At 73.4% G+C, this 56,440-nt stretch carries 53 protein-coding genes and 2 tRNA genes (2 of these 55 only partly in view); 34 read left to right on the top strand and 21 right to left on the bottom strand.

Annotated elements, in window-relative coordinates:
* Together BLW47_RS09310 and BLW47_RS09305 are read left to right on the top strand one after the other, a co-directional pair.
* On the top strand, positions 1–308 hold the 3' portion of the coding sequence (locus tag BLW47_RS09310; protein ID WP_091554461.1) for a 3-isopropylmalate dehydrogenase. 724 nt of this gene lie to the left of the window's left edge; 308 of the gene's 1,032 nt are visible here — the last part of the coding sequence; the start codon falls outside the window, past its left edge; the stop codon is at positions 306–308.
* Between the two features lie 235 nt (positions 309–543).
* Entirely contained in the window at positions 544–1,641 is a 1,098-nt protein-coding gene (locus tag BLW47_RS09305) for a branched-chain amino acid aminotransferase (RefSeq protein WP_091554459.1), read from the top strand.
* Here BLW47_RS09305 and BLW47_RS09300 read toward each other — a convergent pair.
* Together BLW47_RS09300 and BLW47_RS09295 are read right to left on the bottom strand one after the other, a co-directional pair.
* A complete protein-coding gene (locus BLW47_RS09300) occupies positions 1,634–2,407 on the bottom strand; it encodes a tyrosine-protein phosphatase (RefSeq protein WP_425435365.1) in 774 nt (257 codons plus the stop codon). The two genes, BLW47_RS09305 and BLW47_RS09300, sit on opposite strands and share 8 nt — an antisense overlap.
* A 94-nt stretch (positions 2,408–2,501) precedes the next feature.
* On the bottom strand, positions 2,502–2,969 hold the full coding sequence (locus tag BLW47_RS09295; protein WP_091554455.1) for a PRC-barrel domain-containing protein: 468 nt from the start codon (positions 2,967–2,969) through the stop codon (positions 2,502–2,504).
* 344 nt (positions 2,970–3,313) lie between these two features.
* Here BLW47_RS09295 and cimA point away from each other — a divergent pair, with 344 nt between their 5' ends.
* The gene (gene cimA, locus BLW47_RS09290; RefSeq protein ID WP_091554681.1) at positions 3,314–4,912 is read left to right on the top strand and encodes a citramalate synthase; all 1,599 of its coding nucleotides are present in this window, start codon (positions 3,314–3,316) and stop codon (positions 4,910–4,912) included.
* 19 nt (positions 4,913–4,931) lie between these two features.
* On the opposite strand, the gene BLW47_RS09285 is transcribed toward cimA, so the two are convergent.
* The gene (locus BLW47_RS09285; protein WP_091554679.1) at positions 4,932–5,921 is read right to left on the bottom strand and encodes an endonuclease/exonuclease/phosphatase family protein; all 990 of its coding nucleotides are present in this window, start codon (positions 5,919–5,921) and stop codon (positions 4,932–4,934) included.
* A gap of 201 nt (positions 5,922–6,122) precedes the next feature.
* On the opposite strand from BLW47_RS09285, the gene BLW47_RS09280 reads away from it, so the two are divergent.
* The 5 genes from BLW47_RS09280 to arfB all read left to right on the top strand — a co-directional run bounded on the left by BLW47_RS09280 (position 6,123) and on the right by arfB (position 10,537).
* On the top strand, positions 6,123–7,145 hold the full coding sequence (locus BLW47_RS09280; protein WP_091554451.1) for an AAA family ATPase: 1,023 nt from the start codon (positions 6,123–6,125) through the stop codon (positions 7,143–7,145).
* A complete protein-coding gene (locus BLW47_RS09275; protein WP_091554447.1) occupies positions 7,142–8,131 on the top strand; it encodes a DUF58 domain-containing protein in 990 nt (329 codons plus the stop codon). The genes BLW47_RS09280 and BLW47_RS09275 overlap by 4 nt, the downstream gene beginning before the upstream one ends.
* Before the next feature lie 2 nt (positions 8,132–8,133).
* On the top strand, positions 8,134–9,096 hold the full coding sequence (locus BLW47_RS09270; RefSeq protein WP_091554441.1) for a VWA domain-containing protein: 963 nt from the start codon (positions 8,134–8,136) through the stop codon (positions 9,094–9,096).
* A gap of 20 nt (positions 9,097–9,116) precedes the next feature.
* Positions 9,117–10,040, top strand: coding sequence for a S1C family serine protease (locus tag BLW47_RS09265; protein WP_091554437.1), 924 nt, complete (start codon positions 9,117–9,119; stop codon positions 10,038–10,040).
* A gap of 68 nt (positions 10,041–10,108) precedes the next feature.
* A complete protein-coding gene (arfB, locus tag BLW47_RS09260) occupies positions 10,109–10,537 on the top strand; it encodes an alternative ribosome rescue aminoacyl-tRNA hydrolase ArfB (RefSeq protein ID WP_091554433.1) in 429 nt (142 codons plus the stop codon).
* On the opposite strand, the gene BLW47_RS09255 is transcribed toward arfB, so the two are convergent.
* Both BLW47_RS09255 and BLW47_RS09250 read right to left on the bottom strand, forming a co-directional pair.
* A complete protein-coding gene (locus tag BLW47_RS09255; RefSeq protein ID WP_091554428.1) occupies positions 10,476–11,414 on the bottom strand; it encodes a 3-methyladenine DNA glycosylase in 939 nt (312 codons plus the stop codon). The genes arfB and BLW47_RS09255 overlap by 62 nt on opposite strands.
* Positions 11,415–11,454: 40 nt before the next feature.
* Complete coding sequence (locus tag BLW47_RS09250) at positions 11,455–12,600, bottom strand: hypothetical protein (protein ID WP_091554425.1); 1,146 nt, start codon at positions 12,598–12,600, stop codon at positions 11,455–11,457.
* A 168-nt stretch (positions 12,601–12,768) separates the two neighbouring features.
* Between BLW47_RS09250 and BLW47_RS09245 the strand changes: the two genes are divergently transcribed.
* The 3 genes from BLW47_RS09245 to BLW47_RS09235 all read left to right on the top strand — a co-directional run bounded on the left by BLW47_RS09245 (position 12,769) and on the right by BLW47_RS09235 (position 13,896).
* Positions 12,769–13,572 (top strand): fumarylacetoacetate hydrolase family protein, encoded by an 804-nt coding sequence (locus BLW47_RS09245; protein WP_091554422.1) that lies wholly within the window; start codon positions 12,769–12,771, stop codon positions 13,570–13,572.
* Positions 13,573–13,670: 98 nt separating this feature from the next.
* Positions 13,671–13,742, top strand: a tRNA-Gln gene (locus BLW47_RS09240).
* An 81-nt stretch (positions 13,743–13,823) separates the two neighbouring features.
* A tRNA-Glu gene (locus tag BLW47_RS09235) sits at positions 13,824–13,896 on the top strand.
* A 58-nt stretch (positions 13,897–13,954) separates the two neighbouring features.
* On the opposite strand, the gene BLW47_RS09230 is transcribed toward BLW47_RS09235, so the two are convergent.
* Positions 13,955–15,562, bottom strand: a complete 1,608-nt coding sequence (locus BLW47_RS09230; RefSeq protein ID WP_091554419.1) for a methyl-accepting chemotaxis protein — start codon at positions 15,560–15,562, stop codon at positions 13,955–13,957.
* A 150-nt stretch (positions 15,563–15,712) separates the two neighbouring features.
* Positions 15,713–16,399 carry an IclR family transcriptional regulator gene (locus tag BLW47_RS09225; protein ID WP_091554416.1) on the bottom strand — a complete coding sequence of 229 codons (687 nt, stop codon included), beginning with the start codon at positions 16,397–16,399 and terminating at the stop codon, positions 15,713–15,715.
* A gap of 49 nt (positions 16,400–16,448) precedes the next feature.
* On the opposite strand from BLW47_RS09225, the gene leuC reads away from it, so the two are divergent.
* The 3 genes from leuC (at position 16,449) to BLW47_RS09210 (ending at position 19,414) form a co-directional block, all read left to right on the top strand.
* The gene (leuC, locus tag BLW47_RS09220; protein WP_091554413.1) at positions 16,449–17,912 is read left to right on the top strand and encodes a 3-isopropylmalate dehydratase large subunit; all 1,464 of its coding nucleotides are present in this window, start codon (positions 16,449–16,451) and stop codon (positions 17,910–17,912) included.
* A gap of 6 nt (positions 17,913–17,918) precedes the next feature.
* The gene (gene leuD, locus BLW47_RS09215; RefSeq protein WP_091554409.1) at positions 17,919–18,506 is read left to right on the top strand and encodes a 3-isopropylmalate dehydratase small subunit; all 588 of its coding nucleotides are present in this window, start codon (positions 17,919–17,921) and stop codon (positions 18,504–18,506) included.
* A 176-nt stretch (positions 18,507–18,682) separates the two neighbouring features.
* The gene (locus BLW47_RS09210; protein WP_091554405.1) at positions 18,683–19,414 is read left to right on the top strand and encodes an HU family DNA-binding protein; all 732 of its coding nucleotides are present in this window, start codon (positions 18,683–18,685) and stop codon (positions 19,412–19,414) included.
* 107 nt (positions 19,415–19,521) lie between these two features.
* Here the strand turns inward: BLW47_RS09210 and BLW47_RS09205 are convergent, their stop codons facing one another.
* From BLW47_RS09205 to cofC, 4 genes are read right to left on the bottom strand one after another with little or no spacing between them, the layout of a single operon-like run.
* A complete protein-coding gene (locus tag BLW47_RS09205; protein ID WP_091554401.1) occupies positions 19,522–20,430 on the bottom strand; it encodes an NUDIX hydrolase in 909 nt (302 codons plus the stop codon).
* Between the two features lie 46 nt (positions 20,431–20,476).
* Positions 20,477–22,807 carry an RNA degradosome polyphosphate kinase gene (locus tag BLW47_RS09200; protein WP_091554398.1) on the bottom strand — a complete coding sequence of 777 codons (2,331 nt, stop codon included), beginning with the start codon at positions 22,805–22,807 and terminating at the stop codon, positions 20,477–20,479.
* A gap of 54 nt (positions 22,808–22,861) precedes the next feature.
* The gene (locus BLW47_RS09195) at positions 22,862–23,059 is read right to left on the bottom strand and encodes a cold-shock protein (protein ID WP_091554394.1); all 198 of its coding nucleotides are present in this window, start codon (positions 23,057–23,059) and stop codon (positions 22,862–22,864) included.
* A 20-nt stretch (positions 23,060–23,079) separates the two neighbouring features.
* Entirely contained in the window at positions 23,080–23,727 is a 648-nt protein-coding gene (gene cofC / locus BLW47_RS09190) for a 2-phospho-L-lactate guanylyltransferase (protein ID WP_175543554.1), read from the bottom strand.
* A 209-nt stretch (positions 23,728–23,936) separates the two neighbouring features.
* On the opposite strand from cofC, the gene BLW47_RS09185 reads away from it, so the two are divergent.
* The 3 genes from BLW47_RS09185 to BLW47_RS09175 all read left to right on the top strand — a co-directional run bounded on the left by BLW47_RS09185 (position 23,937) and on the right by BLW47_RS09175 (position 26,897).
* Entirely contained in the window at positions 23,937–24,668 is a 732-nt protein-coding gene (locus BLW47_RS09185; protein ID WP_091554391.1) for a lysophospholipid acyltransferase family protein, read from the top strand.
* Positions 24,665–25,669: an NAD(P)H-dependent glycerol-3-phosphate dehydrogenase gene (locus BLW47_RS09180; protein WP_091554388.1), complete on the top strand. Its 1,005-nt coding sequence runs from the start codon at positions 24,665–24,667 to the stop codon at positions 25,667–25,669. Before BLW47_RS09185 ends, BLW47_RS09180 begins: the two co-directional genes overlap by 4 nt.
* Before the next feature lie 61 nt (positions 25,670–25,730).
* Positions 25,731–26,897: a cystathionine gamma-lyase gene (locus tag BLW47_RS09175; RefSeq protein ID WP_091554384.1), complete on the top strand. Its 1,167-nt coding sequence runs from the start codon at positions 25,731–25,733 to the stop codon at positions 26,895–26,897.
* A gap of 66 nt (positions 26,898–26,963) precedes the next feature.
* Here the strand turns inward: BLW47_RS09175 and BLW47_RS09170 are convergent, their stop codons facing one another.
* Both BLW47_RS09170 and BLW47_RS09165 read right to left on the bottom strand, forming a co-directional pair.
* Positions 26,964–29,180 (bottom strand): EAL domain-containing protein, encoded by a 2,217-nt coding sequence (locus tag BLW47_RS09170; protein ID WP_139307202.1) that lies wholly within the window; start codon positions 29,178–29,180, stop codon positions 26,964–26,966.
* 231 nt (positions 29,181–29,411) lie between these two features.
* A complete protein-coding gene (locus tag BLW47_RS09165; RefSeq protein WP_091554375.1) occupies positions 29,412–30,647 on the bottom strand; it encodes an ATP-binding protein in 1,236 nt (411 codons plus the stop codon).
* Positions 30,648–30,832: 185 nt separating this feature from the next.
* Here BLW47_RS09165 and BLW47_RS09160 point away from each other — a divergent pair, with 185 nt between their 5' ends.
* Entirely contained in the window at positions 30,833–31,933 is a 1,101-nt protein-coding gene (locus BLW47_RS09160) for a D-alanine--D-alanine ligase family protein (RefSeq protein ID WP_091554371.1), read from the top strand.
* Positions 31,934–31,963: 30 nt separating this feature from the next.
* Here the strand turns inward: BLW47_RS09160 and BLW47_RS09155 are convergent, their stop codons facing one another.
* Positions 31,964–32,566, bottom strand: a complete 603-nt coding sequence (locus tag BLW47_RS09155; RefSeq protein ID WP_091554367.1) for a DUF3515 family protein — start codon at positions 32,564–32,566, stop codon at positions 31,964–31,966.
* Positions 32,566–32,799 carry an Lrp/AsnC ligand binding domain-containing protein gene (locus BLW47_RS09150; RefSeq protein ID WP_091554361.1) on the bottom strand — a complete coding sequence of 78 codons (234 nt, stop codon included), beginning with the start codon at positions 32,797–32,799 and terminating at the stop codon, positions 32,566–32,568. Before BLW47_RS09150 ends, BLW47_RS09155 begins: the two co-directional genes overlap by 1 nt.
* A 191-nt stretch (positions 32,800–32,990) precedes the next feature.
* On the opposite strand from BLW47_RS09150, the gene BLW47_RS09145 reads away from it, so the two are divergent.
* A complete protein-coding gene (locus BLW47_RS09145) occupies positions 32,991–33,929 on the top strand; it encodes a thiamine-phosphate kinase (RefSeq protein WP_091554358.1) in 939 nt (312 codons plus the stop codon).
* A 42-nt stretch (positions 33,930–33,971) separates the two neighbouring features.
* Complete coding sequence (locus BLW47_RS09140) at positions 33,972–34,439, top strand: GNAT family N-acetyltransferase (protein WP_091554353.1); 468 nt, start codon at positions 33,972–33,974, stop codon at positions 34,437–34,439.
* A gap of 125 nt (positions 34,440–34,564) precedes the next feature.
* On the opposite strand, the gene rpmB is transcribed toward BLW47_RS09140, so the two are convergent.
* Entirely contained in the window at positions 34,565–34,756 is a 192-nt protein-coding gene (gene rpmB / locus BLW47_RS09135; protein WP_091554350.1) for a 50S ribosomal protein L28, read from the bottom strand.
* 260 nt (positions 34,757–35,016) lie between these two features.
* On the opposite strand from rpmB, the gene BLW47_RS09130 reads away from it, so the two are divergent.
* On the top strand, positions 35,017–36,642 hold the full coding sequence (locus BLW47_RS09130; protein ID WP_091554346.1) for a DAK2 domain-containing protein: 1,626 nt from the start codon (positions 35,017–35,019) through the stop codon (positions 36,640–36,642).
* Positions 36,639–38,840, top strand: a complete 2,202-nt coding sequence (gene recG, locus BLW47_RS09125) for an ATP-dependent DNA helicase RecG (protein WP_091554343.1) — start codon at positions 36,639–36,641, stop codon at positions 38,838–38,840. Before BLW47_RS09130 ends, recG begins: the two co-directional genes overlap by 4 nt.
* 245 nt (positions 38,841–39,085) lie before the next feature.
* Here recG and BLW47_RS09120 read toward each other — a convergent pair whose 3' ends face one another.
* Complete coding sequence (locus BLW47_RS09120; protein WP_091554339.1) at positions 39,086–40,252, bottom strand: hypothetical protein; 1,167 nt, start codon at positions 40,250–40,252, stop codon at positions 39,086–39,088.
* Between the two features lie 322 nt (positions 40,253–40,574).
* Here BLW47_RS09120 and rsmD point away from each other — a divergent pair, with 322 nt between their 5' ends.
* The 9 genes from rsmD (at position 40,575) to BLW47_RS09075 (ending at position 48,429) form a co-directional block, all read left to right on the top strand.
* A complete protein-coding gene (gene rsmD / locus BLW47_RS09115) occupies positions 40,575–41,138 on the top strand; it encodes a 16S rRNA (guanine(966)-N(2))-methyltransferase RsmD (protein ID WP_091554336.1) in 564 nt (187 codons plus the stop codon).
* The gene (coaD, locus tag BLW47_RS09110) at positions 41,135–41,623 is read left to right on the top strand and encodes a pantetheine-phosphate adenylyltransferase (protein ID WP_091554332.1); all 489 of its coding nucleotides are present in this window, start codon (positions 41,135–41,137) and stop codon (positions 41,621–41,623) included. The genes rsmD and coaD overlap by 4 nt, the downstream gene beginning before the upstream one ends.
* Before the next feature lie 163 nt (positions 41,624–41,786).
* On the top strand, positions 41,787–42,284 hold the full coding sequence (locus tag BLW47_RS09105; RefSeq protein WP_091554675.1) for an SPFH domain-containing protein: 498 nt from the start codon (positions 41,787–41,789) through the stop codon (positions 42,282–42,284).
* 179 nt (positions 42,285–42,463) lie between these two features.
* Positions 42,464–43,027 (top strand): YceD family protein, encoded by a 564-nt coding sequence (locus tag BLW47_RS09100; RefSeq protein ID WP_091554328.1) that lies wholly within the window; start codon positions 42,464–42,466, stop codon positions 43,025–43,027.
* Between the two features lie 5 nt (positions 43,028–43,032).
* Complete coding sequence (rpmF, locus tag BLW47_RS09095) at positions 43,033–43,206, top strand: 50S ribosomal protein L32 (RefSeq protein WP_091554324.1); 174 nt, start codon at positions 43,033–43,035, stop codon at positions 43,204–43,206.
* A 115-nt stretch (positions 43,207–43,321) separates the two neighbouring features.
* Entirely contained in the window at positions 43,322–44,275 is a 954-nt protein-coding gene (locus tag BLW47_RS09090) for a phosphate acyltransferase PlsX (RefSeq protein ID WP_091554320.1), read from the top strand.
* 16 nt (positions 44,276–44,291) lie between these two features.
* Positions 44,292–45,053 (top strand): ribonuclease III, encoded by a 762-nt coding sequence (rnc, locus tag BLW47_RS09085; RefSeq protein ID WP_091554316.1) that lies wholly within the window; start codon positions 44,292–44,294, stop codon positions 45,051–45,053.
* Between the two features lie 49 nt (positions 45,054–45,102).
* On the top strand, positions 45,103–45,966 hold the full coding sequence (mutM, locus tag BLW47_RS09080) for a bifunctional DNA-formamidopyrimidine glycosylase/DNA-(apurinic or apyrimidinic site) lyase (protein WP_091554312.1): 864 nt from the start codon (positions 45,103–45,105) through the stop codon (positions 45,964–45,966).
* Between the two features lie 240 nt (positions 45,967–46,206).
* Positions 46,207–48,429 (top strand): MMPL family transporter, encoded by a 2,223-nt coding sequence (locus BLW47_RS09075; protein WP_091554309.1) that lies wholly within the window; start codon positions 46,207–46,209, stop codon positions 48,427–48,429.
* A gap of 153 nt (positions 48,430–48,582) precedes the next feature.
* On the opposite strand, the gene BLW47_RS09070 is transcribed toward BLW47_RS09075, so the two are convergent.
* Positions 48,583–49,221 (bottom strand): spherulation-specific family 4 protein, encoded by a 639-nt coding sequence (locus BLW47_RS09070; RefSeq protein WP_175543553.1) that lies wholly within the window; start codon positions 49,219–49,221, stop codon positions 48,583–48,585.
* Between the two features lie 176 nt (positions 49,222–49,397).
* Positions 49,398–50,105 (bottom strand): CAP domain-containing protein, encoded by a 708-nt coding sequence (locus BLW47_RS09065; RefSeq protein WP_091554302.1) that lies wholly within the window; start codon positions 50,103–50,105, stop codon positions 49,398–49,400.
* Positions 50,106–50,669: 564 nt separating this feature from the next.
* Between BLW47_RS09065 and BLW47_RS09060 the strand changes: the two genes are divergently transcribed.
* From BLW47_RS09060 to BLW47_RS09050, 3 genes are all read left to right on the top strand, one after another.
* Positions 50,670–50,864, top strand: a complete 195-nt coding sequence (locus BLW47_RS09060) for a hypothetical protein (RefSeq protein ID WP_089010688.1) — start codon at positions 50,670–50,672, stop codon at positions 50,862–50,864.
* Between the two features lie 341 nt (positions 50,865–51,205).
* Positions 51,206–54,787 (top strand): chromosome segregation protein SMC, encoded by a 3,582-nt coding sequence (gene smc / locus BLW47_RS09055; RefSeq protein WP_091554300.1) that lies wholly within the window; start codon positions 51,206–51,208, stop codon positions 54,785–54,787.
* Complete coding sequence (locus BLW47_RS09050; protein WP_091554296.1) at positions 54,787–55,407, top strand: HAD-IA family hydrolase; 621 nt, start codon at positions 54,787–54,789, stop codon at positions 55,405–55,407. Before smc ends, BLW47_RS09050 begins: the two co-directional genes overlap by 1 nt.
* 124 nt (positions 55,408–55,531) lie before the next feature.
* Here the strand turns inward: BLW47_RS09050 and BLW47_RS09045 are convergent, their stop codons facing one another.
* Both BLW47_RS09045 and BLW47_RS09040 read right to left on the bottom strand, forming a co-directional pair.
* The gene (locus BLW47_RS09045) at positions 55,532–56,056 is read right to left on the bottom strand and encodes a DinB family protein (protein WP_091554292.1); all 525 of its coding nucleotides are present in this window, start codon (positions 56,054–56,056) and stop codon (positions 55,532–55,534) included.
* Between the two features lie 55 nt (positions 56,057–56,111).
* Positions 56,112–56,440, bottom strand: partial view of an alkaline phosphatase D family protein gene (locus BLW47_RS09040; protein ID WP_091554288.1) — the end only. Its footprint extends 1,375 nt past the window's final position; 329 of the gene's 1,704 nt are visible here — the last part of the coding sequence; its start codon lies off the right edge, out of view — the gene reads right to left on this strand; it ends in the stop codon at positions 56,112–56,114.

The raw sequence follows: 56,440 nt of genomic DNA, 5'->3' as shown, positions 1-56,440 counted from the left end.
CCGACATCGCGGCCGCGGTCACCGGCGGCATCGGCATGGCGGCCAGCGGCTGCATCAACCCGGAGCGGGCGTACCCGTCGATGTTCGAGCCGGTGCACGGCTCCGCGCCGGACATCGCCGGCAAGGGCATCGCCGACCCGGCCGCCGCCGTGCTCTCCGCGGCGCTGCTGCTCGACCACCTCGGCCACGCCGAAGCGGCCCAGCGAGTAACCGAGGCGGTCGCGGCCGAACTCGCCGCCCGGACGCCGGGCGCGCCGCTGCGCACCGCCGAGGTCGGCGACCGGCTCGCCGCGCACGCCGCGCGCTGATCGCGCATCGTCCCGGCGGCGCCGGTACGCCGCGTGGCATCGTCGACACGGGGCCGCGCCGCCGTGCGCCGCGCCGGTGTGCGGCCTCCCTCTGAACGAACGTTCGGGGTAAGTTTCAGGCACGACTTCACAGCAGGTCGTCGCAGCAGGGTCGTCGCAGCAGCGACGGCACGTCCACAGCAGGGTCGTCGCGGTGGCGACGGCGCATCCGCTTCTGTTATCGGAGGTCAGCGCGATGAGCGGTGGTGACAAGCTCGACTTCGAGATTCGTCCGAATCTTCAGCCGGTACCCGCCGCCGAGCGCGCCGCTCTGCTGGCCAACCCCGGATTCGGCCGAATCTTCACCGACCACATGGTCACGATCCGGTACGCCGAGGGCAAGGGGTGGTACGACGCCCGGGTCGAGGCGCGCGCGCCGATCCCGATGGACCCGGCGACCGCCGTGCTGCACTACGCGCAGGAGATCTTCGAGGGGCTGAAGGCGTACCACGCCGCCGACGGGGGCGTGACGATGTTCCGGCCGCAGGCCAACGCGGCGCGCTTCGCCGCCTCCGCCGAGCGGATGGCGATGGCGCCGCTGCCCGAGGCGGCGTTCCTCGAGTCGCTGCGGCAGCTCATCACGATCGACCGCGACTGGATCCCGACCGGCGAGGACGGCAGCCTCTACCTGCGCCCGTTCATGTACGCCAGCGAGGTCTTCCTCGGGGTGCGCCCGGCCATGGAATACCTCTACGTCGTCATCGCCTCGCCCGTCGGCTCGTACTTCTCCGGCGGCGTCAAGCCGGTCAACGTCTGGGTCTCGCCGCACTACACCCGTGCCGCCCCCGGCGGCACCGGGGCGGCCAAGTGCGGTGGCAACTACGCCACCTCGCTGGTGGCGCAGGCCGAGGCGATGGAGCACGGCTGCGACCAGGTGGTCTTCCTGGACGCGGTGGAGCGGCGCTACGTCGACGAGCTCGGCGGGATGAACGTGTTCTTCGTCTACGACGACGGCACGCTCGTCACCCCGCCGTTGACCGGCACGATCCTCCCCGGCATCACCCGCGACTCGGTGATCACGCTCGCCCGGCAGCAGGGGCGGACCGTCGTGGAGCGGCCGATCAGCTTCGACGAGTGGCGCGCCGACGCGGAAAGCGGGCGGCTGCGCGAGGCGTTCGCGTGCGGGACCGCGGCGGTCATCACCCCGATCGGCCAGGTGCGCTTCCCGGACGGGTCGTTCACGATCGCGGACGGCGGCCCCGGCGAGACCACGATGGGGCTCCGGCAGATCCTGGTCGACCTGCAGCGCGGCCGCGGCGAGGACCCCAACGGCTGGGTCTACCGCGTCAGCTGACCGCTCGGGGCGTCGGGTCGGTGAGCAGGTGGGCGCGGAGCGCGGCGATCCGTTCGGTGGGCAGGCCGGCGTCGGTCACGTAGTTCTCGATCGAGCCGTGCCGTTCGCGCAGTTCGCCGAGGAAGGTCAGCATCGCGCGCGCTGGGCTGGAGAAGAACGGCTCGGGCGCCGGCGGCCGGTCCGGATACTGCTGGCGCAGCCAGGCGGTGAAGCGGTCCGCCGCCGCCGTGCTCAGCGCGTAGTCCTCGGCGATCACCTCGTCCGCCACGCCGAGCAGCGACAGCGTGAGCGCGCAGATCACCCCGGTCCGGTCCTTGCCGGCGGCGCAGTGCACCACGGCGGGGGCGCTCATCTCGTCCGCGATGACCGTGAGGGCGTCGGCGATCCCCTCGGCCGCCTGCTCCGCGAGGTCGTGGTAGCGGTCGGCCAGATACCGCGCCGGCCCCTGCCGCTCCTCGTACGGAATCTCGAGCCACTCCTGGTGCACCAGGTGGACGTGCCGGTAGTCGAGTCCGTCGTAGGCGGGCACCCGGCCGTACGCCGTCACCTCGTGCGGGCGGCGCAGGTCGATGACCGTGCGTACGCCGAGCGCTCCGAAGGCCTCGCGGTCGGCGTCGTCGATGCGGTGCAGCGAGTCCGACCGGTAGAGCCGGCGCCACCGCACCGTCCGCCCGTCGAGCCCGGCGTACCCGCCGACGTCGCGGAAGTTGAACAGGGTGGCGAAGGCGAGGGTCCGGGTCCCGGCGGAGGCATCCACGATCGACACGGTAGCGGGCCGCGACGAACCGGAAATCGGTGGGACGTGTGCGAACGGCCGGCGGGGCCCAGGCCCCGCCGGCCGTCGTGACACCCCCTCGCCGTTAGGCGGTCGGGGGGAGCGTCGAGCCCGGTGCGCCGTACGTGCCGCCGTAGTAGCCACCGAGCTTGTCCCGGTACGCCGGATCGGTCACGGCGGTGTCGTCGTACTCCGGAGCCGCCTTGATCTGGTCCTTGCTCCGGTCCACGTACACCTTCCGGTCCGCGTGGTCGACGTGGTTGACCACGCCGGCCGGCAACAGCACCTTCTTGCCGAAGATCCACGGCCCGGTGTCGACCACCAGGTAGCTGGCGTTGACGTCGTGACTGGCGCTGTCGATCTTGCCAATCCCGCCGTCGGTCGCCTCGACCTTGTAGCCCGCCACGTCGCCGCCGGTGACGTCGGCGTCGTCGCGGTAGCGCCACGGGTCGAAGCTCTGGGCCGGAGTCGCGCCGGCGAAGGTGCCCTGACCGTCGGGGGTCAGGGGATCCGGCGTCTGGTACGGGGTCGTCTGAGGGTCGAGCCGGTCCATTGGCTTTCACTCCTCTTCTCGACATCGACTGCTCTGTCGTCCGTTTCGCTACCCGACGCGCATGAGCACTACACGCAAAAATTGAAGATCGTTGTAAGTGTGGCGTTTTCGCAGGTCGTCGCGGCGGCCTGCCCGGCATGACCGGGTTCACTTTCCAATATGTGGACACGTCTTCCCGTAGCTCGGTCGGGGATGGCAAAGTACTCTCCGTGACCCGACTCGTACTCATTATTGGCACCTAGCGCGCCGGCCCCCTCACGCCGAGCGCGCCGACCTCCCGCATCCGCCGGGGGGTCTTTTTGTTGGTCCCGCGAGAAGGTCGCAGGTCGAGAGAGGAATTGGCGATGACGTTCCAGGTGTACGACACGACGCTGCGCGACGGGGCACAGCGTGAGGGGATCAGCTACTCGGTCGTCGACAAGCTGGCGGTCGCGCGGCTGCTGGACGACTTCGGGGTGGGCTTCATCGAGGGCGGCTGGCCGGGCGCGATGCCCAAGGACACCGAGTTCTTCCGCCGCGCGCGCACCGAGCTCAACCTGCGGCACGCGATCCTCGTCGCCTTCGGCGCGACCCGCAAGGCCGGCGTCGCCGTCGCCGACGACCCGCAGGTGCGCGCCCTGCTCGACGCGGAGACCGCCGCCGTCTGCCTGGTCGCCAAGTCCGACATCCGGCACGTCGAGCGCGCCCTGCGCACCACGCCGGCCGAGAACCTAGCCATGGTGCGCGACACCGTCGCCCACTTCGTCGCCGAGGGGCGGCGGGTCTTCCTCGACTGCGAGCACTTCTTCGACGGCTACCGCTTCGACCCCGCGTACACCAGCGAGGTCACCGCCGCGGCGCTCGAGGCCGGGGCCGAGGTCGTCGTCATGTGCGACACCAACGGCGGAATGCTGCCGTCCCGGGTGACCGCCGCGATCGGCGAGCTGGTCGACCGGCTCGGCGTGACGCCGGACCGGCTCGGCATCCACTGCCAGAACGACACCGCCTGCGCCGTGGCCAACACCGTGGCCGCCGTCGAGGCCGGCGTCCGGCACTTCCAGGCCACCGCCAACGGCTACGGCGAGCGGCCCGGCAACGCAGACCTCTTCGCCGTCGTCGGCAACCTCCAGCTCAAGCTCGGGCTCCCCGTCCTACCGGACGGGTGCCTGGAACAGATGGTGCGCGTCTCGCACGCCATCGCCGAGATCGCCAACATCGCCCCCGACACCCACCAGGCGTACGTCGGGGCCGCCGCCTTCGCCCACAAGGCCGGGCTGCACGCGAGCGCGATCAAAGTGGATCCGGTGCTCTACAACCACGTCGACCCCGCCGTGGTCGGCAACGACATGCGGATCCTCGTCACCGAGATGGCCGGTCGGGCCAGCATCGAGCTCAAGAGTCGCGAACTCGGTCTGGACCTGGCCGGCCATCCGGACGCGCTGTCCCGGGTCACCAAGCGCGTCAAGGAGCTGGAGGCGGGCGGCTGGTCCTTTGAGGCCGCGGACGCGTCGTTCGAGCTGCTCGTGCGGGCCGAGCTGGCCGCGGAGACCGGCGCGGTGACCACCCGGCCGTTCGCGCTGGAGTCGTACCGGGTGATCGTCGAGCACCGCGAGGACGGTGCGGTGGTCTCCGAGGCCACCGTGAAGGTCCGGGTACGCGGCGAGCGCGTGATCGCCACCGCCGAGGGGAACGGCCCGGTCAACGCCCTGGACGAGGCGCTGCGGGTGGCGCTGTCCCGGCACTACCCCGAGCTGGCCGGCTTCGAGCTGGCCGACTACAAGGTGCGGATCCTGGAGGGGAGCCACGGCACCGGCGCGGTCACCCGGGTCCTGGTGGAGACCGCCGCACAGCAGGGCCGGGACTGGACCACCGTGGGCGTGCACGAGAACGTCGTCGAGGCGAGCTGGCACGCGCTGGTGGACGCGCTCACCTACGGGCTGGCCAAGACGCCCACGACCACGTGAGACCGTCGGTGTCCGCGGCTCATGCGCCGGGGAGGGTGAGCTCGGCGACCACCGCGCGGTGGTCGCTGCCGGGCACCGGGTGCACCGAGACGGTCCGCACCGCGACCCGTCGGTCGACGAGCACGTGGTCGATGGTGACCGGCGGGATGAGATCCCCGTCGTACGGGCCCCACGTGCCGACCAGACCCTGCCCGGCCGCGGCCGCCGCGTCCACGTACCCGCTGTCCAGCAGGGCGCGCAGCGGCGCGTGGTCGAGCGTCGCGTTGAAGTCCCCGGCGAGGATCCGCAGCGGTCCGTCCGGGGTGGCGCGGGGCTGCGCGCGCAGGTCGGCGAACCAGTCCGGCAGCATCGCCAGCGAGAACGGCGCGGACGGGTGCGCGGACTCCACGAGCACCGGCGGGGCGCCCGGCACCGCGACCGTGGCGTACGCCTGGGTGAAGCCGAAGAAACCGGGGTTGCGGCGGATGCCGGTGTCGCTGAGGGGGAAGCGGGCGTAGAGCGCCGACCCGGTCGTGCCCACCTCCGGGTTGAGCTGCCGGTGCGGCAGCAGCTCGCCTAGGCCGTCCCGGTCCAGCGCCGCCCGGGTCTCCGGGGTGAACTCCTGCACCGCCAGCACGTCGACGCGCTCCGCGCGGACCAGGCGTATCAGCGCGGCCGCGTCGCCGTCGCCCGCCAGCACATTGGCGGTCGCGATCCGCAGCGTCGGCCCCGCCCCGCGCGGCGCGTCGGCGGGCAGCGCGCGCGGCGCCACCACGCCGAGCAGCGCCAGCGCGGCGACGCCGGCGACCGAAGCCGGCCACCAGCGGCGCAGCGCGAGCGCGATCAGCGGGGGCATCAGCGACCACCCCGCGACGTACGGCGTGAACGCGACGAGCTGCACCAGCGGGCCGCGTTCCAGACCGAACAGCCGCACCAGCGCCCAGAGCAGCCCGGGCACGGCGAGCAGCCAACAGAGCCCGGTCAGGGCCCGCGACCGCCGCGGCGCGACCGCCGCCGGCGTCTCCGTCATCGTTTCCACGCTCATCCGGGCACGGTAGCCGCACCGTCCCATCCGGAAGGGTCGCTTCCCACACCGACGAGCGATCGCCGGCCCCCTTCCCTGCGGCGCGGCGCGTTAGACCCGCCGATTAGCGGGCAACCCCGACGGGCGCCCGGCCCCGCCGCGCTCGGGCCTGGACCGCCACCACGCGTTCGATCGAGGGGAGCTGACATGGTCACGCCCGCACCGGCCAGGACGGTCGCGACCGCGAGCGAACTGCAGCAGACGCAGGGCGAGGTCAGCAGGGTGATCGTGGGGCAGGAGCGGCTCGTCGAGCGGCTGCTGACCGCGCTGCTGGCCGACGGGCACTGCCTCCTCGAAGGGGTGCCCGGCATCGCGAAGACGCTGGCCGCGCAGACCCTGGCGACCACGGTCGGCGGCGACTTCGCGCGCATCCAGTTCACCCCCGACCTGGTGCCCTCCGACATCGTCGGCACCCGGATCTACCGCGCGTCCTCGGAGAGCTTCGACGTGGAGCTCGGCCCGGTGATGGCGAACCTGGTGCTCGCCGACGAGATCAACCGGGCGCCCGCCAAGGTGCAGTCCGCGCTGCTGGAGGCGATGGCGGAGCGGCAGGTCTCGATCGGGGGGCGGACGTATCCGGTGCCCGACCCGTTCCTGGTGGTCGCGACGCAGAACCCGATCGAGTCGGAGGGGGTCTACCAGCTGCCGGAGGCGCAACGGGACCGATTCCTGATGAAGGTGGTCGTGGACTATCCGAGCGAGGAGGAGGAGCTGGGAATCCTCTACCGGATGGGGACCAAACCGCCGCAGGCCGTGCAGGTCCTCGACCCGGAGCGGTTGCGGGCGCTGCAGGCCCGGGCGCGCAGCGTCTTCGTGCACCACGCGCTCGCCGAGTACGTCGTCCGGCTGGTGCTGGCCACCCGCCGCCCCGAACGGTTCGGGCTCGCGGCGATCGCGCCGCAGCTGGCGTACGGGGCGAGCCCGCGCGCCACCCTCGGACTGGTGGCCGCCGCCCGTGGCCTGGCCCTGCTGCGGGGACGCGACTACGTGCTCCCCGACGACGTGCAGGAGCTGGCCGTGGACGTCCTCGCCCACCGGCTCGTGCTCTCCTTCGACGCGGTCGCCGAGGGGGTCTCCGCGGAGTCGATCGTGCGCCGACTGGTTCAGGCGGTGCCGCCGCCGCGGGTGGCCGACCGGGACGGACGCGCGGTGGGCCTGGCCGCGGCATGACCGTCGGAACGGACGACATCGGGTACGCCGGCCTGCCCGAGTTGGCGCCCGAGCACCGGCTGCGCCGGCTGGAACTGGCCGTCACCCGGCGGCTCGACGGCCTGCTGCACGGGCAGCACATCGGCCTGCTCCCCGGCGCCGGCAGCGAACCGGCCGGCAGCCGGGAGTACCGCCCCGGCGAGGACGAGGTGCGCCGGATGGACTGGGCCGTCACCGCGCGCACGGCGGTGCCGCACGTGCGCGAGGTCGACGCGGACCGGGAGCTGAGCACCTGGGCGCTGGTGGACTCGACGCCGAGCATGGACTTCGGCACCGCCGAGGTGGAAAAGCGGGAACTCGCGGTCGCGGCGCTGGCGGCGATCGGCTTCCTCACCGCCGGGGTCGGCAACCGGATCGGCGTACACCTGCTCGGCGCCCAGACGGTGCGACGGTTCCCGCCGCGCGCCGGCCGCGACCACCTGCTGGGGCTGTTGCGGACGGTGCTGTCGGCGCCGCGCGGCGCCGACGGCGGCCCGCCGCCGTCGCTGGCGGCCGGGATCGACGGGCTGAACCGCGCGGCGTCGCGCCACGGCCTGGCCGTCGTGGTCTCGGACTTCCTCGACGGCGTCGGCGAGACCGAGGACGCGGAACCGGAGTGGGAGAAGCCGCTGCGCCGGCTCGGCGCGCGGCACCAGGTGCTCGCGGTGGAGATCACCGATCCGCGCGAGCTGGAGCTGCCGGACGTCGGATTGATCACACTGGTGGACCCGGAGACCGGGCTGCGGCGGGAGGTCGCGACCGGGGACGCGCGGCTGCGCGAGCGCTTCGCGGCGGCGGCCGCCGGACAGCGCCGCAGTGTGGCGGGGGCGTTGCGCCGGGCCGGCGCGGCGCACCTGGCGCTGCGGACGGACCGGGACTGGGTCGCCGACATCGTCCGGCACGTCCACGTCCAACGGCGGCTGGCCGGCGCCGCCCCGGCCGGGACGGCGTGCGGAGGTGCGACATGAGCATGTCCTGGGAGTCGCCGTACCGGCTCTGGCTACTGATCGGGGTGCTCGGGCTGCTCTGGGCGTACCTGTTCCTGCAGCGCCGCCGCAGCCGGTACGCCGTGCGCTTCACCAACCTGCGGCTGCTGGACCGGGTGGCGCCGCGGGTGCCGGCCTGGCGCCGGCACCTGCCGGCCGGACTGTTCCTGGGCATGCTGTCGCTGCTGGTGGTCGGCTTCGCCCGCCCCACCGCCGACGTACGGGTGGCCCGGGAGCGCGCCACGGTCATGGTCGCGGTCGACGTGTCCACGTCGATGCTCGCCACCGACGTGTCACCGAACCGGCTGTCGGCGGCGAAGTCGGCGGCGCACGGGTTCGTCGACGACCTGCCGAAGCAGTTCAACGTGGGGCTGGTCGCCTTCGCGGGGAACGCCTCGGTGCTGGTGGCGCCGGACACCAACCGGGAGACGCTGGACGCCGGCATCGACCGGCTGACCGAGGGGGTGACCGGCACCCAGGGCACCGCGATCGGCGAGGCGATCAACACCTCGCTGGAGGCGATCCGTTCGCTGGACGCCAAGGCCGCCCAGGATCCGCCGCCGTCCCGGATCGTGCTGCTCTCCGACGGCGCGAACACCTCGGGTCGCGATCCGGAGTCGGCGGCGAGCGACGCGACCGAGGCGAAGGTGCCGGTCGACACCATCTCCTTCGGCACCCCCGCCGGCTACATCAACCAGGGCGGTGGGCGCCCGCTGCGGGTGCCGGTGGACGGCGACAGCCTGCGGGCGGTGGCCGCGCAGACCGGCGGCGGCTACCACGAGGCGGGCAGCAGCGAGGAACTTCGGAAGGTCTACGACAACATCGGCACGTCGGTGGGGTACCGCACCGAACGCCAGGACATCTCCGACCGGTTCATCGGCGTGGGGTTGCTGCTGGGCGTGGCCGCGGCGAGCGGCTCGATGCTGTGGTTCTCCCGTCTGCCCTGACACCTGTTGACGGAGCTGCGATGACCACCACCCCTTCCGGCCTCGGCGAACCGCGCGGGCCGCGGTTCGTCTCGCCCGAGCTCGATCCCGCGCTGCGCCCCGGCGGGTACGGCCCGGAGCCGGCGGCCGCGGCGACGGCCACGGGCGCGCGATGGCGGCGCCGGCTGCTCGCCGCGGTCGCCGTGGTCGCGCTCTCCACCGTGTCCGGCGGACTCGCCGGCGGTTACGTGGCGGACTACGCCGGCCCGGCGGCCGTCCGGGCAGCGGCCAGCCCGTCACCCTCGAGCGCCGCCGCCGGTGTCCCCGCCGACCTGGTCAACGCCGCCGCGCAGGCGCTGCCCGGAGTCGTCTCGGTGCAGGTCGGGACGGGCAACGGCATGGCCGGCGGCTCCGGGTTCGCCATCGACGACCGGCAGCACATCATCACGAACGACCACATCCTCGCCGGGGGGACGGCCGCGGCCGGCGGCGGTGGGTCGGGCGGGGGCGGCGCGGTCACCGTGGTGGGTCCGGACGGCCGGCGGCTGCCCGCCGAGGTCGTCGGGCGGGATCCGGGCAGCGACATCGCCGTGCTCCGGGTGCCGTCGTCGGCCGGCCTGCGGCCGCTGCCGTTGGCGCAGCCCCGCAGCACCCGGGTGGGGGAGCCGGTGCTCGCGGTCGGCTCGCCGCTCGGCCTCTCCGGAACGGTGACCGCCGGCATCGTCAGCGCGCTGGACCGGCAGGTGCGGCTCGGCAACGGCGGCCGGCAGTCGGCGGTGCAGACCGACGCCTCCATCAACCCGGGCAACTCCGGCGGGCCGCTGGTCAACGCCCGCGGCGAGGTGATCGGGGTGAACACCGCGATCGCCACCCTGGAGGGCAGCGGCAACATCGGCATCGGGTTCGCGATCCCGATCGAGCGCGCCGAACAGGTCGCCGATCGGCTGATCCGCCGCGGCGGGTGATCCGCGCGGCGGCCGGGCGACGCGAAATGCCCGCGCGGACCGGGACGATCGGGCACTAACCTCGAGACGTGGCCGAGGACCTACGCGTGACCGAGCGGCTGGTGATCCCCGCCGGCGAGCTGCGCGAACGCTTCTCCCGGTCCTCCGGTCCGGGTGGTCAGGGCGTGAACACCACGGATTCGCGGGTGGAGCTGAGCTTCGACGTCGTCGCTTCCGGCGCCCTGCCGCAGTCGCTGCGCAACCGGATCGTCGAGCGGCTCGCCGGCCGGCTGGTCGACGGCGTGCTCACCGTGACCGCCAGCGAGCACCGTGCGCAGCTCGCCAATCGCGAGGCCGCCCGCGCCCGGCTCGCCGCCCTGCTGCGCGACGCGGCCGCGCCGCCGCCCCCGCCGCGTCGTCCCACCAAGCCGAGCCGCGCGGCGAAGGAGCGGCGGCTCACCGCGAAACGGCGGCAGTCGCAGCTGAAGCAGAGTCGCGGTCGGGTGCGGGACGAGTGACCGGCAGTCGGTCGATCGCCTCGATCAGGCGGGCGCGCAGCGGGGCGGCCCGCTCGGCGAAGTCCCGCTGCGCGGCGGCGTACTCCGCACGCCCCTCCGGGGTCTCGACCCGCACCGCCGGGTAGCCCAGCGCCGACAGGTCGTACGGGGAGGCCCGCATGTCGAGCGTCCGGATCTCCCGCGCCAGCGCGAACGCCTCCGCGACCAGCTCGCTCGGCACCAGCGGCGAGAGCTTGTACGCCCACTTGTAGAGGTCCATGTTGGCGTGTAGACAACCCGGCTGCTCGTTGTCGAGCTGTGCCTCGCGGGTGGGGGAGAGGAGGTTCAGCGGCCGGGCGGGCGCCGTGAAGAAGCGGTACGCGTCGAAGTGGCTGCACCGGATTCGGTTCTGCTCGACGGTCCGCGCCGTCTGCTCCGGGTCCAGCCGCAGCGGCCAGGCGTTGTGCCGTACCTCGTCCGGGGTCTGCCGGTAGACCATCGCCCACTCGTGCATCCCGAAGCATCCGAAGTGGGCGTTGCGGGCCGCGGTGTGCGCCAGCAGGGCCCGGATCCAGCTCACCGCTTCGGCGCGGCGCCCCAGCACCGCTGTCGTGTCCAGCTCGACCCCGCCGGCGACGGCCCGGTAGTCGCGGCCGAACTCGTCCGGCGTCGCGTCCGCGAGCAGCACCCCCGCGCCGGGGTGCCAGCGGCGCAGTTGGGCGGGGCGGTGGGAGTAGTAGGTGAAGAGGAAGTCCTCCACCGGGTGCTTCCGGCCCGTGCGCCGCCGCTGCAGGTGCGGGGTCAGCCACGCGTCCACGGTGCGCTCGTGCGCCTCCCGGCGCGCGCGCCAGATGGCCGCGGCGAGCACGGCGCGGGGGTGGGGGGTCGGCGCGGTCATCCGTCCAGGGTACGGGCGGCCGGGTCGCCGGCCGCCGGGCTCAGACGGGGGTCACGCTGACGCCGGCGTTGAACGCGCCGCTGCGCAGCTCGATCCGGGTGGGGAGCAGTTCGCTGGTGACGGTGAAGGCGAGCGGGAAGAGTAGCCGTTGCCCGGCGGCGAGCGGTTCGGCGAACATGTCCCGGCCCTTGTTGGCCTCCCGGGTCGCCGCCTCATCGGTGCTGACCCAGCTGCCCGTCGGCAGGTAGGCGCGCTGCAGGCCGGCGTGCCAGTGCCCGTCCTTGCCGCTGGCGTTGTGCACGCCGACGGTGGCGATGCAGCGCCGCGTTCCGGGGCCGACCTGCTGGCACCCGATGCGGTAGACGGTGAACTCGAACGAGTCCTCCCGCAGCGCCGCCCCGACCGGGCCGGAGGTCTGGTTGCCGACCCAGCCCGTCTGCTGCCGCGCCAGCTGGATGGTGTCCGCGCCGGCCACCACCGCGCGGGTGCCGAGCGCCCCGGTGAGGGCGAGCAGCAGCAGGGTGAAGGCGAGCACGACGACCGCGGGCGGGCGACGACGTCGACGCGGTGCGGGCGGCGGTGCCAGGCCCCGGATCGGCGCGCGGGTGGTCGGGCCGATGCGGGACCGGCCGGCCGCGCGTCGCCGCCACCGGCGCGCCACCGCCACGAGCCCCCAGAGCAGGGTGAGGCCGACGAGCGCCGAGGCCCCGATGATGGTCAGGGTCCGCGGCTGCTGCCACCAGGGCGGGGCGTGTCGCGGGGTGATGTCCGGCGGCGGGGTCCAGGCCGCCGTGGCGCAGGAGTAGGGCCGGCTGCCGTCGCGCTCGTACGCGCAGGCGGGCGAGAACAGGGTGCTGCCGCCGGAGTGGGTGAGCGAGCTGGTCAGCGTGGTGTTGCTCCGGGGCGGCGCCTTGAGCTGCCAGGTCACCTCGCCCTCCTTCGGGCGGGCCTCGGGGCTCGTCGTCGTCACGGTGGTGCCGCGCGGCAGTTCCTGCCGGACCGTCACGTCGATCGGTTTCGCGGTGGAGTTGCGCACCTCGATGCGGTAGTTCGGCGACAACGTCCCACTGCTGTTGATGCCCAGACTCACCGTCTGGGGCTGCGCGTGCGCCGGCTGCGGCGCGGCGAGGATGGACGAGAACCCGACGACGACGGCGATTACGGCGCGCTGGCACGAGGTGAACATGACTCTTTTTCGCCTCCCACCCGAGGGTAGGGCGCGGTGGTCGGCCCCGTGCCCGAAGCGCGGATTCCGCCGCCGGGCGGCGTGCCGCCGCCGCCACGCCCCGCGCCACCCGACCGGGTTCGGCCGCCGGCCGGGTCGGTCGGCCGGTCCGGCCGATAGATTGAGCGGGTGCGAATCGCTCGTTTTGCTCATGCCAGTGGAATGTCGTTCGGCGTCGTGGAGGGGGAGCCCGGTGCGGGGCCGGAAGGGCTGACCGTCACCGAGATCGAGGGCCACCCCTTCGGCCGCCTCACCCTCACCAACCAGCGCTGGGCGCTCGCCGATGTGCGCCTGCTCTCGCCGATCCTGCCGAGCAAGGTGGTGTGCGTCGGGCGTAACTACGTCGAGCACGCCGCGGAGCACGGCGCCGAGGTCCCCGCCGAGCCGCTGATCTTCTTGAAGCCGTCGACATCGGTGATCGGTCCGCGGGACGCGATCCGGTTGCCGGCGCAGTCGAAGCAGGTCGAGCACGAGGCGGAGCTGGCGGTGGTGATCGGCCCGCCGGGCGCGCGCCGCGCCGACCGCGCCGCCGCGGAGAAGGCGATCTTCGGGTACACCTGCGGGAACGACGTCACGGCGCGCGACCTGCAGCGCGCGGACGGCCAGTGGACCCGCGCGAAGGGCTTCGACTCGTTCTGCCCGCTCGGCCCGTGGATCGTCACCGGGGCCGACGTGGGCGACCGGGAGGTGCGCTGTGAGGTGGGGCGCGACCCCGAGCAGATGGAGGTCCGGCAGCTCGGGCGGACCAAGGACATGGTGTTCGACGTGCCGACCCTGGTGTCGTACGTCTCACACGTCATGACGCTGCTGCCCGGCGACGTGATCCTGACCGGAACGCCGGCCGGGGTGAGCCCGCTGAGCGCGGGGGATGTGGTCACCGTGCGTATCGAGGGCATCGGCGAGCTGTCCAACCCCGTGGTGGCAGTGGAATAAAACGCCTGCTCGCCGCGCTGGAAACGCCGTGGACGTAACCCGATTTGGCGCGCCATCGGCCGTCGGGTAAAGTTCTTTCTCGGTGCGGCGAGCACCGATGGGGTATGGGGTAATTGGCAGCCCGACGGATTCTGGCTCCGTTAGTCTAGGTTCGAGTCCTGGTACCCCAGCGACCGACGCCGAATGGCTTCGGTAGCTGGTCTCTGATAGAGTTCAGCACCGTTGCTCGAAAGAGCAACACAGCAAGTCCTGGCCCCGTCGTCTAGCGGCCTAGGACGCCGCCCTCTCAAGGCGGTAGCGCCGGTTCGAATCCGGTCGGGGCTACAGATTAGCCGAGGCGCCCTCCAGCAGGAGGGCGCCTCGGCTTTTGTTCCCGCTCCGGTCAGTAGCGGAACTCCGCCATCGCGGTCCGCAGTTCGGCCGAGATGGCGGCGAGCTCCCCGGCGGCGTGCCGCGCCGAGTTCGCACCCGTACGGGCCCGGTCGGCGCCGCCGACCACTTCGGCCATGCCGTCGCCGATCCGGGTACTGCCCGACGCGGCGGCGCCGAGATCAGCCGCCATGCTGTCGGTGGTGGCGCTCTGCTCCTCGACGGCCGAGGCGATTGTGGTCTGGTAGTCGTTGATCCGGCCGATGACCCGGCTCACATCGGTGATGGACTCCGCCGCGCCACGGGCGTCCGCCTGGATCGCCTCGATGCGCCGTCGGATCTCCTCGGTCGCCTTCGCGGTCTCCTGCGCCAGGTCCTTGACCTCGCCGGCCACGACCGCGAACCCCTTGCCCATCTCGCCGGCCCGGGCCGCCTCGATCGTCGCGTTGAGGGCGAGCAGGTTGGTCTGTTCGGCGATGGCGGTGATCACCTTGACCACGTCGCCGACCTCGGCCGACGAGGTGCCGAGCCGAATCATGATCTCCTCTGTGGACGCTGAGACCCGTACCGCCTCCGTGGCCACCTGCGCGGCCTCGGACGCGTTCACCGCGATCTCCCGGATGGAGGCGCCCATCTGTTCCGCCCCGCTCGCCACCGCCTGGACGCTGCGGCTCACCTCCTGCACGGCGCCTTCGATCGCCGCGGCCTGGGTGGCGGCGCCCTCCGCCCCCTCGGCCAGCATCCGGCTCGTCTCCTCGAGCTGCGTCGCGCGGCCCGCGAGGCTCGCGCTACTGCCGTCGAGCGTGCCCACCATGGTGCGGATCCGGTCGGTCGCCCGGTTGAGCGCGCGCGCCATCACCCCGAGCTCGTCCCGCCCCGCGTCGGGCGCCCGCTGCGTCAGGTCGCCGTCGGCGACCGCGCCGAGCACCTCGCTGACGCGCCGCAGCGCCCGGATGATCGCCCCGGCGGTGAGCAGCGCGAGCGCGACGGCGACGGCCACCCCGACGGTGAGCACGGCCAGGATCAGGATCAGAGCGCGCGCCGACGCCGCCTGCGCCCCGTCGAGTCTCTGCTCCGCCAGCTTCGTCGACCCGGCGCTGAGCGCGTCGAGCGTCTGCTCGAACTCCTTCACGGTCGGCGTGATCTCCTGCGAGCGCACCCGCTCCCATTCGTCGATCCTGCCCTGAGCCTTCAGCTCGTCGGCCCGCTTGCGCTGGTCGCGGTAGCGGCTCCACAGCTCGCCGAACTTGTCGATGGCGGCGCGCTGCTCGGCCGTGACCGCCCGCTGCCGGTACGACGCGACGAGGCCGTCGATCGCCTTCTCGTGGTTGGCCAGGTCGGCGGCGTACCGCTGCTTCGCCGCGGGGTCGGCGGCCGTGGCCGCGGAGAGCGCCGAGAACCGGCTCTTCATCACGCTCTCGCGCAGCCGTCCGACGTCCTGCGCGGGCAGGAAGCCCTGCGTGTAGATGGCGTCGCCGTGCGCGGAGACCGTGCGCATCTGGGCGACGCTCAACGCCCCCACGACGGCGGCGACCACCGCGACGACGAGTACGGCGAAGAGAATCTTCGTCCGTACGCCCACATTCTGGAAGATCCGAGTGTCGGTCTGCCTCATCGCCATGTGTTTTCCCCCACGCGTCGGTGCGATGGGGGAACCATCGGCAGGCACCGTTGCCACGTGAGACGAACCGTGGTGGCGGCGAGGCGCGCCGTCGGCGCCGGTTCCCGGCCGCTGCCGCTGCCGCTGCCGGTCGCCGTCGGGCGGGTGGCGTTACAGTCCGGACAGGCGCTGCCCGGCGCGGACGACGGCCATGGCGTGCCGGTCGCCGGGGCGGCGGCCGAGCCGCTCTATCGGGCCCGAGATGCTGATGGACGCGATGACCCGGCCGGTGCGGTCGCGGATCGGCGCGGAGACGCTCGCCACACCGGGCTCCCGCTCGGCGACGCTCTGCGCCCACCCGCGCCGGCGCACCTCCGCCAGCGTGCGGCCGGTGAACTTGCAGCGGGGCAGCAGCGGCATCACCGCCTCGGGCGGCTCCCAGGCGAGCAGGATCTGCGCGGCCGATCCGGCCGTCATCGGCAGCACGGAACCGACCGGCACGGTGTCGCGCAGCCCACTGGCCCGTTCCGCGGCGGCGACGCAGATGCGCTCGTCGGCGCGGCGCAGGTAGAGCTGCGCGCTCTCGCCGGTGGCGTCGCGCAGCGCGGCAAGCAACGGCTCGGCCGCGGTCAACAACACGTCGGGCGCGGCGTTCGCGAGCTCGCCCAGGCGCGGCCCCGGACGCCACCGGCCCTGGGTGTCCCGAACCAGCATCCGGTGGATCTCCAGCGCCTGCGCCAACCGGTGCGCGGTCGCCCGGGGCAGCTTGGTGCGATCGACGAGTTCGGCCAGGCTGGCGCCGTCCACGCAGGCGGCAAGGATGACGACCGCCTTGTCGAGAACGCCGACACCGCTCATACTGTGTCCCACAAGCCGAAACATACCTCCCAGAATTTAGGATGTCCAGATGGTGGGAGTCACTCCGAAGCCGACAGCGCCCCGGACCCTGGCCGAGAAGGTCTGGGACGCTCACGTGGTCCGGTCCGCCGAGGGCGAGCCGGATCTCCTCTTCATCGACCTGCATCTCCTGCACGAGGTGACCAGCCCGCAGGCCTTCGACGGCCTGCGGATGGCCGGGCGGTCGGTGCGCCGCACCGACCTCACGCTCGCCACGGAGGACCACAACACCCCGACCGGGTACGCCGATCCGGCGTTCAACACCCGGCGCGGGGATCTGCTGACCATCGCCGATCCGACGTCGCGGACGCAGATCGAGACGCTGCGCCGCAACTGCGCGGAGTTCGGCGTGAAGCTGCACGCGCTCGGCGACGACAACCAGGGCATCGTGCACGTGATCGGGCCGCAGCTGGGGCTGACGCAGCCGGGCATGACGATCGTGTGTGGCGATTCGCACACCGCGACCCACGGCGCGTTCGGGGCGCTCGCCTTCGGCATCGGCACCAGTGAGGTCGAGCACGTGCTGGCGACCCAGACGCTGCCGCAGGCCCGGCCGAAGACGATGGCGGTCACCGTCACCGGCGAGCTCGGCCCGGGCGTCACCGCCAAGGACCTGGTGCTGGCGCTGATCGCTCAGGTCGGTACCGGCGGCGGGCGCGGCCACATCGTGGAGTACCGGGGCGAGGCGATCCGCAAGCTCTCCATGGAGGGGCGGATGACGATCGCCAACATGTCGATCGAGTGGGGCGCCAAGGCCGGCATGATCGCCCCGGACGAGACCACGTTCGCCTACCTCAAGGGCCGCCCGAACGCGCCGCAGGGCGCCGACTGGGACGCCGCGGTGGAGTACTGGCGCACGCTCGCGACCGACGAGGGCGCGACCTTCGACACCGAGGTCATCCTCGACGCGAGCCGGATCAGCCCCTTCGTCACCTGGGGCACCAACCCGGGCCAGGGGGTGCCGCTCGACGCGGCCGTCCCGGCGCCGGAGCAGTTCGACACCGAGCCGGAGCGCGTGGCCGCGGAGCGGGCGCTGGAGTACATGGACCTGACGCCGGGCACCCGGCTGCGGGACGTCCCGGTCGACGTTGTCTTCGTCGGCTCGTGCACCAACGGCCGCATCGAGGACCTGCGCGCCGCCGCCGACGTGCTGCGGGGCCGCAAGGTCGCCCAGAGCGTACGGATGCTCGTGGTTCCCGGCTCCGCCGCCGTCCGCGAGGCGGCCGAGAGCGAGGGCCTGGACAAGGTCTTCGTGGACGCCGGCGCGGAGTGGCGGTTCGCCGGCTGCTCCATGTGTCTGGGCATGAACCCCGACACGCTCAAGCCGGGCGAGCGTTCGGCCTCGACCTCCAACCGCAACTTCGAGGGCCGGCAGGGCCGCGGCGGACGTACCCATCTGGTCTCGCCGCCGGTCGCCGCCGCCACCGCCGTGGTCGGCCGGCTGGCCGCCCCCGCCGACCTCGTGAAGGGCTGACACGACATGGACAAGTTCACCGTGCACACCGGCGCCGCGGTGCCGCTTCGCCGTTCCAATGTAGATACGGATCAGATCATCCCGGCGGTGTACCTCAAGCGTGTGACGCGGACGGGATTCGCCGATGGTCTGTTCAACGCGTGGCGCGAAGATCCCGCATTCGTCCTCAACAACGACGCTTACGCGGGCGCGTCGATTCTCGTGGCCGGCCCCGAGTTCGGTACGGGTTCCTCGCGCGAGCACGCCGTCTGGGCATTGCGGGACTGGGGCTTCCGCGCCGTGATCTCGCCCCGCTTCGGCGACATCTTCCGGGGAAACGCGCTCAAGGAAGGGCTCCTGCCCGTGGAGCTCGAATTGGACGCCGTCGAATCATTGTGGGCGTTGAGCGAACGCGACCCGCAGGCGCAGATCACCGTCGACCTGACCGCCCGCGAGGTGCGGGCCGGCGATTCCACGTGGTCGTTCCCGCTCGACGACTTCAGCCGTTGGCGCCTTCTCGAAGGCTTGGACGACATTGGACTGACGCTGCGGCACGAGTCCGCGATCGCGGAGTACGAGCAGCGACGACTTCCCTTCAAGCCCGTCGTCGCTTAGGCGCCGATCCCACGCCGCACAGCCGTTTTCGCCCCCATCGGTTCAGCCGGTGGGGGCGAAAACGTTACGACACAAGGACTTTTTTCCTGCAGATGTTTGTGTACTACGGGCGTAGGGCATACGGTGCGCGCAGAATGGCTCGCGATGAGTCAAGTTGCACATACGGGAGGGAAGTCGTGAACAAGGCAGAGCTCATCGAGGCGCTGGCCGCTCGCCTGGGGGACCGTAAGGCGGCGACGGCGGCGCTCGACGCGGTTCTCGCCGAGATCCAGGTCGCTGTCACCAAGGGCGACCGGGTGGCGATTACGGGTTTCGGAGTGTTCGAAAAGCGCGCGCGTGGTGCCCGAACAGCGCGCAACCCGCGCACCGGTGAAGCGGTGAAGGTGAAGAAGACCTCCGTTCCGGCCTTCCGGGCCGGGGCCGGTTTCAAGGAGATGGTGGCCAGCGGCAAGGTGCCGAAGGTCGCCACGGTGAAGAAGACCGCCGCCACGAAGACGGCCGCCGCCACGAAGACGACCACCGCCCGCAAGGCAGCCGTCGACAAGGCGACCGCGCCGAAGGTGACCACGCCGAAGGTGCCGCCGGCGAAGGCGCCCGCCAGGAAGGCGACCACGGCCACCAAGGCGACCACCACCAAGGCCGCCGCCACCAAGGCCACCACGGCGAAGGCGACCGCGGCGACCAAGAAGACCACGGCCGCCGCCGCTGCGGCGAAGAAGACCACGGCCGCGGCCGCAACGAAAAAGACCACGGCCGCCGCCGCGACGAAGAAGACGACCGCCGCGAAGACCACGACCAAGGCCGGCGCCACCAAGGCGACGACGAAGGCCGCCGGCACCAAGCTGACGGCGAAGCAGGCCCCGTCCAAGAAGGCCGCGGTCAAGAAGGTCGCGAGCCCTCGGCGCTGACGCCGACCCACCGACGAAGGGTGTCCACCGCTGGCGGTGGGCACCCTTCGCGCATGTCCGCGCCCCTTCGCCGGCGGCTGACGAGGCCGCCCGGCGGATCAGGACGGTTACCGTTCCCGCGGCTCCGCTTTCCACAGCGGGTCGGCGGCCACCAGCCGGTCGCCGTTGAAGGCCAGCAGCCAGGCCCCGCCCTTCGGCGTCGTGTAGGGCTCCGGATCCTCCGCGCCGGCCAGCCGGGCGAGCGCGTCCGGCAGGACCTTGCCCTGGCTGCACACGGCGACGGGGACGCCGCCGGCGGCCAGCTCGGCCAGCCGTGCCGCCGCGGCCAGCGCGTTCTCGTCCGGGTCCTGCCCCGGCACCGGCTCGTCGAACGACGAGTCGATCTCGATCGGCAGGTCCATCAGCGCGGCGAGCGGATCCAGCGTCTGGATGCACCGGCGGGGGCTCGCCGACAGCAGCCGCCGCGGCGCGGTGAGGGCCTGCAGCGGCGCGACCGCGCGCGCCTGGGCCACCCCACTCGCGTCCAGCGGCCGCGCCTCGTCCGGGCCGGACCAGGTGCCCCGCTTGCCGGCCTGCGCGTGCCGGACGACGGTCAGCACGGCGGTGACCGGGGGGAGCGTGGCGAACTCCGCCAACACCCGTACGTCGTGGTCGTACGTCAACCGCCGCGCCGCCGCGGTGGTCGGCAGCCAGCACACGCTGTCCACCTCGCCGGCGACCGCCGTGCCCGCGTCGGAGAAGCCGCGCATGGACCAGTACTCGACGGTCTTCGGCAGGCCGTCGCGCATCGTGTACGACACCGTTTTCAGGCGTACCTGCGGAATGCCCCGCAGGTCCGTCTCCTCGCCGACCTCGCGCACCGCGGCCGCCAGCGGATGCTCGCCCGGCTCCAGCTTCCCCTTCGGCAGCGTCCAGTCGTCGTACCGGGCCCGGTGGATGAGGCACACCTCCGCCGCGTCGCCGCCCGGCCGCCACACCACCCCGCCCGCGGCCCGGACCGGGGTCACGCCAACCAACCCATGCCGGTCAGCGTATCCGCGTCGGAGCGCCCCTCGGCCCCGATCACGCGGGGGGACCCACGATACGGCGCAGCTGCAGCTCCTGCAGGTGCAGCAGCGGCGCCTCCGGGGTGGCGACCCGGCGGCTCCAGGTGCCGTCGGCGGCGAGTTCGAACGCCTCGCACTCCGGGCTCATCGCCGCGGTCAGCACCCGGTCGAGCTCCGCGCACGCCGCGGCGTCGGCCACCCGCACCAGCGCCTCCACGCGCCGGTCGAGGTTGCGGTGCATCAGGTCCGCCGACCCGATCCAGAACTCGCTCGCCCCGTTGTTGCCGAACCGGAACACCCGGGAGTGCTCCAGGAACCGCCCGAGGATCGACCGGACCCGCACGTTCTCCGACAGCCCCGGCACGCCGGGCCGCAGCGTGCACATGCCGCGGATCAGCAGCTCGACCCGCACCCCGGCCCGCGACGCCCGGTAGAGCGCGTCCACGATCTCCTCGTCCACCAACGAGTTCACCTTGATCTGCACCAGGCCGGTGCCGCCGGCCTCGACGTGCGCGATCTCCCGGTCGACGCGTTCGATGATGCCGCTGCGCACCCCGTGCGGCGCGACGAGCAGGCGCCGGTACGCGGTCTGCCGGCTGTAGCCGGTGAGCACGTTGAACAGGTCGGTCAGATCGGCGCCGACCTCCGGATCGGCGGTCAGCATCCCGAAGTCCTCGTAGAGGCGGGCCGTCTTCGGGTGGTAGTTGCCGGTGCCGATGTGGCAGTAGCGGCGCAGCTGGCTGCCCTCCTGCCGGACCACCAGCGCGGTCTTGCAGTGCGTCTTGAGCCCCACCAGGCCGTAGACGACGTGGCAGCCGGCCTGCTCCAGCTTCCGCGCCCAGCCGATGTTCGCCTGCTCGTCGAAGCGCGCCTTCAGCTCGACCAGCACCACCACCTGCTTACCCGCGGCGGCCGCCTCGATCAGCGCGTCCACGATCGGGGAGTCGCCGCTGGTGCGGTAGAGCGTCTGCTTGATGGCCAGCACCTGGGGGTCCGCCGCGGCCTGCTCGATGAAGCGCTGCACGCTCGTGGAGAACGAGTGGTAGGGGTGGTGCACCAGGATGTCCCCGTCGCGCAGCGTCGCGAAGACGCTGCGCGGCACCTCCCCCTCCACCAGCCGCGGATGCGTCGCCGGCACGAACGGCCGGTCCTTCAGCTCCGGCCGGTCGCACTCCTCGTAGACCTGCCAGAGCGCGGACAGGTCCAGCAGCCCGGGCACCCGCAGCACGTCTTGGCTGTCCATGTCCAGCTCGCGCACGAGCAGGTCCAGCACGTGGTCGGAGATGGAGGCGGCCACCTCCAGCCGTACGGGCGGGCCGAACCGGCGGCGGGCCAGCTCCCGCTCGATCGCCTGCAGCAGGTCCTCGTCGCGGTCCTCGTCGACCTCCACGTCGGCGTTGCGGGTCACCCGGAACAGGTGGCACTCGACGACCCGCATGCCGGGGAAGAGCTGCCCGAGCTGGTTGGCGATGAGCTCCTCGACGGGCAGGAACCGGGTGAGCCGGTCCTCTCGCGCCACCACCACGAACCGGGGCACGTTGTTGGGGACCTTGACCCGGGCGAACAGCTCGGCGCCGCCGTCGGGATCCCGCACCACGACGGCGAGGTTCAGCGACCGGCTGGAGATGTACGGGAAGGGGTGCGCGGGGTCCACCGCGAGCGGGGTGAGCACCGGGAACACGTGCTCCCGGAAGTAGCCGCGCAGCTGTTCCCGCTCCGCCGACCGCAGCTCCGCCCAGTGCACCAGCTGCACGTCCTGATCGGCCAGGGCCGGGCTCACCTCCTCAGCGAAGCAGCGCGCGTGCCGGGCGACCAGGTCCGCGGTCTTCTTCGCGATCAGCGTGAGCTGGGTGCGCAGCGGCAGCCGGTCCCCGCCCCGGACCGGCAGCCCGGCCTGGAGTCGCCGCTTCAACCCCGCGACCCGCACCATGTAGAACTCGTCGAGGTTGCGGGCGAAGATCGCCAGGAACTTCGCCCGCTCCAGCAGCGGGGTGTTCGGGTCCTCGGCGAGGGCGAGCACCCGCGCGTTGAAGTCCAGCCAGGACAGCTCGCGGTTGATGAACCGGTCCTCCGGCAGCGGTTCGGGCAGCGGCGGCGGGCCGTCGGAGGGCGGTGGGGCGTCGTCGGCGGGGCGCGCGTCCCGCGGCGGGCGGCCGTCCGCGCCCGACCGCGGGTCCGCGGGCGCGCCGTCACCGGCCGGCCGGGCGTCGGGGCCCCGGGCCGGCCGCTTCGCCGCGGCGCGTGGCGGGACCTCGCCGGTGGTGGCCGGGGCGGCGGCGTCGGTGGCCGGGGCATCGGTGGGCGTCCGGCGCTGACGCGCGGGACGTCGTGCGGGGGCCGTGGTCATGCGGCACATCATGACCCGGCCGGGGTAACGCAAAACGAACTTCGTTCGATCTGATCAGTCGTACGTCGGCAGCGTCACCCTCGTCACGCGGCCGGATCCGTCGCGCTCCACGCGCACCCGCTGCCCGAGGCGGAGCAGCCGGAGCCCGGAGGCGTCGAAGGCGGCCGCCGGGAACGCCAGCTCCGCGCCGTCGTCGAGCAGCAGCGTGCCGGAGCGGGTCTGCGCGTCGAAGGTCGCCACCGTGCCCTGCATGCCAGCACCGTACCGCGGCGTCAGGACTCGGCCGGGGCCGGCGCGGGTAGCAGCGCCGCGGTGTGCGGGCCCAGCCCGAGCGCGGCCGCGAGCGCCAGATCGGCGGGGGTGTCGACGTCCCGGCGCAGGCTGGGCCAGTCGCCGGTGAGCGGCCGCGCGCCGGAGGCGGCGTGGGCCGCGGCCGATCCGACCCCGAACCGCGGGTCGAGCGTGACGCCGGGCGCCGCGGTGAGCAGGACCGTGCCGGTCGCCGGGGCGTCCGCGACGAAGTGACGGGCGTGGCCGGGCCCGCGGGCCGCGGCGCGCAGCGCCGCGGCCAGCTCGGCGGGGCGCAGCGCCGGCAGGTCGGCGGTGAGCGCGGCGACGTGCCGGTCGTCATCCCGGGCCAGCTCGGCGCCAGCCCGGAACGCGCCGTTGAGCCCCCCGACCGGCGGGTCGGGCACGATCCGGGCGCCGAGCGCCCGCAGGGCCGCGCCGGCCACCGGATCGGCGGTGACCACCAGCAGCCGGGCCACGGCGGGGCAGCTCAGCGCCGCCGCGACGGTGTCCAGTGCCAGCGCCAGCGCCAGCCGCTCGCGCGGCACCGCGCCGAGCCCTCCCCGCAGCCGGCTCTTGGCCGTGGCGAGCCGCTTCACCGGCACGATCACCGTCCAGCTCACCTCGCTCACGGCGCCATCCTCCCAGCATCGTTCCTGCCGGCGATTGTCACCGTCCCCGCGGTCACCGTCCCCGCGGTCACCGTTCCCTCGGTCACCGTCCCCTCGCTGGCCGTGCCGGGGGCGCAGCAGGCATGATTTCGCTTCAGACGTCACGTGGCGTCGCGTGGCGCCCGGCATGGTCCGGTGCGCGGCGCGGGCAGGCACAGCGAGGAGGGGCCGTGGCACGGCGCAGGATCGGGTTCTGGCGGCGTTTCGCGGTGATGGTGGTCAAGCCCGTGCTGACCGTCTGGACGCGGCGCAGCTGGAGCGGCATGGAGCATCTCCCCGCGGAGGGCGGGATCATCATCGTGCCCAACCACATCTCGCACGCCGACCCGCTCGTCTCGGCGCACTACGTCTACGACGCGGGGCGCTGGCCCCAGTTCCTCGGGAAGGCCAGCGTGTTCCGGGTCCCGGTGGTCGGCTCGATCCTGCACAAGGTGAAGCAGATCCCGGTGGAACGGGGCTCGGTCGACGCCGCGAAGTCGCTGGAGGCGATGGTCGAGGCCGTCGGGGAGGGGGGCGCGGTGGTCATCTACCCGGAGGGTACGACCACGCGCGAGCCGGAGCTGTGGCCGATGCGGGGCAAGACCGGGGCGGCGCGGTTGGCGTTGACCACCGGCGCCCCGGTGATCCCGTTGGTGATGTGGGGGCCGGAGAAGATGTTCGACCCGCGTACCAAGAAGTTCAGCGTGCGCCCGCGTATCCCGGTCACCGTGAAGGCCGGTCCGCCGATCGACCTGAGTCGCTGGGCCGGGGCCGCCCCGACCCGGGCCACCCTGGACGAGATGACCGACGAGATCATGTTGCGGCTGCGGGACATGCTGGCCGAGATCCGGGGCGGGACCCCGCCACCACTCTGGTCGCGCCCCGCCCGCGAGTCGGCCCCCACCGGCGAGGCCGGCGCATGACCCCGCTCGGTCACGCCGCGGTCCTCGGCGCCGGCTCCTGGGGCACCGCGTTCGCCAAGGTGCTCGCCGACGCCGGCACCGACGTCACGATCTGGGCGCGCCGGGAGTCGGTCGCGGAGGCGATCCGGTCGACCGGCGTCAACCCCGACTACCTGCCGGGCGTCCGGCTCTCGGACCGGGTCACCGCCACCGCGGACGCCGGCAAGGCGATCGCCGGCGCCGGCCTGGTCGTCCTCGCCGTGCCCTCGCAGACGCTGCGCGGCAACCTCGCCGAGTGGGCCGGTTTCCTCGACGCGGACGCGACGCTGGTCTCGCTGATGAAGGGAATCGAGCTCGGCACCACCAAGCGGATGAGCGAGGTGATCGTCGAGAGCGCGCGGGTGGCGCCGGACCGCGTCGTGGTGGTCTCCGGCCCGAACCTCGCCCCCGAGATCGCCGTCGGGCAGCCGGCCGCGACCGTGGTCGCCTGCACCGACGTCGAACGCGCCACCCTGGTGCAGAACGCCGTCACGACGCCGTACTTCCGGCCGTACACGAACGACGACGTGATCGGGGCGGAGCTGGGGGGCGCGGTGAAGAACGTGATCGCCCTGGCGTACGGCATCGCCACGGCGATGGGGCTCGGTGACAACACCCGCGCCATGCTGATCACCCGGGGCCTGGCCGAGACGGCGCGGCTGGGCGTGGCGCTCGGCGCGGACCCGCTCACCTTCGCCGGCCTGGCCGGCATGGGCGACCTGGTCGCCACCTGCTCGTCGCCGCTGTCGCGCAACCGCACGTTCGGCGAGCACCTGGGGCGGGGGGAGACCCTCGAAGAAGCGCAGGCGGCGACCCGGCAGACCGCCGAGGGCGTGAAGAGCTGCCTCGCGATCCGCGACCTCGCCCGCGCCCACGGGGTGGAGATGCCGATCACCGAGCAGGTGGAGCGGGTCTGCCACGAGGGGGTCGACCCGCGGACCGCGGTCACGGCCCTGATGAGCCGGACGACGAAGCCGGAGTGACCGCGGCCGGGCGACGGGGGCGGGCAGGGCGGGCCGCGGCGGGGTGGGCGAGGATTGTCCGGTGACTGAGACCCCTGCGGCGACGACCCCTGCGGCGACCGGCCGCACACCGGCCGACGGCGGCTACGGCGACGGCACCCGCTGCGTGCACGCCGGGTTGCCCGAGCCCGCCCCCGGCCAGCCGTTCCTGCCCGGGCCGGTCTTCGCGGCGCCGTACCACCTCGACCCCGCGGCCGGGCCGACGGCCGCGCCGAACGGCTACGGGCGGCCGGACAACCCCACGCGGCGCCACCTCGAGGCGGCGATCGGCGAGCTGGAGGGGGGCGGCTGCCTCGCCTTCGCCAGCGGTCAGGCCGCGATCACCGCCCTGCTGCTCGCCGTGCCCCGCCCCGGCGACACGGTGCTGCTCCCCGCCGACGGCTACTTCCCGGTCCGGGCGTTCGCCACCTCGATGCTGGAGACGATCGGCGTACGCGTCGTGTTCACGCCGACCGCCGGGCCGTACCCGCCGCTCGACGGCGTACGCCTGGTCCTGCTCGAAACACCGGCGAACCCCGGCCTCGACGTCTGCGACATCGCCGAGCTGGCGGAGCGGGCGCACGCCGCGGGCGCGCTGCTCGCGGTGGACAACACCACCGCGACCCCGCTCGGGCAGCGCCCGCTGGAGCTGGGCGCGGACCTCGTGGTGGCCTCCGGCACCAAGGCGCTGACCGGCCACTCCGACCTGCTGCTGGGCTACCTGGCGACGCGTTCGACCGAGCTGCTCGACACCGCGCGGGCCTGGCGCGACACCACCGGCTCGGTGCCGGGCGCGTTCGACGCCTGGCTCGCGCACCGCTCGCTGGCCACGCTCGACCTGCGGCTCGCGCGGCAGTCGGCGAACGCCGCCGCGGTGGCGGCCGCGCTGCGGGCCCGCCCGGACGTGACGGGGCTGCGCTGGCCGGGGCTGGCCGACGACCCGGCCCACGCGGTGGCGAGCGCGCAGATGCGCCGCATCCCCGGGATCGTCTCGTTCGATCTGGGCAGCGCCGCGCGGGTGGCGCGCTTCATCGAGGCGTCGCGGCTGGTCTTCGCGGCGACCTCCTTCGGTGGCCTGCACACGACGGCGGACCGGCGGGCGCAGTGGGGCGACGACACCGCCGAGGGGTTCGTGCGGCTGTCGTGCGGGATCGAGGACCCCGCGGACCTGGTCGCGGACATCACGGCCGCGCTGGACGCCGCCCGCTGATCCCCGCCGCCGGCTTCATCCGTGCCCGCCGGTCGCCGGGAAGGGCGACGCGGCGAGCGCGCCGGTTCAGTGCCGCCGGGTGACCAGCGCCGCCGCCGGCTCCGCCGGCACCGGTCTGGACAGCAGATACCCCTGCCCGTACGTGCAGTCGAGCCGGAGCAGGTGCTCACGCTGTTCCGCGTTCTCGATCCCCTCGCCGATCAGGTCGAGCCCGAGGTTCCGCCCCATCAGCACGATGGTGCGGACCAGCTCGCCGCTGCGGGGGTCGACGCCCAGGCCGGAGACGAACGAACGGTCGATCTTGAGGGCGTCGATCGGCAGCCGGTGCAGCGCCTCGAGCGACGAGTACCCGGTGCCGAAGTCGTCGATGTGCAGCCGGCAGCCGAGGCCGTGCAGGTCCTTCAGCAGCTTCCGCGCCAGCCCGACGTTATGCATGATCACGCCCTCGGTGATCTCCAGCGAGAGGCTCCGCGCGGTCAGCCCCGAGTCGTGCAGCGACCGCGCGACGTCGTCGACGAGCCCCCCGTGCCAGAACTGCCGGTTGGAGATGTTGAGGCTGACGCTGAGGTCGGGGCGGCCGATGTCCCGCTGCCATGCGGCGACCCGGCGGCACACCTCGTCCAGCATCCGCTGACCGATGGGGAGGATCAGCCCGGTCTCCTCCGCGATGGGCAGAAAATCGTCGGGCTGCACGAGGCCCCGTTCGGGATGTCGCCAGCGCACCAGCGCCTCGAACGCGTGCACCTTCCCGGTCGGCAGGTCCACGATCGGCTGGTAGTGCACCTCGAACTCGTCCCGCTCCACCGCGCGGCGCAGCTCCGTCTCGATCTGCAGCCGGCTCACCGCCCGGGCGTGCATCGTCACGTCGAAGACCGCGTGTGAGCCCTTCCGGCGCGACTTCGACCAGCACATCGCGATGTCCGCGTCCCGAACCAGGTCCTCGGCGTGCTCGTACCGTGGCTCGCCGAACGCGATCCCGATCGTGGCGGTGGCGACCACCTCCCGACCCTGCAGCTGGAACGGGCGGGCCAGCGTGGCGTGCAGCCGTTCCGCCACCCGGGTCGGCGCCGCGGGGTCCTCGATCCCGTCGAGCAGCACGACGAACTCGTCGGCGCTCAGCCGCGCGGTCACGGCGGGCTCGCGCAGGCACGTCTTGATCCGCTCGGCGACCTGGATCAGCAGGCGGTCCCCGGCCGAATGGCCGAGGCTGTCGTTGATCACCTTGAATCCGTCGAGGTCGACGAAGATCACCGCGTACCGGTGGTCCGGCCGGTGTCGGGCCGCCTCGATCGCCGCGTCCACGCGGCAGAGGAAGAGGCTGCGGTTGGCCAACCCGGTGAGGTGGTCGTAGCGGGCGGCCACCCGTAGCTGCTCCTGCTGATCGCGCAGCTCCCGCTGCACCGCCCGATGGTCGAGCGCGACCGTCAGCAGCGCCGCCCAGTGGTTGAGACGGTCCCGGCCGGTCGTCGCGTCGGGCTCGGCGGCGTCGACCACCGCCAGCAGCCCCCAGTCGCTGCCGCCGCCCGCCACCGGCACGACCTGCACGAGGTCGTCGGGGCGCTCGGCGGCCAGCGCCAGCAGCTCGGGCGGCGGGAAGTGCCGGGTCGAGGTGGTGTCACCGGCGACCGCGTCCGCCCCTCGCCCGCGGACGAACGTGCCGGCGAGCTCGAGCGTCGCGTCGGCGTGCGCGTCGCACCGCCCTTCGGCCCAGAGCCCGAGCACGCCGGCGCGGACCGACGTGCGCCGCAGCCACCCCAGCTCCCGCGGATCCCCTTGGCCGGGGCGCAGCAGGTCGAGGACCACGTCGTGCGGCGCGGGCGGCTCCGCGGGCGGACCCCCGTCGCGGTGCGGCGACGGGTCCCCGTGGCCGCCCCCGGAGCCGGCCGACCCGCCGGGACCCGTCCCGTCCGTCGTCGGATCCCGGAGCTGGGCGAGGAACGCGGCGACCGCCGTGCGGCCGAGCGCCATCGGGTCCTCCGGGCCGCGCGCGCCGTCACCCACCGCCACCACCGGCTTTCCCGCTTCCCGCAGCGCGGCCAGGTAGCCGGGGCCGACGGCGCGGTCGAGCACGAGAAAGCCCGCGACGTGCTCCCAGGCGACCGGAGCCGGAAGATCCGCCGGCTCGGCCACGTCGATCCGCTCCGGCGCCGCGTTCAGGGTCTGGATGGCGACCACGGTGGCGTGCGACGCCGCCGCGGCGCGGGTGATCGCGTCGAGCAGCGCGCCGTAGTGGCCGCCCCCCAGGTGGGGCGTCAGCACGCCCACCGTCAGTTCTCTCGGCACCGCCGCGCCTCCCAGGGTCGGGCCGTCCAGCGCGAAGGCGTCGCCGGCGGGTCGGGTGTGGTCCAGCAGGTGGGCGGTGCGTGCGCACCGGCCCCTGCCGAAACACGGCAGATCAGCAAGTATCCCGTGTAGACCATCGCGGCGGCCGGCCGCTTCGTTACCGTTCCCCCGTCCGCTTGACGTCCCAACCCGGACAGTGACCTCGGGGTGTCCGTCAGTGATGTCCGCCGGTCAGAGCAGCTTGCGCTGCTTCAGGTACGCCACCAGGTCGTCGTAGACGCCGCCCTCGTTGGCGAACATCGCCACGTTGCGCGCGGTGGTGAACCACGGCCTCGTCGACGGGCGGACCTCCTTGAGCGCCCGGTCGAGGTCGCGTTGTTCGATCATCCGGACCTCGCCGCGGCGCACCGAGTCCGCCATCGCGAACTCCGCCGCGGTCTCGCAGAGATGCGCCAGGTCGGCGCCGGAGAAGTCCTCGGTCGCGGCGACGGTCCGGCGCAGGTCGATGCCGGCGATCGGCCGCTCGCGGAGGTGGTACTCCAGGATCGAGGCGCGCGCCTCGGCGTCCGGGGGCAGCACCAGCACGACCCGGTCGAGGCGGCCGGGCCGGCGCAGCGCGGGGTCGACGTCCCACGGCGTGTTGGTCGCGGCGAGCACGAACACGCCCTCGTTGCTGCCCTCCATGCCGTCCAGCTCGGCGAGGAGCTGGTTGCCCAGCGTCCGCATCGCGCTGGAGCCGACCTGCGAGCGTTTGTGCCCCAGCGCGTCGATCTCGTCGAGGAAGAGCACGCAGGGGGCGTTGCGCCGGGCCGCCTGGAAGAGCTCGTGCAGGTTCCGCTCCGAGTTGCCGATCCACATGTCGAGCACGTCCACGATGGAGAGCGACAGGAACTTCGCGCCCATCTCGCCGGCGATCGCCCGGGCCAGGAAGGTCTTGCCGCAACCCGGCGGGCCGTAGAGCATCAGGCCGCCGCGCAGGCTCTTGCCGTAGAGCCGGCGCAGCTCCGGGTTGCGCAGCGGGCCGAGGAACGCGAGGTCCAGCCGCTCCTTGACGGCCGTCATCCCGCCCACGTCGGCCAGCCGGATCGTCGACGCCTCCACGTCGAAGATCCGGTCGGCGTCGCCGACCACCGGCTCCGGTTCGTCGCCGGCGCGGGCGAAGCGCGGCGGCACCACGTCGGCCAGCTCCCGCTCGTACGCGGCGAGCGGGTCCCCGCCCGCCACCGGCTGCGGCGTCGGCCCGGCCTCGGCGGGCCCGGGCGCGGATCCCGTCAGCGCGCGCTGCATCAGCGCCTGCGCCTCCGCGTTGCCGGGATCGTGGGTCAGCGCCCGGCCGAGCTGCGCGATCGCCTCGGCGGGGCGAGCCGCGTCGAGCAGGAGGGCGGCGAGGTGCAGTCGCAGCGGCAGATCGTCCGGGCGCGCCTCGACGGCGGCGCTCAGGCTGGCGATGAGGGGATCGTCGCTCATGGAACGGAGATGGTAACCGTTGAGCCGTATCGTCACGTTCGGTGTTGGGTCCGTCTACCCTTCGTCCGGTTCGCGGTGGTCCCGGCGGTCAGGGCACGGCGGGCGGCCACGCAGAGTAGGGTCTGCCGGGTGAGCGCGACGAGCGTACGCAGCAATCGCCGCAGTCTGGGACGAAAGGTTCTTCTGTGACGACTCCCCGCAAGACCCGCGTGGCCATCGTCTTCGGCGGGCGCAGCACCGAACACGGGATCTCCTGCGTGAGCGCCGGCAGCGTCCTCGGCGCCCTGGACCCCGACGAGTTCGAGGTCGTCCCGGTCGGCATCACCCGGGAGGGCGGCTGGGTGCTCGCCAGCGGCGATCCGGCGCAGCTCGCCATCACCGACCGGAAACTCCCGGAGATCACCGCCGGGCTGGGCAATGCCGTCGTGCTCCCGGGCGACCCCACCGCGCACGGCCTGATGGTGCTCGACCCGGCCGAGGGGCCGCGTGCGCTGGCCGGCGTCGACGTGGTCTTCCCCGTGCTGCACGGCGCGTACGGCGAGGACGGCACCATCCAGGGCCTGCTGGAGATGGCCGGCATCCCCTACGTCGGGGCGAACGTCTTCGCCTCCGCGGCCGCGATGGACAAGGAGTTCACCAAGAAGCTCGCGGCCGTCGAGGGCATCCCGGTCGGCCCGTACGCGGTGCTGCGCGCCGGGGTGACCCTGTCGGAGGCGGACAAGGAGCGGCTCGGGCTGCCGGTCTTCGTGAAGCCCTCCCGCGCCGGCTCCTCGTACGGGATCACCAAGGTCTCGGACTGGGCGCAGCTGGACGCCGCCGTCGCCAAGGCGCGGCAGATCGACCCGAAGGTGCTCGTCGAGGCCGCGATCGTCGGCCGGGAGATCGAGTGCGGGGTGCTCGAGGGCGAGGCCGGCGGGGCGCCGGAGGCGTCGCTCCTGGCCGAGGTGCGCGTCGTCTCGGACCACGACTTCTACGACTTCGAGGCGAAGTACCTCGACGACTCGTGCGAGTACACGATCCCGGCGCCGATGCCCGAGCGGGTCTCCCGGCAGATCCAGGAGTACGCCTGCCGCACGTTCACCGCGCTCGACTGCGCCGGCCTGGCCCGGGTCGACTTCTTCGTCACCCCCGAGCTGGACGTCTATCTCAACGAGATCAACACGATGCCCGGGTTCACCCCGACGTCGATGTTCCCGCGGATGTGGGCCGCGACCGGGCTGGAGTACCCGAAGCTGGTCGACCGGCTGATCCGCACCGCGCTGCGGCGGGGGACCGGGCTGCACTGAGCCGGTCGGCGGCGCCCGTCGGCGCGGGCGTCAGCCGCCGCAGCCGGTCGGAATGGTCTTCGCCGACGGCACGGCGGCGATCACCGGCGCGGAGAACGGGATCACCCACTGCCCCGGCTCGTCGTACGTCTTGGGGATCGTGACCTGCACCGGCACCTCCCGGTCGACGGTCGTCCAGACCGTCGCGTCCGGGCGCTGCCCCGCGTGCCAGCAGACCCGGTCCAGCGGGTAGACGAGATCGGTCGGGGGGAACGAGGGGAGCGGGATGCCACACGCCACGGTGACCGCCGGGTCGCCGTACGCCGCGTTCTGCTCGTGGCCGGCGGTGACCGGTCGCTGCGACAGGTCCCGCACCTGCGCGGGGAGCCGGGAGAGCAGGGCGCGGCAGACCGTGCCGGCCCGGTCGGCGAGCGGGGGCGCGGCCATCGCGACCGGGGCGCTGGACTGCGGCCGGGGCGCGCTCGCCGACACGCTCGGCGACGGGGTCGGCGCGGCGGCGGGCTCCTCGGGGCTGAGCTGGTTGATCGCGAAGACGGCGACCAGGGCGGCCACCGGCACCGCCACGGCGGTGGCCCAGAGCGCCGCCTGCCGGGTCGTGCGGTCGCGGGGCGCCGTCTCGTGCGGGCCGCTCACTACAGGTGCACCACCGAACAGGTGAGGGTCCGCGTGATCCCGGGCACCATCTGCACCCGGCTGACGATGAGCTTGCCCAGTTCGTCGACGGTCCGCGCCTCGGTGAGCACGACCACGTCGTACGGGCCGGTCACCGCGTCGACCCGGACCACTCCGGAGATATCCGCGATCGACCCGGCCACGTCACGGGCCTTTCCGACCTCGGTCTGGATGAGGATGTACGCCTGGACCACGAGCCACTCCTATCCGCCGCCGGGGGCGGCTCGCCCGTGAAACTACCGTACCGAGCGGTGCGGACCGTAACAGCGCCCAGCGGAGGTGGCGCTGGTCGGGTGCGGCGCGGAACGAGGGTGTGGGTCGGCATGGTCGAGTGCGTGCGGCGGGGCGGTTATCGGGAGGCTGGGATGCGGTGCGGGGCGGGCATATGAGCCTGGCGAGGACGGGTGAGTTCGGTCTCATCTCCCGGGTCACCGCGCGGTTGTCGGCCGGACCGGCGTGCCTGTTGGGCCCCGGCGACGACGCCGCGATCGTGGCGGCGTCCGACGGGCGGGTCGTCGCCTCCACCGACGTGCTGGTCGAGGGCCGGCACTTCCGGCGGGACTGGTCGGCGGCGGTCGACGTGGGCCACCGGGCGGCCGCGGCCAACCTCGCGGACATCGTCGCGATGGGCGCCATCCCGACCGCCCTGCTGGTGGGGCTCTGCGCCCCGCCCGGGCTGGACGTGCGGTGGGCAGAGGACCTCGCCGACGGCCTGGCCGCCGAGGCGGCCAAGGTCGGGGCGAGCGTGGTCGGTGGCGACATGTCGGCGAGCCCGACGCTGACCATCGCCGTCACCGCCCTCGGTGACCTGCACGGGGCGGCGCCCGTGCTGCGCAGCGGCGCCCGCGCCGGCGACGTCGTCGCGCTCGCCGGCCGGATCGGGTACGCCGCGGCCGGCTACACGGTGCTGTCGCGGGGGTTCCGCACCCCCAAGCTGCTCGTCGAGGCGTACCGCCGTCCCGAGGTGCCGTACGCGGCCGGCCCGCTGGCGGCGCGTTCCGGGGCGACCGCCATGATCGACGTCTCGGACGGACTCCTCGCGGACCTGGGGCACATCGCCACCGCCAGCCGGGTCGGGATCGACCTGCGGCGGGACGCGTTCGAGGTGCCGCCCCAGATGCGGGACGCGGCGCACGCGCTCGGCGCGGACCCGTACCTCTGGGTGCTCGCCGGCGGGGACGACCACGCGCTGGCCGCGACGTTCCCGGAGGACACGCCGTTGCCGGAGGGGTGGCGGGCCGTCGGGCACGTCATCGAGGGCAGCGGGGTCACGGTGAACGGGCGGGCGCACAAGGGCGCGTCCGGCTGGGACCACTTCGGGTAGCCGCGTTCGGTAAGGCCCGATGGCCCGCCGTACCCTTTACGGGTGAGTGATATCGAGATCCGCGCCGTGCGCTTCGACTCCCCGGTCGCGCAACGGCTGGTCACCGCCGCCCTCGCCGAGCTGGGCGAGCGGTACGGGGGCAGTGGCGACGACACCCCGGTCGACCCGGCCGACTTCGAGCCGCCGGCCGGGACCTTCCTGGTCGCGTACCTCGGGGGCGAGCCGGTGGGGTGCGCCGGCTGGCGCAGCCACGGCGACGCGGGCGAAGCGGCCGAGCTGAAGCGGATGTACACGGCGCCGGCGGCGCGGGGCCGCGGTGTCGCGCGGCGGGTGCTCGCCGCGGTGGAGCAGGCCGCGCGTGATCACGGGCGCAAGCGGATGATCCTGGAGTGCGGCGACAAGCAGCCCGAGGCGATCGCCATGTACCGGTCCTGCGGGTACGAGCGGATCCCGAACTTCGGCTACTACCGCGACTCCCCGAACTGCATCTCCTTCGGTCGCACCCTCTGAGGCGCTCCCCGCCCGGCGGGGAACTTCCTTGATCGCGGGGAACTTCCTTTGGTCCGGGAAACACACGTAGCCGCCGGGTCGACGACCCGGCGGCTACGTGGAAGGTATGGCGACGCGCGGACGCGTCAGGCGCGCACGACCTTGCCCGCCTTGATGCAGGAGGTGCAGACCTGCATCTTGCGGGTGGTGCCGCCACCGGCGGGGGTGCGCACCGACTGGATGTTCGGGTTCCAGCGGCGGTTGGTCCGCCGGTGCGAGTGGGAGACGTTGTGGCCGAAGCCCGGTCCCTTGCCACAGACGTCGCAGACGCTAGCCACGGGTTACTCCTGGGATTGATCCGTTCATGAGGTCGCCGACGGACGCTGCCCGGGCAACCTGGCCAGGTTACCCGATGTTGCCGGCAACGGGCTAATCGCCTCCCGTCAGGCCCTCCTGCCGTTGCCGTCAACGCCCCTCGGCCGACGAATTATGCCCCGACCGGACACCGCCGCGCCCGCGGCCGGCGGTGGGGGCGGACGGACCCGGGACACGGGCCGGCCTCGGGGCGGCTGTCGGTGCGCGCAAGTAGGCTTCTGCCGTGCTGGAAACCCTCGATGCCACAGCCGTGCGCCGCTGGTGCGCGGACGGCCTGGAGGCGCTCAAACGGCATCAGGGCGAGATCGACGACCTCAACGTCTACCCCGTGCCCGACGGCGACACCGGCACCAACCTGGTGTTGACGTTCGCGTCGGCCAACCAGGCCGTCGCCGGGGACGCCGACCCCGCCGACGATCAGGCGCGCACCCCGCACGGGCGCGTGCTGTGGCTGATGGCCCGCGGGGCGCTGCTCGGCGCCCGCGGCAACTCCGGCGTGATCGTGTCGCAGCTGCTGCGCGGGCTCGCCGACTCGCTCGCCGGGACCGCCGCGGTCCGCGGGCGCGCGCTCGCCGCCGCGCTGCGGGCGGCGGCGACGGCGGCGTACACGGCGGTCGCCAAGCCGGTCGAGGGGACGGTGCTCACCGTGGCCACCGCGGCCGCGAGCGCCGCCGAGCGGGCCGACTCCGACAACCTGGCCACGGTCGCCCGGGCCGCGGCGCGCGCCGCCGCCGAGGCGCTCGCCCGCACCCCGCAGCAGCTGCCGGTCCTGGCCCGGGCCGGGGTCGTCGACGCCGGCGGACGCGGGCTCTGTGTCCTGCTCGACGCCCTGGTCGACGTGGTCACCGGCGAGGCTCCCCGGCCGGCGCCCGCGCCGCGCGCGGTCCGCCCGCCGGCCGCGGTCCGCCGCGAGACGGGTTCCGAGGAGTACGCGTACGAGGTGCAGTTCCTGCTCGACGCCGAGCCGGCCGCGGTGGACCGGCTGCGCACGGTGCTCGACGGGCTGGGTGACTCGCTGGTGGTGGTCGGGACCGGTGACGGCGCCCCGCCGACCTGGCAGGTCCACGTCCACGTCAACGACGTCGGCGCGGCGCTGGAGGCGGGGGTGGTCGCGGGACGCCCGCATCAGATCTCGGTGACGCGGTTCTCCGACCAGATCGCGGCGCGGCCGGCGCCGCCCGCCGCGCCGGCGACCCCGCGGGCCCGGTCCGCGGTCGTGGTCGCGCCGGGGGAGGGGCTGGCGCGACTCTTCACGGACGAGGGGGCGACCGTGGTCCCCGGTAACCCGTCCACCGGCGAGCTGCTGGACGCGATCCGCGCGACCGGGGCGTCCCGGATCGTCGTGCTGCCCAACGACCCCGACACGCAGGCCGTCGCCGGCGCCGCCGCCCGGGAGGCGCACGCCCTCGGGCTCCGGGTGAGCGTGGTGCCCACCCGCTCGCCGGTGCAGGCGCTCGCCGCGCTCGCCGTCCGCGATCCCGAACGGCGGTTCGAGGACGACGTGATCGCGATGGCCGAGGCGGCCGGTGCCTGCCGGTACGCGGAGGTCGGCTACGCCGCCCGCGAGGCGCTGACCATCGCCGGGCCGTGCCACCCCGGCGACGTGCTCGCCCTCGTCGAGGGCGAGGTGCACCTGGTCGGCGATGACCTGCCGGCGACCGCGCGGGCCCTGCTCGACCGGATGCTCGGGGGCGGCGGGGAGCTGGTCACGCTGCTGCTGGGCGCCGACGCCCCGCCCGGGCTGGCCGAGGCCGTCCGCGCGCACCTCGCCGAGCACTGGCCCTTTGTCGAGGTGCACAGCTACGACGGCGGGCAGCCGTTCTATCCATTGCTGGTGGGGATCGAATGACGGAAACGTCCACCATGGACACGCCGCTGAAGAAGCTCGTCGGGGACAAGACAGCGAAGGCGCTCGCCAGCCATCTCGACCTGCACACCGCCGGCGACCTCATCTACCACTTTCCCCGCCGGTACGACGAGCGCGGCGAGCACACCGACATCCGCTCCCTGGAGGTCGGCGAACAGGTCACGGTGCTCGGCCAGGTGCAGCGGACCGCCGTACGCCCGATGCGGCAGCGGCGCGGCAACCTGCTGGAGGCGACCGTCGGCGACGGCTCCGGCGGCACGCTCACCCTGACGTTCTTCGGCAACCAGGCGTGGCGCGAGCGCGAGCTGCGGCCCGGCCGGTGGGGGCTGTTCGCGGGCAAGGTGACCGAGTTCCGCGGCAAGCGCCAGCTCAACGGACCGGAGTACGTGCTGCTCGGCGACGGCGCCACCGACGGCGAGGCCGCGGCGCAGGAGGAGATCGAGGAGTTCGCGGGCGCGCTCATCCCGGTCTACCCGGCCGCCGCCGCGGTGCCCACCTGGGTGATCGCCCGCTGCGTCCGGGTCGTGCTCGACACCTTCACCGCGCCGGAGGACCCGCTGCCCGCGGAGGTACGGGCCGGCCGCAACCTGCTGAAGCTCGACACCGCGCTGCGGGAGATCCACCGGCCGTCCACCAAGGAGATGCTCGGCAAGGCGCGTCGGCGGCTGAAATGGGACGAGGCGTTCGCCGTGCAGCTGACGCTCGTGCAGCGCAAGCACCGCGCGGCGTCGTGGCCGGCGCGCCCGCGCCCCCGCGCGGAGGCCGGGCTGCTGGCCGCGTTCGACGCGCGGCTGCCGTACGAGCTGACCGACGGCCAGCGTCGGGTCGGCGAGGAGGTCGCCGCGGACCTGTCCACGGCGCATCCGATGCACCGGCTGTTGCAGGGCGAGGTCGGGTCCGGCAAGACGGTGTGCGCGCTGCGGGCCATGCTGCAGGTGGTCGACGCCGGCGGGCAGGCGGCGCTGCTCGCCCCGACCGAGGTGCTCGCCGCGCAGCACTACCGGGGGATCCTCGACCTGCTCGGGCCGCTCGGCCGCGCCGGAGAGCTCGACTCCGCCGACAACGCCACCCGGGTCGCGCTGGTCACCGGCTCGCTCGGCGCGGCGGCCCGCCGGCGTGCGCTCGAACAGGTCGTCAGCGGCGACGCGGGCATCGTGGTCGGCACCCACGCGCTGCTGTACGAGGGCGTCGACTTCGCCGATCTCGGGCTGGTCGTCGTGGACGAGCAGCACCGCTTCGGGGTGGAGCAGCGGGACGCGCTGCGCGCCAAGGCGGAGCAGCCGCCGCACGTGCTGGTGATGACCGCGACCCCGATCCCGCGCACGGTCGCGATGACCGTCTACGGCGATCTCGAGGTCTCCACGCTGTCGCAGCTGCCGCGCGGGCGCTCGCCGATCGCCTCGCACGTCGTGCCGGCCGCGGAGAAGCCGGCGTACCTGGACCGGGCGTGGCGGCGGCTGCGCGAGGAGGTCGCCGCCGGACACCAGGCGTACGTGGTGTGTCCGCGTATCGGCGAGGGCCCGGCCACCGCCGAGGAGGCCGGCGAGCCCGGTGAGGACGGCCGGCGCGCGCCCCTGGCGGTGCTGGAGGTCGCCCCGCTGCTGGCCGAGGGGCCGCTGCACGGGCTGCGGATCGGCGTGCTGCACGGCAAGCTCCCCGCCGACGAGAAGGACGCGATCATGCGGTCCTTCGCGGCCGGCGACCTCGACGTGCTGGTCGCGACCACGGTGATCGAGGTCGGCGTCGACGTGCCGAACTCGACCGTGATGATCGTGCTCGACGCCGACCGCTTCGGCGTCTCCCAGCTGCACCAGCTGCGCGGCCGGGTCGGCCGGGGCAGCGCGCCGGGAATCTGTCTGCTGGTGACCGAGGCGCTGGAGGGCACGTCGGCGCGGGAACGGCTGGACGCGGTGGCGTCCACAACGGACGGCTTCCGGCTGGCCGAGCTCGACCTGGAGCAGCGGCGCGAGGGCGACGTGCTCGGCGCGACGCAGTCGGGCCGTCGTTCGCACCTGCGACTGCTCTCGCTGCTGCGCGACACCGATCTGATCCGCGACGCCCGCGCCGAGGCGATCGCGCTGGTCGAGGAGGACCCGGAGCTGGAGCGGCATCCGGCGTTGGCGACCTCGATGGCCGCGCTGGTCGACGAGGAGCGCGCGGAGTACCTCGAGAAGGGATAGCGCCTCTTGACGTCCGCGTCGGCTGCCATTGATCCAGGATGAGGCGGGGTGTCATGTCCGACGAGGCCAGACACGGCAGGACGGATGGTCGTTTGTGGCTGCTGTTCCTGGCGAGCTCCTGAGGCGTGAACGGAAACGCCGCGGCACCTGACCCGTGGTCAGCCGCGGCGGAACGCTGAGGGCGCGCCGACCGGGTGGTCGACGCGCCCTCAGACGATGTGCTCAGGTGGAGCGGTTGGCGCGGATCAGGCGGTGAAGGTCACCTTGCGACGCCGCGCGATGAAGAACAGCACGCCACCGATGATCAGCAGGAGGGCGGCGCCACCCGCGATCGTGCCGGCAGCCGCGCCGGTCACCGGCAGGGCACCGCCGCCGCCCGTGCCGCCGCAGTCGGCCGGCTTCTCCCAGGCGATCGGCGCGACCTCGTCGAGGCCGTCGCCGGACGGGGTGACGGTCAGGCCCTCCTCGGCCGGGAACTTCACCGTCTCGGTCTTGCCCGGCTCCACGGTCACGGTCTTGGCCTCGCCCTTGTTCGGGGTGAAGGTGACGGTGACGGCCTTGCCGTTCTCCGGGTTCGCGATCATGAAGACCAGCTCGTCACAGGTCGACTCGAAGCCGCCCGTCGGCTCGCCCGGCTTCACGCAGTTCTCGGGCTTCTGCCACGTGTAGGGCTCGCCGACCGACTTCTCGCCCTCGGTGACGGTGATCGCGCCGGCGCCGGCGGGAACGACGATGTCGTTCTTGCTGCTGTTCGGGGCGATCTCGTAGGTCTCGTTGAAGTCCTTGGCCTTGACGGTCAGCTTCACCGCGGTGTTGGCGTCGGCGCCGTTGCTCAGGGTCACCGTGACGGCGCCCTCACAGTCCGAGGCGAAGGCGGCGGTGGGCGTGGTGACCGGGGTCGGCTCCTGCGGCGTCGCGGTCGGCTCCGGGGTCGGCTCCGGGCTCTGCGTCGGCTCCGGGCTCGGCACCGTCTCCTTCTCGCACTTGCCCTCGAAGGTGACCTTGCTCCGCTGGGCCTCCTGCTCCCTGTAGCCGTCGTTCCACTTGGCCTTGGTGGCCAGCGTCGCCTGGCGCGCGTCGCCGGCAACCCGCTGGGTCCCGGTCAGCTTGTCGTTCACCGAGTGCGGGTACTTGTTCCGCTCCTGGGTGACCGGGATGCCCTCGACCGTGGTGCCCTGCGGGGTCACGGCGACGTGGTGGAGCGCGAAGTGCGTCGAATCGAAGTGCACCTTGCTCTCGACGGTCCACGTCACGACCCACTCGCCGGTCGTGGTGTCACAGATCGCGGTGCCCTTGGGCACGCTGTAGTGGGCGCTTGCGGGCGACTGCATCGCCACGGCCGCGGTGAGGCCGACGATCGCGGCGCCAACCACCGCGAGTGGCCGCCGCAGCGACAGCTTGGGACGGAACACGCGTACTCCTGGAGGAGAGGGGGCTTCAGAGCACGGCGCGAGGGCGGCGGGTGGCTGCGGCGGAACAGCAGCTCTACCTGGTTGTGACGCCTCCCCACGTCGTGCGCCGGCGGGGGTTGCGCCGGCACAGCGCCCGACCTTAGCCGTTGCGGAGTGTCCATGGTGGTCCTCAGCCGCGCATAAGGATGATGTTGCAGATTCGAGATGATTGATATACGGCTCGTCGCCGGACGATGTCTCTTCGTGGTTTCCGACTGTCGCATCTGTTGCGCAGCGGTGAAGTCCGGTCGCGTAGCGTCAACGTCATGACCAGGGAGACGTCATGACGCGCATCGTCGCGGGCACGCTGGGTGGCCGTCGCCTCGTCACGCCGGCCGGCGCGCACACCCGCCCGACCTCGGACCGGGTGCGCGAGGCGCTGTTCAGCGCGTTGAACACGATGATCGATCTGGACGGCGCGCGTTTCGCCGATCTCTACGCCGGATCCGGGGCGGTGGGGTTGGAGGCGCTCTCCCGGGGCGCCGGCCACGTGCTGCTCGTCGAGGCGGACGCGAAGGCCGGCCGGATCATCCGGGACAACGTGACGGCGCTGCGCGCCGGCGAGGCGACACGGGTCGTGATCGGAAAGGTGCTCACCGTGCTCGCGGCGGGCCCGGACGGGGACCCGTACGACGTGGTGTTCGCCGACCCGCCGTACGCCGTACCCGATAAGGAGATCACGGCCGTGCTGGCCGCGCTGGCCGACGGCGGCTGGCTGGCGGCGGACGCCGTCGTGGTGGTCGAGCGGTCCAGCCGGACCGGGCCGGTGACATGGGTGGATGGCATCACGGGCGAGCGCAGTAGGCGCTACGGCGAGACCACGCTTTGGTACGGTCGCCGATCATGAGACGTGCGGTGTGTCCCGGATCGTTCGACCCGGTCACCAATGGCCACCTCGACATCATCGGCCGGAGCAGCCGGTTGTTCGACGAGGTGATCGTCGGGGTGCTGATCAATCAGTCGAAGAGCGGGCTGTTCAGCGTCGACGAGCGGATCGCGATGCTGCGGGAGGTGACCGCCTCCTACCGGAACGTGCGCGTCGCGGCGTTCCGCGGCCTACTGGTCGACTTCTGCCGGGCACAGGACGCGCCGGTGGTGGTCAAGGGGCTGCGCGCGGTCAGCGACTTCGACTACGAGCTGCAGATGGCGCAGATGAACATCGGCCTGGCGGGCGTCGAGACGCTGTTCATGCCGACCAACCCGCTCTACTCGTTCCTCTCCTCCAGCCTGGTCAAGGAGGTGGCGAAGTGGGGCGGGGACGTCTCGGCGCACCTCCCGGACGTGGTGCACCAGCGGCTGCGGGAACGTCTCGGGACGCAGCCGGCGGGCTGAGGCGCCGCGCGTGGGCGGGGCCCCGGCCGGGGGACGGACACGACGCGCCGGGGCTGCGCAGATAGGTGCGCGACCCCCGCACGCCGCATGATGGGGTGCAGCAGCAGCCTGGCCGGCCTTGCATCATGTACGGGTCGGCCGCCGAACGACAGGAGAGATGCCGGTGGACCCGCTCGACCGCATCGACGAGCTCATCGCCATCGTGGAGGCGGCCCGTGCCGTCCCGATGTCGCGGAACAACTGCATGGTCGACCGCGGAGAGATGATCGCCCTGCTCGATCAGCTCCGGGTCGAGCTCCCGGCCGACCTGCGCCGCGCGGCGGTCCTCCTCGAGGAGCGCGACAAGATCGTGGAGGCCGGCAAGCGCGAGGCCGACCGGATCATCAGCGAGGGCGAGGCGGAGCACGCCCGGCTCGTGTCGGTGAACGAGATCACGGTCTCCGCGGAGCACGAGGGCGCCCGCATCATCGCCGAGGCGCGCGCCGAGGCGCAGCGCCTGCGCCAGGAGGTCGACGACTACGTCGACACCGCGCTGGCCAACTTCGAGCAGTTCCTCACCCGCGCGCTCGCCTCGATCGAGCGGGGTCGGGACAAGATGCACGCGCTGCGGGAGATCGGCACCTTCGTCGGGGAAGAAAGCGAACGCCCGCTGCCGTTCTGACCGAGGGCGTTCCCGCGCCGCAGGGGGCTGCGGCGGGCGGGAGCGCCGGAGCGAGACCGGGAATCGGCGGCGGACGGGCCGGCCGGCGGGGACGATGAGGTGGAACGGACCCAGTTCGACGATCGCCCTCCCGGCCAGGTAACCTGTTTCGTCGGCCTCTCACAGGCCGGAGTCTGACTATGCGCAATCATTCGTCGATCAACCTCAACCCCAGGTCGCCGCTGGTCCTCGACACGAGGGACCTGCCGCGCCGACCTGGCGCGTTGCGTACGGTCAATCGGGTGGCTCCCGCGCCGGCGGACCTCGGGCTGGAGATGATCGGCGTGCCGGAAGGCGCCGACCTGACCCTCGACCTGAGGCTCGAGTCGGTGTCGGAGGGCGTGCTCGTCTCGGGGACCGTCACGGGTCCCGTCGAGGGGGAGTGCGGCCGCTGCCTGCGCCCCATCAACGACTCGTTGACCGTCACGATCCAGGAGCTGTACGCGTACGAGAACAGCACCACGGACGAGACGACGGACGAGGATGAGGTCGGCCGGATGCAGGGCGACCTGATCGACCTGGAGCCGACGCTCCGGGACGCGGTGGTGCTCGCGCTGCCGACGAACCCGGTGTGCCGGGAGGACTGCCCAGGGCTGTGCCCCGAGTGCGGGGTGCACCTGGACGAGTTGCCGGCCGATCACACGCACGAGCAGGTTGACCCGCGCTGGGCTGGCCTGTCGCAATTGACCCGTAAAGAGGAGTAAGTACCGTGGCCGTTCCCAAGCGCAAGATGTCGCGCAGCAACACGCGGTCCCGCCGGGCGCAGTGGAAGACCACGGCGGTGGCGACGGTGGCCTGCCCGCAGTGCAAGTCGCCGAAGCTCCCGCACGCTGCGTGCACGGTGTGTGGCACCTACAACGGTCGCCAGGTCATCGAGGTCTGACCTCTCGCCTGCTGTGACGCTCCCGATCTCCGATCGGGTGACGCGCACGCCCTGGCGACTGCCCGGTGCACCGGCTCCGGCGCACGCCGGCCGAGCTATTCCGGCCGGCGTTTCCGTGGAGCCGGGCACCGCGCGGATCGCCGTCGACCTCCTCGGCGGGGACGATGCTCCCGCCGTCGTGGTTGACGGCGCTCTGCGGGCGTGCCGCGCCGATCCTGATCTCGCCCTGTTGCTCGTCGGCCCCGTCGAGGTGGCCGACGAGATCATTCGTGCGCTCCCGTCCCGCGACCGGACCCGGGTGGCGGTGCGGCCGGTTCGCGACGCGGTCGGCATGGGCGACGCGCCCGCGCGGGCCGGTCGGGTGGAGACGACGGTGCGCGCCGCCGTCGCCGCCGTCGCCGAGGGGGCGGCCGACGCCCTGATCTCCGCCGGCGCGACCGGCGCCACCGTCATCGCCGCCGCGCTCGGGTTCGGGCGCTGGCCGGGGGTACGCCGTCCCGCGCTGGTCGCCTCGCTGCCGGCCGTCGCCAACCCGGTGGTCCTGCTCGACGTCGGCGCCTCCCTGGACCCCTGCCCCGCCACGCTGACGCAACACGCGGCGTTCGGCGCCGCCTACGCGGCCGTCGCGCACGGCGTGGACGCCCCCCGGATCGGGCTGCTCTCGATCGGCGCGGAACCGGGCAAGGGCGATCGGCTGCGTCGCGCCGCCGATCCGCTGCTCGCGGGCGCGAATCTGCCGTGCGGCGCCCGTTACGTCGGCCTCATCGAGGGGTACGACGTGGCGCTGGGCGCGCGCGCCGACGTCGTCGTCACCGACGGATTCACCGGAAACGTGCTGCTCAAGGGGATCGAGGGCGCGTACGCGATGGCCGGCGCCCCGTCCGCGAGCGGCGGCGTCCCGCGCGCCGCCGCGCTGCTGGGCGTTGCCGGGATCACGGTCGTCTGTCACGGCGCCGCGACCGGCGAGGACCTTGCCTCCGGGATCGCGCTCGCCGCCCACCTGCACCGCAGCTCCGCCACTGCGGCGATCTCCGCGCTGCTCTCCGCGCCCGACGAGGTATCCGCATGATCAACGAGGTGACCGCATGACCAGCGACAAACGCCGCCGCCCACCCCTGGCGCACCTCGAGGCGGCGTTCGGCGTGAGCCTGGAGCCCGAGCTGCTGGAGCGCGCCCTGACGCACCGCTCGTACGCGTACGAGAACGGGGGGCTGCCCACCAACGAGCGGCTGGAGTTCCTCGGCGACTCGGTGCTCGGCGTGGTGATCACCGCGGCGCTCTTCCACAACCATCCGGACCTGCCCGAGGGTCAGCTCGCCAAGCTGCGGGCGAGCGTGGTCAACATGCGGGCCCTCGCCGACGTGGCCCGACGGCTCGGCCCGCACGGTCTCGGCGCGTACCTGCTGCTCGGCAAGGGCGAGGAGACCACCGGCGGCCGGGACAAGGCGAGCATCCTCGCCGACACGCTGGAGGCGCTACTCGGCGCGATCTACCTGCAGTACGGGCTGGACACCGCCTCGGTCGTCATCCACCGGCTCTTCGACCCGCTGATGGCCGAGTCCGCCGGCCGGGGGGCGGCGCTGGACTGGAAGACCAGCCTGCAGGAGCTGACCGCGGCGCTCGGACTGGGGGTGCCGGAGTACCGCATCGACGAGGCCGGCCCGGACCACGCGAAGACCTTCACCGCCTGGGTGGTGGTGGCCGGCAACCGGTACGGCGGCGCCGACGGCCGGAGCAAGAAGGAGGCCGAGCAGCGGGCCGCCGAGGCCGCCTGGCGCACGCTCTCCGAGGAGGTCGCCGAGCCCGCCGCCGCCCCGCCGCTCGAGGGCGGCGCCACCGTCGTCTGACCGCCAGGGTCGCCGAACGTCCCCGTCGGCGACGCGCGAGGAGGATTCCGTGCCCGAACTGCCCGAGGTGGAGACGGTCCGGCAGGGGCTGGCCAAGTGGGTCAGCGGTCGCCGGATCGCCGCCGTGGAGGTACGTCACCCGCGGGCGGTGCGGCGCCATGTTCCCGGCGAGGCGCACTTCGCGGCCGTTCTCGCCGGACGCCGGGTGCTGGACGCCTGCCGGCGCGGCAAGTACCTCTGGCTCCCCCTGGACAGCGACGACGCGATCATCGCGCATCTCGGGATGTCCGGCCAGCTGCTGGTGCAGCCGGCGGACGCCCCGGACGAGCCGCACCTGCGGATCCGGTTCGGTTTCGACGACGGCGGCCCGGAGCTGCGCTTCATCGACCAGCGGACGTTCGGTGGTCTATCCGTCTCTCAGGGCGGGGCGGAGCTGCCGACGGAGATCGCGCACATCGCGCGGGACCCGATGGACCCGGCCTTCTCCGACCGCGACTTCGCCGCCGCGATCCGGCGCCGGCGCACCGAGGTCAAGCGCGCGCTGCTGGACCAGACGTTGATCTCGGGGGTCGGCAACATCTACGCCGACGAGGCGCTGTGGCGTTCCCGCCTGCACGGAGCGCGCCCGACGGAGGCGCTGACCGGGCCGGCGGCGTCGCGGCTGCTCGGGCACGTCCGCGAGGTGCTGGCCGAGGCGCTGGTGGCGGGCGGCACCAGCTTCGACTCGCTCTACGTCAACGTCAATGGCGAGAGCGGCTACTTCGACCGCGCGCTGAACGTCTACGGGCGGGAGGGGCTGCCCTGCCGGCGGTGCGGCGCGCCGATCCGCCGCGAGCCGTTCATGAACCGGTCGTCGTACAGCTGCCCGCGCTGCCAACCGCGTCCCCGGCGGGTCGTTGGGGGGAACCCCTGAGCCGCGTCGGGGTAGTGATCGACACGACTCCTCCGTGTGACCGATAGCAAGATCATTCAGCGGTAGAGTCTGCGCCCGGAACGTCCTAGTTGTCCGAATGCGTGAGCGCGGGGGAACCGGATGCCCGCGCGGCGCGCCCTCCGGGACGAACGCGGGTGCGTCCCGGATGTCGGTCCGGCCGGCGATCCCTAGCGTCATGTCCGCTAACGGAACGTGGCAATGACAAAGGGGGAGCCCGGAATGGGCAAGCGACCGATGACGGTGCGGATCGCGCGGTGGAGCGCCGAGCATCCGTGGCGGGCGATCGCGCTGTGGGTCGTGTTCGTGGCGGTCTGTTTCGTGGGGGGAAACGCGGCCGGCCTCACGGAGATGACCGACGAGGACATGCGGATCGGGGAGATGGGCCACGCCCAGGCGATCATCGCCGACGGCGACTTCGCCCACCCGGCCCAGGAGAACGTCCTCATCACCGCGCGCAGCGGCGCGCTGGACTCCGCGGCCGCCGGCGCGGCCGCGACCGACGCCGCGACCCGGCTGCGGTCCACGCCCGGCGTGGCCGCCGTCGGCCAGCCGGTCCCGAGCCGCGACGGGTCGGCGCTGCTGCTGCCGATCACGATGAGCGGCGACCGGTCGACCGCGAGCGAGCGCGTCCAGCCGCTGCGGGACGCGACCGCGGCGGTGCAGACCGCCCATCCGCAGCTGCGGGTCGAACAGGTCGGCGGCCCGTCGATCAGCAGGGCGCTCGACGAGACGATCGGCGAGGACTTCACGCGCGCGGAGTTCCTCAGCATCCCGGTCACGCTGGCGATCCTGGTCATCGCGTTCGGCGCGCTGATCGCCGCCGGGATTCCGGTGCTGCTGGCGCTCTCGTCGGTGGCCGCGGCCATGGGGCTGTCCACGATCGCGTCGCACCTGGTGCCCGCGAACGACTCCTCCGCGAGCGTCATCCTCCTGATCGGCATGGCCGTCGGCGTCGACTACTCGCTGTTCTACGTGCGGCGTGAGCGGGAGGAACGCGCCAAGGGCCGGCGCCACCTGGACGCGGTCGAGATGGCCGCGGAGACCTCCGGGCACGCCGTCGTCGTCTCCGGGCTTGCCGTGATCATCTCGATGGCCGGGCTCTTCCTCGCCAACGACCCCATCTTCGCCTCGTTCGCCGTCGGCTCGATCCTCGTGGTCGCCGTCGCCGTGATCGGGTCCCTCACCGTGCTCCCCGCGGTCCTCGCCAAGCTCGGCCGCTGGATCGACAAGCCCCGCGTGCCGCTGCTCTGGCGCCTCACCGCCCACCGCGTCGGGCCGGACGGCGCCCCCGTCCCGCCCCGGTTCTGGCCCGCCGTGCTGCGCCCGGCGCTGCGGCACCCGCGCACCACGCTGGTGATCTCCGCCGGCCTGCTGCTCGCGCTCGCCGTACCGGCCATCGACATGAAGCTGAAGTTCCCGGGCCCGGAGGACCTGCCGCGCAGCACCGCGGTCATGCAGGCGTACGACCGGCTCACCGCCGCGTTCCCGAGCACCGGCACCACCCACACCGTCGCGGTGCGGGCCGACGCGGCCCAGGCCGGGGCGGTCAGGACCGCGCTCACCGACCTCGCCACCCGGGCCGCGGCCGACCCGCTCTTCGCGCCGATCGAGGCGAACGGCCCGCAGCTCGAGGTCTCCGCCGACCGCCGGGTCGCGACACTGGAGATCGCCACGCCGTACGCCACCCGCACCGACGAGGCGCGCCGGTCGCTGCAGGCGCTCCGCGCCGACCTGGTGCCGGCGACGCTGCGGGAGATCCCCGGCGTCGAGTACGCGGTGACCGGCGCCGTGGCCGAGAGCGAGGACTACGCCGCGCACATCAGGGAGAAGCTGCCGCTGGTGGTCGGCTTTGTGCTGCTGCTGACGTTCGTCGCGATGACGATCACGTTCCGGTCGCTGGTGGTCGCGCTGACCTCGATCGTGCTCAACCTGCTCTCCGCCGGAGCCGCGTACGGCCTGCTGGTGCTGGTCTTCCAGAACACCTGGGCCGAGGGGCTGCTCGGCTTCACCTCGATGGGCGCGATCGTCTCCTGGCTGCCGCTCTTCCTTTTCGTGATCCTGTTCGGGCTCTCGATGGACTACCACGTCTTCGTGGTGAGCCGGATCCGCGAGGCGGTGCGCGGCGGCATGCCGAACCGGGAGGCGGTGGCGCACGGCATCACCTCGTCGGCCGGCGTGGTCAGCAGCGCGGCGATCGTGATGGTCGCGGTGTTCGCGATCTTCGGCACGCTCAGCGCGATCGAGATGAAGCAGATCGGGGTCGGCCTCGCCGCCGCCATCCTGATCGACGCGACGATCATCCGGGCGGTCGTGCTGCCGTCGCTGATGACGCTGCTCGGCAAGGCGAACTGGTGGGCGCCGCGGTTCCTGCGCGAGCGTCCGGCGCCGGTCGTCGACGTCGCCGCCCCGACGCCCGAGCCGGAGCTGGTGGGCGCGCGGTAGCCGCCGCCACGACGCGCACGGCCCCCCGCCGACCGGCGGGGGGCCGTGCCCGTCGGCGACCGGCGGGGGGCCGTGCCCGTCGGCGCGGCTCGCGCTCCGGACCCGGCGCGCAGGACCTTCCACATCGGCCGGCTGACCGCCGACCGCCGGCGATCACGGGGTGGGGGAGAGCTCGCCCATGCTGGCCGGCAGCCCCGCGTACGGGTGCGGCAGGTCGAGGTCGGTGGCGAGCCCGAAGCCGGCGTGCCGCAGCAGCATCAGCCGCCGGGCCGCGTCCACCTTGTCGGTCGGCACCCCGTAGACGAGGTGCCCGTCGCCGGGTTGGCTCCCCTTCGGCGGCCAGCGCTGGTAGTCCTGCCAGCTCCCCTCGAACGTGCAGATGGGCACGTCGAGATCGCGGTAGACGGGATCGGTGGGTTCGCCCGGATTGAGGATCAGGTCCCGCAGGCCGAACCCGCGCGCGACCCGGATCGCCATCGAGACCGGTCCGAGGCCGAACGGGCTGGTCGGCGCGGCGTGGAAGAAGATGCCGTTCACCCGGTAGGCCGCCCACCGTTCGATCTCCTCGAGGATGTCGGCGAGCGGGCGCGACACGTACGCGAGGTCGACGTACCCCAGCAGCGGCACCCCGCCCTCGGCGAGCTGCGCGAGCACCACCTCGTAGACGGCGCTCGGCTTCTTCCCCGGGCCGTCGTGCACGTTCACCACGACCGTGACGTCGCCCAGGCGCTCGGCCTGCCATGCCGTCGGCGCGTCGAGCGGGTGCACGTAGAGCGGCAGCACTGTCCTCATCGCTACCTCCTCCGGTCGCATCGGCTCGGCCCGCGGCGGCCGTGCCGGCGCCAGCTGCCGTCGTTCGGCACGCCGAACGACGCACGGCGGCACTTTCCGCTCGGAACAACGAGCCGACCGCCTGCGGCGGCACGGCCGTGCGAACGGTCGGCGGTGCCCTGGCCCGCCGGCCCGCGCTAGAGGGCTGAGCCGAACATCTGCGTCCAGTACGGGGTGCCGTCGTCGGCGGCGGCCCGGCCGACGCCGATCGCTCTCGCGTCGCAGTTGAGGATGTTCGCGCGGTGCCCCGGGCTGTCCATCCACCCCGCCATGACCGCGTCGGCGCTGCGGTAGCCGGCGGCGACGTTCTCGCCGATCGCCCGGGCGTAGCCGGCCCGCTCGGCGCGGTCCCACGGTGAGCTGCCGTCGCTGCCGGTGTGCGACATCGTGCCGGTCGCCGCCTGGTCGGCGCTGTGCAGCCGGGCGGCCTCGGCCAGCTGCGGCTGGAGCGTTACGGCGCCGCAGCCGTTGGCCGAGCGTTCCCGGTTGACGAGCGCGACGACCTGCTCCTCGACGCCGTCCGCGGCGCGCGCCGCGGACGCGGCCGCCCGGGGCGGCGCCGCGGGTGACGGGGCGGCGGGTGACGGGGCGGAGCGGGGCGCGCGTCGCGACGACGGCGTGGCCGTGCGGTCCGGCGTCGCGCGGGGCTCCGGGGCGCCCCGGCCGGCGGCCGGGGGCGACGGCGACGCGGTCGGCGGGACCCCGGACCGCGTCCGGGCGTACGCCGGCTGGCCGGAAGGGTCGTCCAGCGGCGTGGCGGCGGCCCGGCGGGGTGGGTCGGTGGCGAAGAATTCCGCTGGTCGCATCAGCGCGCCGGCCCCGAGCGTGAGCGCGGGGACCGCCACCGCGGCGATCAGGCCGAGCCGTACGGGCGATCGTCGCGGCCGTCGGTGCCGACCCGGCCGGCCGGTCGGATCGACGGCTCCGCCCGCTCGGGTCGGGCGCCGCCGCGGACGGGACCCTTCGCTGCCCCCGGGCACGTCGTTGCCTCCAACTGGTCGGGCGGGATCCACTGTCCGGCGGATCGGGACGGCTGCGACGGTACGGGCGGGCCCGGCGGGGCGACAACGCGGCTAAGGAAGAGATAAGACGCTCTTGCATCTGTCGGAATCGGTGATCGACTTTCCGTGAAGATCTTCGTTAGCGTGCGGGAAACATCTTTCCGTTAGGCTTTTCCCGTTCGAACAGCGACCTTGTTCGCGCCTCGTGGCGGTGCGCCGCGGCCCATGCCGGTCGACCCGCAAGTGATCTGCGCCTACCGGAGCTTGACGAAGGGCGGGCGGCGGGCGGACTATAGGAAGGTCGCCAGTCGCGCCCGATCCTGCCCTCGCCTGCCCGAGGATGGATAGCCGCGAATAGCTGGGCGCGCGTTGGCCGGCCTTTCCGGCAGCGCATTACAAGGAGACGATATGGCGAAGGCCCTCTACGGCCACGTTGGTGCGGCGCCCGACCGGCGTCTGCTCGACGAGGTCACCCGACTGCGTGCCAGGGTTCAGGCACTGGAGTTCGAGATCACCCGCCTGCGTGCCGAGAACGATCGGCTCGCGGCAGCGGCCGCCGAGGCAGACGATCTGCTGCGGCTGGCCGAGCCGGCACTGACCTGATCTCCGGGGCGCCGGGTCGCCCGGCGCCCACCGCCGCACACTGAATCGCACCGATCGCGCGCCGACACATCCGTGGCGGCGCGCAGCTTTTTGTGCGGGGCCGGGCGGGCCACGGTCCGCCGGAACGCGCCGGACCACCAGCCCACGCCCCGCGCCCGGCGCCGGTCGGCGCGCCATCGGATAGGCTCACCGGCGCGCGCCGCACCGGTCCCGCCGCTGCTCCGCGTTACCCTGCGGGTTGACCAGGGCCGCCGAGCGCGAGCCCCGGACTGTGGCCCGGCGGCCGAGATCGGCGAGGTCGCCCGAAGCCCGACGGTCGCGTCGGACGAGGAATCGAAAACGTGCATCTGAAGAGCCTGACGGTGAAGGGCTTCAAGTCCTTCGCCTCCGCGACGACGCTGCGGCTGGAGCCGGGCATCACCTGTGTGGTGGGGCCCAACGGCTCGGGCAAGTCCAACGTCGTCGACGCGATCGCGTGGGTGCTGGGCGAGCAGGGCGCGAAGGCGCTGCGCGGCGGCAAGATGGAGGACGTGATCTTCGCCGGCACCGCCGGCCGCGCGCCGCTGGGCCGCGCCGAGGTCACACTCACCATCGACAACACCGACGGCGCGCTGCCGATCGATTACACCGAGGTGTCGATCACCCGCCGGATGTTCCGCTCCGGCGAGAGCGAATACGAGATCAACGGCAACTCCTGCCGGCTGCTCGACATCCAGGAGCTGCTCTCCGACTCCGGCATCGGCCGGGAGATGCACATCATCGTCGGGCAGGGCCGGCTGGACGGCATGCTGCACGCCAAGCCCGAGGACCGGCGCTCCTTCATCGAGGAGGCGGCCGGCGTTCTGAAGCACCGCAAGCGCAAGGAAAAGGCGCTGCGCAAGCTCGACGCGATGCAGACCAACCTCAACCGGCTCACCGACCTCACCGCCGAGCTGCGCCGCCAGCTCAAGCCGCTGGGGCGGCAGGCCGAGGTGGCCCGGCGCGCGCAGGGCATCCAGGCCGATCTGCGCGACGCCCGGCTGCGGCTGCTCGCCGACGACCTGGCCACGCTGCGTTCCACGCTGGACAAGGAGATCGCCGACGAGGCGGCGCTGCGCGAGCGGCGCGAGCAGGTCGAGCAGGAGTACGGCGAGGTCGGGCGGCGGCTGCTGGAGCTGGAGACGGCGCTGGCCGAGGACGCGCCGCTGCTCGCCGCCGCCCAGGACACCTGGTACCGGCTCTCCGCCCTCACCGAGCGGTTCCGCTCGACCCAGCAGCTCGCCGGCGAGCGGCTGCGGCACCTCTCCGTGGTCCCCGACGACGAGCGGCCGGGGCGCGATCCCGAGCAGCTGGCGGCCGAGGCGGAGAAGGTCCGCGAGCACGAGGAGGAGCTGCGGGCCGCGCTCACCGACGACCAGATCCGGCTGGCCGAGGCCGTGGAGGGCCGGCAGGAGCTCGAACGCCAGCTCGCGGCCGCGGAGCGGGCGCTGGTCGTGGCCGCGAAGGCGATCGCCGACCGGCGTGAGGGGCTGGCGAAGCTGACCGGCCAGGTCAACTCCGCGCGGGCGCGGACGACCAGCGCCGCCGAGGAGATCCAGCGGCTCGCCGCGGCGCACGCCGACGCCGAGGCGCGCGCCGCGAAGGCGCAGGCCGAGTTGGACGCGGTGGCCGAGCAGTCCACCGAGGCGGACCGGGACAACGCCGACCTCGACGCGCGGCACGCCGAGGCCGTCGCGGCCCACGACACGGCCGCCGCCCTGGTGCGGGAGCTCTCCGACGCCGAGCGCAAGGCGGAGAAGGACGCCGCCACCTGGAAGGCGCGCGAGGAAGCGCTCGCGATGGGGCTGCGCCGCAAGGACGGCGCGGGCGCGCTGCTGGCCCGGGCCGACGAGGTGCCGGGGCTGCTCGGCAGCCTGTCGGCGATGCTCACCGTCGAACCCGGACACGAGGCGGCGCTCGCCGCCGCCCTCGGCGCGCTGGCCGACGCGGTCGCGGTCGCCGGCGTCGACGAGGCGGCCGAGGCGATGCGGCTGCTCAAGATCCAGGATGCCGGACGGGCCAGCCTGATCGTGGGCAGCCCGGACGGCCCGGGGATGATCGGGTCACTCGACGCGCTCCGCCCGGCGCTGCCAGCCGGCGCGAAGTGGGCGCCGGACGTGATCCAGTGCCGCGACGACGTGCGGCCGGCGGTGCACCGCGCGCTCCGGGACGTCGTACTCGTGGACGATCTGGAGGCGGCGGCCCGCGCGGTGGCCGCGAACCCGGAGCTGCGCGCGGTCACCCCCGACGGCGACGTGGTCGGCGCGTACGCCGCGGCCGGCGGGTCGGGCAAGGCCCCGAGCTTCATCGAGGTCCAGGCCGCGGTGGAGGAGGCGCGGACCAACCGGCTCGCCGCCGAGGGCACGATCGCCGAGCTGCGCGAGCAGCTCGCCGCCGCCCGCGCCGAGGTGGCGACCCGCAAGGACGCGGTCTCGGTGGCCGCCGCCGCGAAGCGCGCCGCCGAGGGCGAGCGCAACGCCGCCGCGCGGCGGCTGGCCGAGCTCGGCGCCGCGGCCCGGTCGGCGAAGGCTGAGACCGAGCGGCTCGCGGCGTCGCGGGCCCGCGCCGAGGAGGCGCGCGACCGCGACCTCGCCGGGCTGGAGGAGCTGGAGGAGCGGCTGCTCCTGGCCGAATCGACCCCGATCGACGAGGACCCGTCGACGGAGGAACGGGACATGCTGGCCGCGGCGTTGCCGCAGGCCCGGCAGAACGAGATGGAGGTGCGCCTCGCGGTGCGCACCGCGGAGGAGCGGGTCGCCTCCATCGCCGGGCGCGCCGACTCGCTGCTGCGGCAGGCCGCCGCGGAGCGGGCCGCCCGCGAGCGGGCGGCGGCCCGCAAGGCCGCCCGCGCCCGGGGCGCGGCGATCGCCCGCGCCGTCGAGCTGGGCGCCCGCGCCGCGCAGACCCGGCTCGCCCGCTCCCTGGCCGCGGCCGAGCAGACCCGGGACGAGATCGCCCTGGCGCGGTCCGCGCGGGAGGCCGAGCTGCAGGAGGTACGCGCGGCGGCCAAGCGGCTCGGCGCCGACCTGGAGCGGCTCACCAACGAGGTGCACCGCGACGAGGTGGCCCGCGCCGAGCAGCGGATGCGCATCGAGCAGCTGGAGGCCAAGGCCGCCGAGGACTTCGCGCTCGACGTCGAGACGCTGATCGCCGAGTACGGGCCGCAGCAGCTCGTCCCGCCGACCCAGGCGCAGGTGACCGCCGCGGCCGCCGACGGCAAGCCGGAGCCCGAGCCGGTGCCGTACGACCGGGCGACGCAGGAGAAGCGGGCCGGCCGGGCCGAGCGGGAGCTGGCGCTGCTGGGCAAGGTGAACCCGCTGGCGCTGGAGGAGTTCGCCGCGCTGGAGGAGCGCTTCAAGTTCCTCTCCGACCAGCTGGAGGACCTCAAGGCCACCCGGCGCGACCTGCTCACCGTCGTCAAGGACGTCGACGACCGGATTCTGGAGGTCTTCGCCAGCGCGTTCGAGGACACGGCGCGGGAGTTCCAGGAGGTCTTCAAGGTGCTCTTCCCCGGCGGCGAGGGGCGCCTGGTGCTCACCGACCCGGAGGACCTGCTGACCACCGGCGTCGAGGTCGAGGCGCGCCCGCCGGGGAAGAAGATCAAGCGGCTGTCACTGCTCTCCGGCGGCGAGCGGTCGCTGACCGCGGTCGCGATGCTCGTGGCGATCTTCCGCGCCCGCCCCAGCCCGTTCTACATCATGGACGAGGTGGAGGCCGCGCTCGACGACGTGAACCTGGGCCGCCTGATCACCCTGCTCGCCCAGCTGCGGGAGAAGAGTCAGCTCATCGTGATCACGCACCAGAAGCGCACCATGGAGGTGGCGGACGCGCTGTACGGCGTGACCATGCGCCAGGGCGTGACGCAGGTGATCAGCCAGCGCCTCAACCGGGACGGGGAGGACTGATGCAGCGGGAGCGCCCGACGGCGTTGCTCATCGACTTCGACGGCGTGCTGCGGCACTGGGATCCGGAGCTGACCGCCGGCGTGGAGCGCCGGCACGGGCTGCCGGAGGGCTCGCTGCTGCGCACCGCGTTGGAGTGGTCGCGGGCGCAGCCCGCGCTCACCGGGCAGATCAGCCACGCCGAGTGGATGGCCGAGGTGACGCGCGCGCTCGCCGAGCAGACCGGCGACCCGGAGCGGGCGCGCGTCGCGGTCGAGGAGTGGGAGCGGGACCGGGGCGCGGTCGACCCCGACGTGCTCGGCTTCATTCGGGAGCTGCGTGCGGGCGGCGTCCGGGTCGGCCTGGCCACCAACGCGACCGACCTGCTCGACGCCGACCTGGCCGCGCTCAACCTCGTCGACGAGCTCGACGTCGTGATCAACTCGTCCGTTGTCGGGGTGCACAAGCCGGCGAAGGACTACTTCCACGAGGCGTGCCGGGCGGTCGGGGCGCTGCCGAAGCAGGTGCTCTTCGTCGACGACGATGACCGGACGGTGCGCGGCGCCCGCGCCGCGGGCCTTTCCGCGCACCGCTGGACCGGCCCCCACGACCTCACATACCTCCGCGCCGCCTTCACCGCCTGACCGAACCCCCGAACCCCCGAACCCCGGCGATCTTGCAGTTCTGGCCGTCCCAAAACGGGGCACAACGGGGCGATTCGGCGGCCACAACTGCAAGATCGACGGGCGGGTGGTGGTGGCGGCGGGGTCAGGTGCCGGTGACGCCGTCGATGCGTTCGCGAAGCAGGTCGGCGTGGCCGTTGTGGCGGGCGTACTCCTCGATCATGTGGGTGTAGACCCAGCGCAGGTTGAGCTCCCGCCGCTTGCCGGCGAGGCTGCGGAACGTCTCGTCCAGGGACCGGCCGTGCGCCGCCGCGCGGGCCGCCGCCACCTCCGCGTCGAAGACCGCGAAATCGGCGCCGGGGTCCGCGTCGGCGACGCCGTTGAAGTCGGCGTCGGGGTCGGCCTCCGTGGCGTACAGGTCGTCGAGCGGTTCGCCGGCGAAGTTCTTGCGAAACCACCAGCGCTCGACGTCGGCCATGTGCCGGACCAGGCCGAGCAGCGTCAGGGTCGACGGCGCGACGCTGGCTGTTCTGAGCTGCTCGACGGTCAGGCCCGCGCATTTGGCCAACAGTGTCTGCCGGTGGAAGTCGAGCCAGCCTTCGAGCATGTCGCGCTCGCCGGCGGCGGTCGGCACGTCGATCCGGGTGATGTCAGGGGCGGTCCATGTCATCGATCCATCATCTCGATCCCCCGCCCGCGACGCCGCCCCTTTTCGCCCCCAATGATCATTCGGTGAGGCGGGCGTGGGCGACGGGGCGCAGGTCCCCGCCCTTCGCGGTCCCCTCGATGACGACCTCCGCCTTGCGGCCCGCGTGCACCAGGGTGCCCACCGCGTTGCCGAAGAAGGGGCCGGAGAGCTTGCCCCACCGCACCCGCGGGCTCGGCAGCCCGGCCGCCCGGGACATGGCCCGGGTCACCGCGGTGGGAATCCGGGCCCACCCGAGCCGCATCAGCGGCCGCAGCACGGCCGGCACCTGGTTGTGGAACGGTGAGCAGGTCAGCTGGTGCACGGGGGTGGGTACGTCCTCGGCGAAGCGCGCCCGCGCCACGTACG

Source organism: Micromonospora pattaloongensis (assembly GCF_900107255.1).
Classification (GTDB): Bacteria; Actinomycetota; Actinomycetes; order Mycobacteriales; family Micromonosporaceae; genus Micromonospora_I; species Micromonospora_I pattaloongensis.
This window is presented reverse-complemented; position numbering and strand designations above follow the sequence as displayed.

What these genes read in the sequence shown, in the direction of transcription:
- BLW47_RS09180 (WP_091554388.1), top strand. Translation starts at nt 24,665, where the DNA reads ATGACCCCGCTCGGTCACGCCGCGGTCCTCGGCGCCGGCTCCTGGGGC.
- BLW47_RS09225 (WP_091554416.1), bottom strand. Translation starts at nt 16,399, where the DNA reads ATGAGCGGTGTCGGCGTTCTCGACAAGGCGGTCGTCATCCTTGCCGCC.
- BLW47_RS09305 (WP_091554459.1), top strand. Translation starts at nt 544, where the DNA reads ATGAGCGGTGGTGACAAGCTCGACTTCGAGATTCGTCCGAATCTTCAG.
- BLW47_RS09280 (WP_091554451.1), top strand. Translation starts at nt 6,123, where the DNA reads ATGGTCACGCCCGCACCGGCCAGGACGGTCGCGACCGCGAGCGAACTG.
- leuC (WP_091554413.1), top strand. Translation starts at nt 16,449, where the DNA reads ATGGTGGGAGTCACTCCGAAGCCGACAGCGCCCCGGACCCTGGCCGAG.
- BLW47_RS09100 (WP_091554328.1), top strand. Translation starts at nt 42,464, where the DNA reads ATGCGCAATCATTCGTCGATCAACCTCAACCCCAGGTCGCCGCTGGTC.
- BLW47_RS09255 (WP_091554428.1), bottom strand. Translation starts at nt 11,414, where the DNA reads ATGACCGCGCCGACCCCCCACCCCCGCGCCGTGCTCGCCGCGGCCATC.
- leuD (WP_091554409.1), top strand. Translation starts at nt 17,919, where the DNA reads ATGGACAAGTTCACCGTGCACACCGGCGCCGCGGTGCCGCTTCGCCGT.
- BLW47_RS09145 (WP_091554358.1), top strand. Translation starts at nt 32,991, where the DNA reads ATGAGCCTGGCGAGGACGGGTGAGTTCGGTCTCATCTCCCGGGTCACC.
- BLW47_RS09265 (WP_091554437.1), top strand. Translation starts at nt 9,117, where the DNA reads ATGACCACCACCCCTTCCGGCCTCGGCGAACCGCGCGGGCCGCGGTTC.
- BLW47_RS09270 (WP_091554441.1), top strand. Translation starts at nt 8,134, where the DNA reads ATGTCCTGGGAGTCGCCGTACCGGCTCTGGCTACTGATCGGGGTGCTC.
- BLW47_RS09075 (WP_091554309.1), top strand. Translation starts at nt 46,207, where the DNA reads ATGGGCAAGCGACCGATGACGGTGCGGATCGCGCGGTGGAGCGCCGAG.
- BLW47_RS09295 (WP_091554455.1), bottom strand. Translation starts at nt 2,969, where the DNA reads ATGGACCGGCTCGACCCTCAGACGACCCCGTACCAGACGCCGGATCCC.
- BLW47_RS09230 (WP_091554419.1), bottom strand. Translation starts at nt 15,562, where the DNA reads ATGGCGATGAGGCAGACCGACACTCGGATCTTCCAGAATGTGGGCGTA.
- BLW47_RS09200 (WP_091554398.1), bottom strand. Translation starts at nt 22,807, where the DNA reads ATGACCACGGCCCCCGCACGACGTCCCGCGCGTCAGCGCCGGACGCCC.
- BLW47_RS09045 (WP_091554292.1), bottom strand. Translation starts at nt 56,056, where the DNA reads ATGACATGGACCGCCCCTGACATCACCCGGATCGACGTGCCGACCGCC.
- BLW47_RS09050 (WP_091554296.1), top strand. Translation starts at nt 54,787, where the DNA reads ATGCAGCGGGAGCGCCCGACGGCGTTGCTCATCGACTTCGACGGCGTG.
- cimA (WP_091554681.1), top strand. Translation starts at nt 3,314, where the DNA reads ATGACGTTCCAGGTGTACGACACGACGCTGCGCGACGGGGCACAGCGT.
- BLW47_RS09250 (WP_091554425.1), bottom strand. Translation starts at nt 12,600, where the DNA reads ATGTTCACCTCGTGCCAGCGCGCCGTAATCGCCGTCGTCGTCGGGTTC.
- BLW47_RS09195 (WP_091554394.1), bottom strand. Translation starts at nt 23,059, where the DNA reads ATGCAGGGCACGGTGGCGACCTTCGACGCGCAGACCCGCTCCGGCACG.
- rsmD (WP_091554336.1), top strand. Translation starts at nt 40,575, where the DNA reads ATGACGCGCATCGTCGCGGGCACGCTGGGTGGCCGTCGCCTCGTCACG.
- rnc (WP_091554316.1), top strand. Translation starts at nt 44,292, where the DNA reads ATGACCAGCGACAAACGCCGCCGCCCACCCCTGGCGCACCTCGAGGCG.
- BLW47_RS09275 (WP_091554447.1), top strand. Translation starts at nt 7,142, where the DNA reads ATGACCGTCGGAACGGACGACATCGGGTACGCCGGCCTGCCCGAGTTG.
- BLW47_RS09165 (WP_091554375.1), bottom strand. Translation starts at nt 30,647, where the DNA reads ATGAGCGACGATCCCCTCATCGCCAGCCTGAGCGCCGCCGTCGAGGCG.
- BLW47_RS09070 (WP_175543553.1), bottom strand. Translation starts at nt 49,221, where the DNA reads ATGAGGACAGTGCTGCCGCTCTACGTGCACCCGCTCGACGCGCCGACG.
- coaD (WP_091554332.1), top strand. Translation starts at nt 41,135, where the DNA reads ATGAGACGTGCGGTGTGTCCCGGATCGTTCGACCCGGTCACCAATGGC.
- BLW47_RS09060 (WP_089010688.1), top strand. Translation starts at nt 50,670, where the DNA reads ATGGCGAAGGCCCTCTACGGCCACGTTGGTGCGGCGCCCGACCGGCGT.
- recG (WP_091554343.1), top strand. Translation starts at nt 36,639, where the DNA reads ATGACGGAAACGTCCACCATGGACACGCCGCTGAAGAAGCTCGTCGGG.
- BLW47_RS09285 (WP_091554679.1), bottom strand. Translation starts at nt 5,921, where the DNA reads ATGACGGAGACGCCGGCGGCGGTCGCGCCGCGGCGGTCGCGGGCCCTG.